The organism is Streptomyces formicae (assembly GCF_002556545.1).
In the GTDB taxonomy this organism is placed as follows: Bacteria; Actinomycetota; Actinomycetes; order Streptomycetales; family Streptomycetaceae; genus Streptomyces; species Streptomyces formicae_A.
In genome coordinates this window covers 3,103,701-3,161,371 of the sequence record NZ_CP022685.1, presented here as the reverse complement: position 1 = coordinate 3,161,371, position 57,671 = coordinate 3,103,701, and the positions used below count along the sequence as shown (strand labels likewise).

48 protein-coding genes (2 of these 48 cut by a window edge) are annotated in these 57,671 nt (G+C 71.3%); 33 read left to right on the top strand and 15 right to left on the bottom strand.

Annotated features, from left to right (window positions below; translation table 11 throughout):
- A protein-coding gene (locus KY5_RS13515; protein ID WP_199843060.1) for a serine hydrolase domain-containing protein crosses the window boundary here: on the top strand, positions 1-819 show its 3' portion. Its footprint begins 372 nt before the window's first position; the window shows 819 of its 1,191 coding nt (coding positions 373-1,191); its start codon lies beyond the left edge, outside the window; the stop codon is at positions 817-819.
- A gap of 218 nt (positions 820-1,037) precedes the next feature.
- Positions 1,038-1,919, top strand: coding sequence for a YceI family protein (locus tag KY5_RS13510; protein ID WP_098247231.1), 882 nt, complete (start codon positions 1,038-1,040; stop codon positions 1,917-1,919).
- 36 nt (positions 1,920-1,955) lie between these two features.
- Here the strand turns inward: KY5_RS13510 and KY5_RS13505 are convergent, their stop codons facing one another.
- Positions 1,956-2,219, bottom strand: a complete 264-nt coding sequence (locus tag KY5_RS13505; protein WP_098242482.1) for a hypothetical protein — start codon at positions 2,217-2,219, stop codon at positions 1,956-1,958.
- Positions 2,220-2,285: 66 nt separating this feature from the next.
- Here KY5_RS13505 and holA point away from each other — a divergent pair, with 66 nt between their 5' ends.
- A complete protein-coding gene (gene holA / locus KY5_RS13500; RefSeq protein ID WP_098242481.1) occupies positions 2,286-3,269 on the top strand; it encodes a DNA polymerase III subunit delta in 984 nt (327 codons plus the stop codon).
- Between the two features lie 261 nt (positions 3,270-3,530).
- Here holA and rpsT read toward each other — a convergent pair whose 3' ends face one another.
- Positions 3,531-3,791 (bottom strand): 30S ribosomal protein S20, encoded by a 261-nt coding sequence (rpsT, locus tag KY5_RS13495; protein ID WP_098242480.1) that lies wholly within the window; start codon positions 3,789-3,791, stop codon positions 3,531-3,533.
- Positions 3,792-4,039: 248 nt separating this feature from the next.
- Between rpsT and lepA the strand changes: the two genes are divergently transcribed.
- Together lepA and KY5_RS13485 are read left to right on the top strand one after the other, a co-directional pair.
- Positions 4,040-5,911 (top strand): translation elongation factor 4, encoded by a 1,872-nt coding sequence (lepA, locus tag KY5_RS13490; RefSeq protein WP_098242479.1) that lies wholly within the window; start codon positions 4,040-4,042, stop codon positions 5,909-5,911.
- 225 nt (positions 5,912-6,136) lie between these two features.
- On the top strand, positions 6,137-8,026 hold the full coding sequence (locus tag KY5_RS13485) for an AMP-dependent synthetase/ligase (protein ID WP_098242478.1): 1,890 nt from the start codon (positions 6,137-6,139) through the stop codon (positions 8,024-8,026).
- Between the two features lie 70 nt (positions 8,027-8,096).
- Here the strand turns inward: KY5_RS13485 and KY5_RS13480 are convergent, their stop codons facing one another.
- Positions 8,097-8,681, bottom strand: coding sequence for a response regulator (locus KY5_RS13480; protein WP_098242477.1), 585 nt, complete (start codon positions 8,679-8,681; stop codon positions 8,097-8,099).
- A gap of 10 nt (positions 8,682-8,691) precedes the next feature.
- Positions 8,692-12,786: a HAMP domain-containing protein gene (locus KY5_RS13475; protein ID WP_098247230.1), complete on the bottom strand. Its 4,095-nt coding sequence runs from the start codon at positions 12,784-12,786 to the stop codon at positions 8,692-8,694.
- Positions 12,787-13,137: 351 nt separating this feature from the next.
- Here KY5_RS13475 and KY5_RS13470 point away from each other — a divergent pair, with 351 nt between their 5' ends.
- Both KY5_RS13470 and hemW read left to right on the top strand, forming a co-directional pair.
- Positions 13,138-14,994, top strand: coding sequence for a SpoIIE family protein phosphatase (locus KY5_RS13470; protein ID WP_234362720.1), 1,857 nt, complete (start codon positions 13,138-13,140; stop codon positions 14,992-14,994).
- A gap of 80 nt (positions 14,995-15,074) precedes the next feature.
- Positions 15,075-16,307: a radical SAM family heme chaperone HemW gene (gene hemW, locus KY5_RS13465; protein ID WP_199843059.1), complete on the top strand. Its 1,233-nt coding sequence runs from the start codon at positions 15,075-15,077 to the stop codon at positions 16,305-16,307.
- A 484-nt stretch (positions 16,308-16,791) separates the two neighbouring features.
- On the opposite strand, the gene KY5_RS13460 is transcribed toward hemW, so the two are convergent.
- Both KY5_RS13460 and KY5_RS13455 read right to left on the bottom strand, forming a co-directional pair.
- Positions 16,792-17,613, bottom strand: coding sequence for a DUF3097 domain-containing protein (locus KY5_RS13460; RefSeq protein WP_098242474.1), 822 nt, complete (start codon positions 17,611-17,613; stop codon positions 16,792-16,794).
- A gap of 35 nt (positions 17,614-17,648) precedes the next feature.
- Positions 17,649-18,392: an MBL fold metallo-hydrolase gene (locus tag KY5_RS13455; protein WP_418952770.1), complete on the bottom strand. Its 744-nt coding sequence runs from the start codon at positions 18,390-18,392 to the stop codon at positions 17,649-17,651.
- 201 nt (positions 18,393-18,593) lie between these two features.
- Between KY5_RS13455 and hrcA the strand changes: the two genes are divergently transcribed.
- The 16 genes from hrcA to KY5_RS13375 all read left to right on the top strand — a co-directional run bounded on the left by hrcA (position 18,594) and on the right by KY5_RS13375 (position 36,372).
- The gene (gene hrcA, locus KY5_RS13450; protein ID WP_098242473.1) at positions 18,594-19,610 is read left to right on the top strand and encodes a heat-inducible transcriptional repressor HrcA; all 1,017 of its coding nucleotides are present in this window, start codon (positions 18,594-18,596) and stop codon (positions 19,608-19,610) included.
- A complete protein-coding gene (gene dnaJ, locus KY5_RS13445; RefSeq protein ID WP_098242472.1) occupies positions 19,611-20,750 on the top strand; it encodes a molecular chaperone DnaJ in 1,140 nt (379 codons plus the stop codon).
- A 186-nt stretch (positions 20,751-20,936) separates the two neighbouring features.
- Positions 20,937-22,019, top strand: coding sequence for a nitronate monooxygenase (locus tag KY5_RS13440; protein ID WP_098242471.1), 1,083 nt, complete (start codon positions 20,937-20,939; stop codon positions 22,017-22,019).
- Positions 22,016-22,756: a 16S rRNA (uracil(1498)-N(3))-methyltransferase gene (locus tag KY5_RS13435; RefSeq protein ID WP_098242470.1), complete on the top strand. Its 741-nt coding sequence runs from the start codon at positions 22,016-22,018 to the stop codon at positions 22,754-22,756. Before KY5_RS13440 ends, KY5_RS13435 begins: the two co-directional genes overlap by 4 nt.
- Positions 22,757-22,860: 104 nt before the next feature.
- The gene (locus KY5_RS13430; RefSeq protein ID WP_159072523.1) at positions 22,861-23,508 is read left to right on the top strand and encodes a hypothetical protein; all 648 of its coding nucleotides are present in this window, start codon (positions 22,861-22,863) and stop codon (positions 23,506-23,508) included.
- An 82-nt stretch (positions 23,509-23,590) separates the two neighbouring features.
- Positions 23,591-26,818, top strand: a complete 3,228-nt coding sequence (locus KY5_RS13425; RefSeq protein ID WP_098242468.1) for a S41 family peptidase — start codon at positions 23,591-23,593, stop codon at positions 26,816-26,818.
- A 73-nt stretch (positions 26,819-26,891) separates the two neighbouring features.
- A complete protein-coding gene (locus KY5_RS13420; RefSeq protein ID WP_098242467.1) occupies positions 26,892-27,245 on the top strand; it encodes a histidine triad nucleotide-binding protein in 354 nt (117 codons plus the stop codon).
- Between the two features lie 14 nt (positions 27,246-27,259).
- Complete coding sequence (locus KY5_RS13415; protein WP_098242466.1) at positions 27,260-28,165, top strand: ribonuclease Z; 906 nt, start codon at positions 27,260-27,262, stop codon at positions 28,163-28,165.
- A gap of 51 nt (positions 28,166-28,216) precedes the next feature.
- A complete protein-coding gene (locus KY5_RS13410; protein ID WP_098242465.1) occupies positions 28,217-29,218 on the top strand; it encodes an adenosine deaminase in 1,002 nt (333 codons plus the stop codon).
- A gap of 151 nt (positions 29,219-29,369) precedes the next feature.
- Complete coding sequence (locus KY5_RS13405) at positions 29,370-30,566, top strand: macrolide family glycosyltransferase (RefSeq protein WP_098242464.1); 1,197 nt, start codon at positions 29,370-29,372, stop codon at positions 30,564-30,566.
- Between the two features lie 48 nt (positions 30,567-30,614).
- On the top strand, positions 30,615-31,910 hold the full coding sequence (locus KY5_RS13400) for a glucarate dehydratase family protein (RefSeq protein ID WP_098242463.1): 1,296 nt from the start codon (positions 30,615-30,617) through the stop codon (positions 31,908-31,910).
- A gap of 39 nt (positions 31,911-31,949) precedes the next feature.
- A complete protein-coding gene (locus KY5_RS13395) occupies positions 31,950-33,056 on the top strand; it encodes a carbohydrate kinase family protein (RefSeq protein ID WP_098242462.1) in 1,107 nt (368 codons plus the stop codon).
- 124 nt (positions 33,057-33,180) lie between these two features.
- Positions 33,181-34,197, top strand: a complete 1,017-nt coding sequence (locus KY5_RS13390; protein ID WP_098242461.1) for a PhoH family protein — start codon at positions 33,181-33,183, stop codon at positions 34,195-34,197.
- 12 nt (positions 34,198-34,209) lie between these two features.
- Positions 34,210-34,707, top strand: coding sequence for an rRNA maturation RNase YbeY (gene ybeY, locus KY5_RS13385; RefSeq protein ID WP_055549991.1), 498 nt, complete (start codon positions 34,210-34,212; stop codon positions 34,705-34,707).
- Between the two features lie 4 nt (positions 34,708-34,711).
- A complete protein-coding gene (locus KY5_RS13380) occupies positions 34,712-36,019 on the top strand; it encodes a hemolysin family protein (protein ID WP_098242460.1) in 1,308 nt (435 codons plus the stop codon).
- Positions 36,016-36,372 carry an MmcQ/YjbR family DNA-binding protein gene (locus KY5_RS13375; protein ID WP_098242459.1) on the top strand — a complete coding sequence of 119 codons (357 nt, stop codon included), beginning with the start codon at positions 36,016-36,018 and terminating at the stop codon, positions 36,370-36,372. Before KY5_RS13380 ends, KY5_RS13375 begins: the two co-directional genes overlap by 4 nt.
- A 225-nt stretch (positions 36,373-36,597) precedes the next feature.
- On the opposite strand, the gene KY5_RS42945 is transcribed toward KY5_RS13375, so the two are convergent.
- The gene (locus KY5_RS42945) at positions 36,598-36,729 is read right to left on the bottom strand and encodes a hypothetical protein (RefSeq protein ID WP_267894273.1); all 132 of its coding nucleotides are present in this window, start codon (positions 36,727-36,729) and stop codon (positions 36,598-36,600) included.
- Positions 36,730-37,150: 421 nt separating this feature from the next.
- Here KY5_RS42945 and KY5_RS13370 point away from each other — a divergent pair, with 421 nt between their 5' ends.
- Together KY5_RS13370 and KY5_RS13365 are read left to right on the top strand one after the other, a co-directional pair.
- Positions 37,151-38,047: a helix-turn-helix domain-containing protein gene (locus KY5_RS13370; protein ID WP_098242458.1), complete on the top strand. Its 897-nt coding sequence runs from the start codon at positions 37,151-37,153 to the stop codon at positions 38,045-38,047.
- Between the two features lie 154 nt (positions 38,048-38,201).
- Positions 38,202-38,414 (top strand): DUF397 domain-containing protein, encoded by a 213-nt coding sequence (locus KY5_RS13365; protein WP_234362719.1) that lies wholly within the window; start codon positions 38,202-38,204, stop codon positions 38,412-38,414.
- Between the two features lie 37 nt (positions 38,415-38,451).
- Here the strand turns inward: KY5_RS13365 and KY5_RS13360 are convergent, their stop codons facing one another.
- Complete coding sequence (locus KY5_RS13360) at positions 38,452-39,879, bottom strand: MFS transporter (protein WP_098242456.1); 1,428 nt, start codon at positions 39,877-39,879, stop codon at positions 38,452-38,454.
- 90 nt (positions 39,880-39,969) lie between these two features.
- On the opposite strand from KY5_RS13360, the gene KY5_RS13355 reads away from it, so the two are divergent.
- From KY5_RS13355 to era, 3 genes are all read left to right on the top strand, one after another.
- The gene (locus KY5_RS13355; RefSeq protein WP_098242455.1) at positions 39,970-40,893 is read left to right on the top strand and encodes a helix-turn-helix transcriptional regulator; all 924 of its coding nucleotides are present in this window, start codon (positions 39,970-39,972) and stop codon (positions 40,891-40,893) included.
- A gap of 26 nt (positions 40,894-40,919) precedes the next feature.
- Entirely contained in the window at positions 40,920-41,273 is a 354-nt protein-coding gene (locus KY5_RS13350) for a cytidine deaminase (protein ID WP_098242454.1), read from the top strand.
- 93 nt (positions 41,274-41,366) lie between these two features.
- On the top strand, positions 41,367-42,329 hold the full coding sequence (gene era, locus KY5_RS13345) for a GTPase Era (protein WP_418952768.1): 963 nt from the start codon (positions 41,367-41,369) through the stop codon (positions 42,327-42,329).
- A gap of 65 nt (positions 42,330-42,394) precedes the next feature.
- Here era and KY5_RS13340 read toward each other — a convergent pair whose 3' ends face one another.
- The 4 genes from KY5_RS13340 to KY5_RS13325 form a co-directional block, all read right to left on the bottom strand.
- Positions 42,395-43,633 carry an MFS transporter gene (locus KY5_RS13340; protein WP_098242453.1) on the bottom strand — a complete coding sequence of 413 codons (1,239 nt, stop codon included), beginning with the start codon at positions 43,631-43,633 and terminating at the stop codon, positions 42,395-42,397.
- On the bottom strand, positions 43,630-44,982 hold the full coding sequence (locus KY5_RS13335; RefSeq protein ID WP_098242452.1) for a GH1 family beta-glucosidase: 1,353 nt from the start codon (positions 44,980-44,982) through the stop codon (positions 43,630-43,632). Before KY5_RS13335 ends, KY5_RS13340 begins: the two co-directional genes overlap by 4 nt.
- 190 nt (positions 44,983-45,172) lie before the next feature.
- Entirely contained in the window at positions 45,173-45,439 is a 267-nt protein-coding gene (locus KY5_RS13330) for a protealysin inhibitor emfourin (protein WP_098242451.1), read from the bottom strand.
- A gap of 44 nt (positions 45,440-45,483) precedes the next feature.
- A complete protein-coding gene (locus KY5_RS13325; RefSeq protein ID WP_098242450.1) occupies positions 45,484-46,560 on the bottom strand; it encodes a M4 family metallopeptidase in 1,077 nt (358 codons plus the stop codon).
- 335 nt (positions 46,561-46,895) lie between these two features.
- Here KY5_RS13325 and leuA point away from each other — a divergent pair, with 335 nt between their 5' ends.
- The 5 genes from leuA to KY5_RS13300 all read left to right on the top strand — a co-directional run bounded on the left by leuA (position 46,896) and on the right by KY5_RS13300 (position 53,781).
- Entirely contained in the window at positions 46,896-48,617 is a 1,722-nt protein-coding gene (gene leuA / locus KY5_RS13320) for a 2-isopropylmalate synthase (RefSeq protein ID WP_098242449.1), read from the top strand.
- 171 nt (positions 48,618-48,788) lie between these two features.
- Positions 48,789-49,529, top strand: a complete 741-nt coding sequence (locus KY5_RS13315) for a TerB family tellurite resistance protein (RefSeq protein ID WP_234362718.1) — start codon at positions 48,789-48,791, stop codon at positions 49,527-49,529.
- A gap of 148 nt (positions 49,530-49,677) precedes the next feature.
- A complete protein-coding gene (locus tag KY5_RS13310; protein WP_098242447.1) occupies positions 49,678-51,777 on the top strand; it encodes an MMPL family transporter in 2,100 nt (699 codons plus the stop codon).
- 122 nt (positions 51,778-51,899) lie between these two features.
- A complete protein-coding gene (locus KY5_RS13305; protein ID WP_098247227.1) occupies positions 51,900-53,075 on the top strand; it encodes a histidine kinase in 1,176 nt (391 codons plus the stop codon).
- A 25-nt stretch (positions 53,076-53,100) separates the two neighbouring features.
- A complete protein-coding gene (locus KY5_RS13300) occupies positions 53,101-53,781 on the top strand; it encodes a response regulator (protein WP_098242446.1) in 681 nt (226 codons plus the stop codon).
- A 27-nt stretch (positions 53,782-53,808) separates the two neighbouring features.
- Here the strand turns inward: KY5_RS13300 and KY5_RS13295 are convergent, their stop codons facing one another.
- The 3 genes in view from KY5_RS13295 to KY5_RS13285 are tightly spaced (each overlapping or abutting the next) and all read right to left on the bottom strand, a layout consistent with a single transcriptional unit that may run on beyond the window.
- Positions 53,809-54,738, bottom strand: a complete 930-nt coding sequence (locus KY5_RS13295) for a dihydrodipicolinate synthase family protein (protein WP_098242445.1) — start codon at positions 54,736-54,738, stop codon at positions 53,809-53,811.
- On the bottom strand, positions 54,735-55,769 hold the full coding sequence (locus KY5_RS13290) for an oligopeptide/dipeptide ABC transporter ATP-binding protein (RefSeq protein ID WP_098242444.1): 1,035 nt from the start codon (positions 55,767-55,769) through the stop codon (positions 54,735-54,737). The genes KY5_RS13295 and KY5_RS13290 overlap by 4 nt, the downstream gene beginning before the upstream one ends.
- Positions 55,766-57,671, bottom strand: the 3' portion of a protein-coding gene (locus KY5_RS13285) for a dipeptide/oligopeptide/nickel ABC transporter permease/ATP-binding protein (RefSeq protein ID WP_098242443.1). The gene runs 161 nt beyond the window's last position; only the last 1,906 of its 2,067 coding nucleotides appear in the window; its start codon lies beyond the right edge, outside the window; its stop codon occupies positions 55,766-55,768. The genes KY5_RS13290 and KY5_RS13285 overlap by 4 nt, the downstream gene beginning before the upstream one ends.

Sequence of the window (57,671 nt, the reverse complement as noted above, 5' to 3'; positions counted from 1 at the left end):
GGCAACGGCAACGACGGACGCGCGATCACCGTGCGGCAGTTGCTCAACCACACCAGCGGGATCTTCAACTACACCGAGGACAAGGAGTTCCTCAACCGGAACCTGCAGGCGGGATTCCCCGCGCACCGGTACGACACCCACAGCCCGCGGGAGTTGGTGCGGGTTGCGCTGGCGCACGAGCCGGACTTCGCGCCCGGCGCCAGGCACTCGTACTCCAACACCGGTTACATACTCGCCGGGTTGATCATCGAGAAGATCAGTGGGCACGGCTACCGGCACGAGGTCCGCGAGCGCGTCATCGAACCGCTCGGCCTGCGGAACACCAGCCTGCCCGGCACCGACCCCTTCCTGCCGAAGCCGAGCAGCCGTGCTTACTCCAAGCTGAGCCGGGACCCCGCGGCGACCAAGATCTACGACGTCACCGAGAACAACATGTCCTGGGGCTGGGCGGCCGGTGAAGGGATATCCACGACCGGCGACCTCAACCGGTTCTTCAGCGCGCTGCTGCGCGGCAAGCTGATGCCCGCGAAGCAGCTCGCCGAGATGCAGACGACGGTGCCCGCGCCCGGGGACGGCCTGTACTCCGGCTACGGACTCGGTCTGTACGAGGTCAGGACGAGCTGCGACGCGAAGCTGTGGAGCCACAGCGGCGGAACTCCCGGCTCCGGCACGGAGGCCGTGTCCACCGCCGACGGCCGCCACACCCTCGCCTACAACGTGAACGGCGACTGGAACGATCTGGGCGGCATCGTCGACGCGGAGTTCTGCAGGACGTCCGGCAAGGCCACCGGGAAGGGGCGTGCGGTGCCCCGACTGTGAGGAGGGTGGGCAGCGATGTCTGCTACCGCGGGGAACCCCGCCGTGACCTGCTGAAACGTGAAGCTGAGCGACCAATTCGGGCTACTCGCGACACTTCCAGCGCATCGACAGCATTCCAGTGATGTGCGTCCGTGTTGCATCGAATGCCGCAACGGTGATCGAATGCCTAATCGTTGCAGTGCGCAGGTGATGTCAAGTAGCGCGGGGGTGTGTCGCAGGTGTTCGGCCGATGGCTGGGAAACCGTACGAGCAGGACCGGTCGGACGGGGCCCTTGTCGGCGGTGCCGGTGCCGGCGAGCGCGGGGGTGCTCAGCTGCCGGGTGCTCGACCCGGTCAACGAGCCGGTGCGGAACGCGGAGCTGGCCGTCAGCGACGCCGCGGGGCGCAAGGTGGTCACCGGGGGCACGGACCCGTTCGGCTCGTTCGTCACGACCGTGCCTGCCGGGGAGTACCGGCTCGCGGTCTCGGCGGAGGGGTTCACCCCGTTCCGGGCGAGTGCCACGGTCGGGGAGGGCGCGCACGCCTCGCTGGGCGACGTCATGCTCCAGGTCGCCCAGCCTCCGGCGCTGCCCGAGCCCGGTGACTGGGACCTCGACCCCCTGCACTCCTCGGTGGCCTTCACCGCGCGGCACATCGGCCTGGCCCGCATCCACGGCAGGTTCAACAGCTTCGCGGGCGCCATTCGCGTGGGGGAGCGCATGGAGGACTCCGCCATGCACGTCGTCATCGACGCGGCCTCCATCGACACCGCGGTCAAGATGCGCGACGACCACCTGCGCTCGGGCGACTTCCTGGACGTCGAGCGCTTCCCGACGATGGAGTTCTACAGCGACCGCTTCGTACACAAGGGCGGCAGCCGCTGGGCGATCTCGGGCGGCCTGACGCTGCACGGAGTGACGCGCACGGTCACGCTCGACACCGAGTACCTCGGGGTGGGCCAGGGCCTCGAGGGCGAGACCCGCGTCGCCTGCCGCGCCACCACCGAGCTGCACCGCGACGACTTCACGATCACCTGGCAGACGATGCTCGCGCGTGGCATCGCGGCCGTGGGGCACAGCATCACGATCGACCTCGACGTCCAGGTCATCCCCAAGAGCTGACCCCTCGGGCCCGCGCGCCCCGCGCGGGCCCACCCCTCAAGGGGCCTCCAGCCAGCCCTCGTGCTCCGTCGCCAGCTCATCGAGGGCGGCCCGGTCCAGGCGGGCATCGGGGTCCTCGACCACGACCAGCCACTGGGCGTCCTCGGCGTCGTCCTCGCCCGCCAGCGCGTCGCGCACGAGCTGGGGTTCCTCGGTGACACCGAAACGGTCGGGGAGCTCTTCGGCCACTTCCTCCGCGGCGTCGCGGTCGGGCAGCACCAGGACATGTCGTACGTCGTTCACCCGCCCATTGTCCGGCATGGGAGGGGTCGTACGGGAGGGCCGTACGGGACGGGCTGTCAGTGCCGCGTGGGATGCTTGACCGCGATGGCCAGGAAGACAGCAAACGACGATCCGCTCGCTCCTCTCACGCTCGCCGTGGGGCAGGAGGACCTGCTCCTCGACCGCGCCGTGCAGCAGGTGGTCGCGGCCGCCCGCGCCGCCGACGCGGACACGGACGTGCGCGACCTCAGCTCCGACCAGCTCCAGCCCGGCACGCTCGCCGAGCTGACGAGCCCCTCGCTCTTCGCCGAGCGCAAGGTCGTCGTCGTGCGGAACGCGCAGGACCTGTCGGCGGACACGATCAAGGACGTGAAGGCGTATCTCGGCGCGCCCGTCGAGGAGATCACCCTCGTCCTGCTGCACGCGGGCGGCGCCAAGGGCAAGGGCCTGCTCGACGCCGCGCGCAAGGCCGGGGCGCGCGAGGTCGCCTGCCCCAAGATGACCAAGCCCGCGGACCGGCTCTCGTTCGTGCGGAGCGAGTTCCGCGCCCTGGGCCGCTCGGCCACCCCCGAGGCGTGCCAGGCCCTGGTCGACTCGATCGGCAGCGACCTGCGCGAGCTCGCCTCCGCGGTCTCGCAGCTGACGGCGGACATCGAGGGCACGATCGACGAGGCGATCGTCGGCCGGTACTACACGGGCCGTGCGGAGGCCTCCAGCTTCACGGTGGCCGACCGGGCCGTCGAGGGCCGCGCCGCCGAGGCGCTCGAAGCGTTGCGCTGGTCGCTGTCGACCGGCGTCGCCCCCGTGCTGATCACCAGCGCGTTGGCACAGGCCGTGCGGGCGATCGGGAAGCTGTCCTCGGCGCGGGGCGGGCGTCCGGCCGACCTCGCCCGCGAGCTGGGGATGCCGCCCTGGAAGATCGACCGGGTCCGGCAGCAGATGCGGGGCTGGACCCCGGACGGGGTCGCCGCCGCGCTGACCGCTGTCGCGGCGGCTGACGCGGGGGTCAAGGGGGGCGGCGACGACCCGGAGTACGCCCTGGAGAAGGCGGTCGTCGCCATCGCCCGTGCGGCGAGGTCCCGTCGCTGAGAGGAGACCGAGCATCCACCTGCCGGTTCCGGATCCGGTGGTTTCGGGGCTGCGGGTGCGTCGTGGCTCGGCGCGCGGTTCCCCGCGCCCCTGAGGGGGCCCCAAGCCCCCGGACACAGCAATGCCCCCGGAGTGGGCCGGGGGCATCGTCGCAGCGTGGCGTACTGCGTGGTCTGTCCGCGATTCGAGGTAGAGGGCTCGAATTACCCTCGCGGGAGGATTGATCAACGCCCCGGCGAACCGGGGCAAGGGCTTGAGCCCTTAGAGGGACGCGGCCTTCGAAGCAAGCGCCGACTTCTTGTTGGCGGCCTGGTTCTTGTGGATGACGCCCTTGGAGACGGCCTTGTCGAGCTGGCGCGTGGCCTCACGCGTGAGCTCGGCGGCCTTCTGGGTGTCACCGGCGGCAACGGCCTCGCGGGCCTTGCGGATCGCGGTCTTCAGGGAAGACTTGACCGCCTTGTTGCGCTGACGCGCCTTCTCGTTGGTCTTGATCCGCTTGATCTGGGACTTGATGTTCGCCACGAAAGAGCCTTTTCAGGTTCAGGTACTGCAGAGGTACTGCAGATGAGTGTTATGACACGCGCCTCGATGCTTGAGAGGGCTACGAGACACAGCTGTCCACGGTACCAGCAGCCCTCTCACCCGCCCAAACCGAGTGCCGCACCCCGCTCACCGGCCCAAACCGAGCGCAGTGCCCCGCCCATGGGACGATGGAGGCTACGTATAGATCCGACCCGAGGCGAGTGGCGCCTCAAGAGACAGGACCCTGCGTGCCCGCGACCCCTAAGAATGTGCCCGAGCCGAGCCGTACCGACCCGGCGCTGATCCGCAATTTCTGCATCATCGCGCACATCGACCACGGCAAGTCCACGCTCGCCGACCGCATGCTGCAGCTCACCGGTGTGGTGGAGCAGCGGCAGATGCGTGCTCAGTACCTCGACCGGATGGACATCGAGCGCGAGCGCGGCATCACGATCAAGTCTCAGGCGGTGCGTCTGCCCTGGGCCCCGACGGAGGGCCAGGACCAGGGCAGTACGCACATCCTGAACATGATCGACACCCCGGGCCACGTGGACTTCACGTACGAAGTCTCGCGTTCGCTCGCGGCCTGTGAGGGCACGGTCCTCCTGGTCGACGCGGCCCAGGGCATCGAGGCCCAGACTCTCGCCAACCTCTACCTGGCGATGGAGAACGACCTCAAGATCATCCCCGTACTGAACAAGATCGACCTGCCCGCCGCCCAGCCGGAGAAGTTCTCCGAGGAGCTCGCCAATCTCATCGGCTGTGAGCCCGAGGACGTGCTGAAGGTCTCCGCGAAGACCGGCATGGGCGTCGAGGCGCTGCTCGACAAGGTCGTCGCCGAGATCCCGGCGCCCGTCGGCGTCGCCGACGCCCCGGCGCGCGCGATGATCTTCGACTCGGTCTATGACTCCTACCGCGGCGTCGTGACGTACGTCCGTGTGGTCGACGGCCAGCTCAACAAGCGCGAGCGGATCCGGATGATGTCCACCGGCGCCACGCACGAGCTCCTGGAGATCGGTGTCTCCTCGCCCGAGATGACCCCGGCCGACGGCATCGGCGTCGGCGAGGTGGGCTACATCATCACCGGCGTGAAGGACGTCAGGCAGTCCAAGGTCGGTGACACGATCACCTCCCTGCACAAGGGGGCGACCGAGGCGCTCGGCGGCTACAAGGACCCGAAGCCGATGGTGTTCTCGGGTCTTTACCCGCTGGACGGCTCGGAGTACCCGGACCTGCGCGAGGCCCTGGACAAGCTGCAGCTCAACGACGCCGCGCTGGTCTACGAGCCCGAGACGTCCGCGGCGCTCGGCTTCGGCTTCCGCGTCGGCTTCCTGGGCCTGCTCCACCTCGACGTGATCCGCGAGCGCCTGGAGCGCGAGTTCGGTCTCGACCTGATCGCCACCGCCCCCAACGTGGTCTACCGCGTGATCATGGAGGACGGCACCGAGCACGTCGTCACCAACCCGAGCGAGTTCCCCGAGGGCAAGATCGACGAGGTGCACGAGCCCGTCGTGCGCGCCACGATCCTCGCGCCGAGCGAGTTCATCGGCTCGATCATGGAGCTCTGCCAGAACCGGCGCGGCGTCATGCTCGGCATGGACTACCTCTCCGAGGACCGCGTCGAGATCCGCTACACGCTGCCCCTCGCCGAGATCGTCTTCGACTTCTTCGACCAGCTGAAGTCCAAGACCCGCGGTTACGCCTCGCTGGACTACGAGCCCACGGGCGAGCAGTCGGCGCAGCTCGTCAAGGTCGACATCCTGCTGCACGGCGACAAGGTCGACGCCTTCTCCGCGGTCACGCACAAGGACGCGGCGTACGCGTACGGCGTGCGGCTCGTGGCCAAGCTGCGCGAGCTGATCCCGCGGCAGGCCTTCGAGGTGCCCGTGCAGGCCGCGATCGGTTCCCGGGTCATCGCCCGCGAGACCATCCGCGCCATCCGCAAGGACGTCCTCGCCAAGTGCTACGGCGGTGACATCTCGCGTAAGCGCAAGCTGCTCGAGAAGCAGAAGGAGGGCAAGAAGCGCATGAAGATGGTCGGCAGCGTCGAGGTGCCGCAGGAAGCCTTCATCGCGGTGCTCTCCAGCGACGACAGCGGGCCCGGCAAGGCGAAGAAGTAACCACACGGCACGCTGGAACGGGCCCGTGGCGCTTCGGCGTCGCGGGCCCTTCCCGTACGGGTCGTCCGGAGAAAGTGACAGGCAGAAGCCCCTTACGCACCGGGCGTCGGCGCTCTACTCTGATCACTGCTCGTAGGTTACTCGCAAGTTAAACAAGTAGCCGACAGGGATGTAAGAAGCAGCCGCCAGCCAGTTCGCCGCACTGCCGTGGGCCCGGAGGATGTCGTGAGCGACACACAGACCTTGATCGAGAACCGACCGCCCTCCGTGGCGCATCTCTTCCTGGAGCGCGTGGCGGCCACGCCGGATGCCGAGGCCTACCGCTATCCCGTGCCGGCGGCCTCCGGCACGGGTCCCGACGAGTGGAAGTCGCTGAGCTGGGCGGGGACCGCCCACCGCGTCGACGCGATCGCCGCGGGCCTGATCGACCTCGGTCTGAACCCCGAGGACCGCGTCGCCCTCGCCTCGTCCACCCGGATCGAGTGGATCCTCGCCGACCTCGGCATCATGTGCGCGGGCGCGGCCACCACCACCGTCTATCCGCAGACCAACGCCGAGGAGTCCGCCTACATCCTGGCCGACTCCGAGAGCCGGGTGCTCATCGCCGAGGACGCGGCGCAGCTCGCCAAGGCGCGCGAGAAGCGGGCCGAGCTGCCGGAGCTGCGGCACGTCGTGGTGTTCGACTCCGAGGGCGTCACCAAGGAGGAGAGCGACCCCGAGGGCTGGGTGCTCACGCTCGCCGAGCTCGAACTGCGCGGCGCCGCGCTCCTCGAACAGAACCCCGACCTCGTCAAGGAGCGGGTCGGGGCGATCGCCGCCGACCAGCTCGCCACGCTGATCTACACCTCGGGAACCACCGGCAAGCCCAAGGGCGTGCGGCTGCCGCACGACAACTGGTCGTACATGGCGAAGGCCATCGTGGCGACCGGGCTGCTCGGCCCCGACGACGTGCAGTACCTGTGGCTGCCGCTCGCGCACGTCTTCGGCAAGGTGCTGACCTCCGCGCACATCGACCTCGGGCACGTCACCGCCGTCGACGGCCGCGTGGACAAGATCATCGAGAATCTCCCGGTGGTCCAGCCGACGTACATGGCCGCGGTGCCGCGCATCTTCGAGAAGGTCTACAACGGTGTCGCGGCCAAGGCGCGGGCCGGTGGCGGGGCCAAGTACAAGATCTTCCAGTGGGCCGCCGACGTCGCCCGCGAGTACGCCAAGGCCAGCCAGGACAACTTCCGCAGGACCGGCACCGCCTCGGTCCCCTTCGGGCTCGGGGCCAAGCACAAGGTCGCCGACGCGCTCGTCTACTCCAAGCTGCGCGAGGCGTTCGGCGGACGGCTGCGGGCCGCGGTGTCGGGTTCCGCGGCGCTCGCGCCCGACATCGGGTACTTCTTCGCCGGAGCCGGGATCCACATCCTGGAGGGCTACGGGCTCACCGAGTCGTCGGCGGCCTCCTTCGTGAACCCCGGGGAGGCGTACCGCACCGGCACCGTCGGCAAGCCGCTGCCCGGCACCGAGGTGCGCATCGCGGACGACGGCGAGATCCTGCTGCGCGGCCCCGGCATCATGGAGGGCTACCACGGGCTGCCCGAGAAGACCGCCGAAGTCCTGGAGTCCGACGGCTGGTTCCACACCGGCGACATCGGCGAGCTGTCCGTCGACGGGTATCTGCGGATCACCGACCGCAAGAAGGACCTCATCAAGACGTCCGGCGGCAAGTACATCGCGCCCGCCGAGGTCGAGGGCCAGTTCAAGGCCGTGTGCCCGTACGTCTCCAACATCCTGGTGCACGGCGCCGACCGGAACTTCTGCACCGCGCTGATCTCCCTGGACGAGCCCGCGATCCTCGACTGGGCCAAGGAGAACGGTCTGGAGGGCAAGTCGTACGCCGAAGTGTGCGCCGCCCCCGTCACGGTCGAGCTCATCGAGGGCTATGTGAAGGAGCTCAACGAGGGCCTGCAGCGCTGGCAGACCCTCAAGAAGTTCCGGCTCCTGCCGCGCGATCTCGACGTCGAGCACGGGGAGTTGACGCCCAGCCTGAAGCTGAAGCGTCCGGTGGTGGAGCGGGAGTACAAGCACCTGATCGAGGAGATGTACGCGGGCTCGCGCGAGGCGTGAGCCCGGCGGGGCGGGCGGGGCGCCGCGGGCGCGAGCCCGATGGTCGTACGCGGGCGGGGTGTCGAGTGGTTCAGACGCCTCGCCCTCGGCGCATTTCCTGCACCAGTTCCTCCATGTGGGTCACGTGGCGGCGTAGTTCGAGCACGTCCTTGAGGCTGCTTGCCGCCATGTGGGTCTCGATCGCGGAGAGGCGGGCGGCCAGCTCGTCGAACTGGCGCTGCTCGCGGGCCAGTATCCGCTCCAACTGCCGGTTCTTGCGGTGCAGTTCGAGGAAGACAGTGACCTTGGCGCGCAGTACCCAGGGGTCGAAGGGCTTGGTGAGGTAGTCCGCCGCCCCCGTCGCATAGCCGCGGAAGGCGTAACCGGCGTCGTTGTCGGTGCCCGTCAGGAAGATGATGGGCACGTCCTTCGTCTGGTCGAGGCGCTTGATGTTCGACGCGGTCTCGAAGCCGTCCATGCCCGGCATCCGGACGTCGAGGAGGATCACGGCGAATCGTTGCCGCAAAATCGCCTTCATGGCTTCCTCGCCCGAACGGGCGCGTACCAAGGGTTCGTTCAACGATCCGAGGACGGCTTCCAGTGCCATCAGGTTGTCCTCCATGTCGTCGACGAGGAGGATGCTCGCGCGGTTGTCGGTCGGGGCCTCTGCACTCATGGTCGGTGCCTCACTCGGTTGTCGACGGAACAGAGCTCCCTCCTGGAGCGTCTGACTGTTCCGGGACGACGGATGCTGAGTCGGGGGAAGCGGCCTGTCCGGCGGCGGTCGTGCCCTCGGGGTCCAGGAGGGCACAGATGACGCCGAGCAACTGATCCACATCCACGGGTTTGGGTACGTAGTCGGTGGCGCCCTGGGAAATGGCCTTCTCGCGGTCCCCGGGCATCGCCTTCGCGGTGAGGGCGACGATGGGCAGACCCCGCCAGCGCGGGCTGCGGCGGATGGCGGTCATGGTCTCGTAGCCGTCCATCTCCGGCATCATGATGTCCATCAGGACGATGTCGACGTCGGGATTGCGCTCCAGGGTCTCAATGCCCTCGCGGCCGTTCTCCGCGTAGAGGACGGGCATGCCGACGCGGCTCAGCACGTGCGTGAGCGCGAAGACGTTGCGGATGTCGTCGTCGACGATGAGCACCCTGCGGTTCGGCAGTATGCGGCCCGCGCGCCCTTCCTTCCACTCCTCCAGTTTGGTCGGGGTCGGCCAGCTGTCGTCCGGCTCCAGGGCGGTGTGCGGGCGCAGTGCCGCGTGTTCGAGGGGTTCGGGCACGAGCTGGGTGCGCGAGGCCGCGTAGGCGATGGCGGCCGCGCCGTGGCCGGGGTGGACGACCGGGACGTACAGCGCGAAGGTCGAGCCCTGGCCGGGGTGGCTCTCGGCGGTGATGCGGCCGCCGAGGAGGCCCGCGATCTCCCGGCTGATGGAGAGGCCGAGTCCCGTGCCGCCGTACTTGCGGTTGGTGGTGCCGTCCGCCTGCTGGAACGCCTCGAAGATCACCGGGAGTTGCTCGGAGGGGATGCCGATGCCGGTGTCCCTGACAGCGAAGCAGAGCAGGTCGTCGTTGTCGTGCAGGAGCCGCTCGCCCGAGGTGTCCTTGACGCGGCTGACGCGCAGCTCCACACGGCCCGACGAGGTGAACTTGACCGCGTTCGACAGGAGGTTGCGCAGGATCTGCTGGAGGCGCTGCTCGTCGGAGAACATCTCGCGCGGTACGTCCTCGCCGACCGTCACCTCGAAGGCGAGACCGCGGTCGAGGGTGAGCGGGCGGAACGTCGCGTGGACGTAGTCGAGGACCTTGATCAGCGGGAGCTTCTTGGGGCGTACGTCCATCCGGCCCGCCTCGATCTTCGACAGGTCCAGGATGTCGTTGATGAGCTGGAGGAGGTCGGAACCCGAGCGGTGGATCGTGGTCGCGAACTGCACTTCCTGGTCGGAGAGGTGGTTGTCGGGGTTGTCGGAGAGCAGCCTGGCCAGGATGAGCAGCGAGTTCAGCGGGGTGCGCAGCTCGTGCGACATGTTGGCGAGGAACTCCGACTTGTACTGGGAGCTGGTGGCGAGCAGGGCCGCCTTCTCCTCCAGTTCGGCGTTCGAGCGGCGCAACTCGGCCTGCTGGCGCTGGAGTTCGTCCGAGCGCTCCTGGAGCTGGGTGGCCAGGCGCTGCGACTCGCCGAGCAGGGACTCCGTACGGGAGTTGGCGATGATGGTGTTGATCGCGACGCCGATGGTGTTCACGAACTGGTCGAAGAAGGCCAGGTGGACATCGGAGAAGCGGGAGAACGTGGCCAGCTCGATGACGCCGAGGAGCTTGTCCTCGAAGAGGATCGGGATGATCACGACGGTGGCGGGCGCGGCGTCCCCGAGCCCCGAATGGATCTTGATGTACTCCGGAGGCACCTCCTCGACGAGGATGCGCTTCTTCTCCAGGGCCGCCTGGCGTACGAGACCCTGGGCGGGCATGCCGCCCGTGTCGACGACCGAGCCCTGCGCGGAGCCGTACCCGGCGATGAAGGCGAGGCCCTTCGCGGTGACCTGGGTGGGCGCCGGGGCCTCCGCCGTGTCCGGGTCGGCCAGGAAGAACGCGCCGTACTGCGCGTTCACCAGTGGGGTCAGCTCGCGCAGGATCAGGTCGGCGACCTCCATCAGGTCGCGGTGGCCCTGCATCAGGCCCGCGAGACGGGCCAGGTTGGACTCCAGCCAGTCCTTGGCGCGGGTGGTCTCCCTGAGGTTGGAGACCATGAGGTTGATGTTGTCCTTGAGCTCGGAGACCTCGCCCCGCGTCTCGACCGTGATCGCGCGGGTCATGTCGCCCTGGGCCACGGCGGACGCGACCTCGGCGATGGCGCGGACCTGGGTGGTCAGGTTCAGCGCCAGCTCGTTCACGTTCGTCGTCAGGCGCTTCCACGTGCCGTACACGCCCTCGACCCGTGCCTGGCCGCCCAGTTGGCCCTCGGAGCCGACCTCGCGGGCCACGCGGGTGACCTCGGAGGAGAACGAGGACAGCGTGTCCACCATGGTGTTGATGGTGGTCTTCAGCTCCAGGATCTCGCCGCGCGCGTCCACGTCGATCTTCTTGGAGAGGTCGCCCTGGGCCACGGCCGTCGCGACCTGCGCGATGTTGCGGACCTGCCCGGTGAGGTTGTCCGCCATGTAGTTGACGTTGTCGGTGAGGTCCTTCCAGACGCCCGAGACGCCGAGGACCTGCGCGCGGCCGCCGAGCCTGCCGTCCGTGCCGACCTCGCGGGCCACGCGGGTCACCTCGTCGGCGAAGGCGCGCAGCTGTTCCACCATGGTGTTGACGGTGTCCTTCAGCTCCAGGATCTCGCCCCGGGCCGTGACCGTGATCATCTTGGACAGGTCGCCGTTGGCGACGGCCGTGGTGACCTGGGCGATGTTGCGGACCTGCGAGGTGAGGTTCGAGGCCATGAAGTTGACGTTGTCGGTGAGGTCCTTCCACACGCCGGACACGCCACGGACCTGGGCCTGGCCGCCGAGGTTTCCTTCCGTGCCGACCTCGCGGGCGACGCGGGTGACCTCGTCGGCGAAGGCGGAGAGCTGGTCGACCATCGTGTTGATCGTCGACTTCAGTTCGAGGATCTCGCCCTTCGCCTCGACGGTGATCTTCTTGCCGAGGTCGCCCTGGGCGACGGCCGTCGACACGAGCGCGATGTTGCGCACCTGGGAGGTGAGGTTGTCGGCCATGAAGTTGACGTTGTCGGTGAGGTCCTTCCAGACGCCCGACACGCCACGGACCTGAGCGCGCCCGCCGAGGTTTCCCTCGGTGCCGACCTCGCGGGCGACGCGGGTGACCTCGTCGGCGAAGGCGGAGAGCTGGTCCACCATCGTGTTCACCGTCGACTTCAGCTCCAGGATCTCGCCCCGGGCGTCGACGGTGATCTTCTGGCTCAGGTCACCGTTGGCGACGGCCGTGGTGACCTGGGCGATGTTGCGGACCTGCGAGGTGAGGTTCGAGGCCATGAAGTTGACGTTGTCGGTGAGGTCCTTCCACACGCCCGACACGCCACGCGCCTGCGCGCGGCCGCCCAACTGGCCCTCCGTGCCCACCTCGCGGGCCACGCGGGTCACCTCGGCGGCGAACGCGGAGAGCTGCTCCACCATCGTGTTCACGGTGAGCTTCAGTTCGAGCAGCTCGCCCGTCGCCTCCACGGTGACCGTGCGGGTCAGGTCGCCCTGCGCCACCGCCGTGGTCACCAGGGCGATGTCGCGCACCTGGGCGGTGAGCCGCGCCGCCATCGTGTTCACGGCCTCGGTCACGTCCCGCCAACTGCCGGACAGGCCGCGCACCTTGGCGCGCCCGCCGAGCCGGCCCTCCGTGCCGACCTCGCGCGCGACGCGGGTCACCTCTCCCGTGAAGAGGGACAGCTGGTCGACCATCGTGTTGACGGCGCGGCCGAGGCGGCGCAGATCGCCCCGGAGCTCGCGGGTGCCGTCGTGCAGGTCGACACGCTGGGTGAGGTCGCCGCCCGCCACCGCGTTCAGGACGCGGGTGGCGTTGGCCGCGGGGGCGACCAGCGAGTCGAGCAGCGTGTTGATCTCGTTGACGCGCGCGGCCCACCTGCCCTGCCCGGGGCTCGGCGAGAACCGTTCGTCCAGGCGGCCGTGCCGGATGATCTCCCGGCGTACGCGCACGAGTTCGCCGTCGAAGTGGAGCGAGCGGTCGAGCATCTCGTTCAGCGTCGAGTAGAGCTCGGCCGTCAGGCCCTCGCCCACGGGAGCGACCTTCGAGAAGTCCCCGTCGCGCGCGGCCCGCATGGCGGCGAGCAGCGGGCGCAGCTCCGCGTCGGTGGCCACGGCGGAGCCCGTGGTGGCGCCTGTGGCGCGACCGGGGCTCGCGGTGGGGCCGCCGGGGGGACCGGGCGGCGCGGCGGTAGAAGTCCTGGTCTGCGCGGGTGCCGGAATCTTGGCATGGCCGAGCGCGGGCGTAGCACTGTTCTCACTCATAGTGGCCCACTTCGGTAACTCGGTGCTTATGGGCGTGGTCAGTCTGTCACTCTGTGGGTGTCGCCTGAGGCGTATTCGACCGAACTGCTCAGGAGCCGCACAGTGGGGTCCATTCCGATGCAACGGGAGACCGTTTTCCGTGCCTCTGCTCATTCTGGCCCCATGCCGGGGCCCCCGGCAGTGGTGCGGACGTCGCTGCCCGGAAACCCTCTGGCGCCCGCCGCCGCGCGCCGGTTCGTGCGCGCCGCGCTCGCCGACTGGACCGAGCTCGGCGTGCCCGCCGCCGCGGGCATCACCGACCGCCTCGCCGACGACGCGGTGCTGCTGGTCAGCGAGTTGGTGACCAACGCCGTCGTGCACGCGGGCACCGCCGTGGAACTCCTGTGCAGGCTCGACGAGGCGGATCCGGGCGAGAGCACGGAGACCCTGCTCATCGAGGTGTCCGACCACCACCCCTCCCGCGCGGTCCGCGGTGAGCAGGGCCAGCTACCGCCCGGCACCCCGGAGTACGGCCGCGGCCTGCACCTCGTCGCCACCCTCTCCGACTCCTGGGGCATCACCTACCGCACGGGCACCAAGACCGTCTGGGCCCGGCTGCCCGTCGACGGCGTGCGGGCCGTCCAGGAGATCGAGGCGTACGCGAGCGAACAGGCGTTGCAGCGCGGGCTGCGGGCCGCCGAGATCCTCGCCCCGCTGCCCAAGCGGGCCACGCACGACACGGACTGGATCAACCGGGGCGCGCTCTCCTTCCTCGCCGAGGCGTCCGACCTGCTGGCCGGGCAGTTCGACGAGGACCTGGTGGCGGCCCTCGCCGGACAACTGCTCGTGCCCCGGCTCGCGGACTGGTGCGCGGTCTGGCTCGACGACGCGTCGGAGGGACCGGGGCGCGGCGCGGCGGGCGGCGGCACGGGCGAGCGGCTCGCCCGCGTCTGGCACACCAGCGAGCACCGCATAGAGGAACTGCGGCGCGTCCTGGAGAAGGAGCCGCCGCGGCTGCCGCTCGCCGTGGGCGGCGCCTACCCCGTCCCCTGGCCCGGCGAGGCGCTCACCGGCGAGGGCTCGGGCGCGGCGCTCGCGTACCGCCTCACCGCGGGCGGCCGGGCGCTCGGCACGCTGGTGATCGGCCGGGCCGGTCTGGTGCGCTTCCCCGACGAGGTCACCGGCCTCGTCGAGGACTTCAGCCGCCGGGTCGCGCTCGCCATCAGCACCGCACGCCGCTACCAGAGACAGGCGACCATCAGCCAGGTCCTCCAGCGCGGACTGCTGCCCAGCAGGATCGCGGACATCCCGGGCATGCAGAGCGGCCTCGTGTACGAGCCACGGGACAAGGGCGGACCCGGCGGTGACTTCTACGACGTGTTCCAGGCGGGCGAGGGGCGCTGGGGCTTCGCGCTCGGCGACGTCCAGGGCAAGGGTCCCGAGGCCGCCGTCGTCATCGGCCTCGCCCGCCCCTGGCTGCGACTGCTCGCCCGCGAGCGGTATGGGGTGGCCGAGGTCCTCGGCCACCTCAACCAGCTCCTGCTCGACGACGCGGCGGAGGCGGCGGCCGCCGCGGCCGCGGTCGTCGCGGTCGCGGGCGGCCAGGGCGTGCTGCCCGAGGGGCCCACCTCGCGCTTCCTCTCGCTGCTCTACGGCGAGCTGGTCCCCTTCGAAGGCGGCGTCCGCTGCACGGTGGCGTGCGCGGGACACCCGCTGCCGCTGCTGCTCACGCCCGAGGGCGAGGTGCGGCCCGCGGCCAGTCCGCAGATGCTGCTCGGCGTCGTCGACGACGTGACGTACACGAGTGAGACCTTCGAGCTGCGGACCGGCGACACGCTCCTGTGCGTCACCGACGGCGTGACCGAGCGCCGCCAGGGACGGCTCCAGTTCGACGACGCCGACGGGCTCGCCAAGGCGCTCGCCGGCTGCGCGGGGCTCGACGCGGAGCTGGTGGCGGAGCGGATCAGGCGGCTCGTGCACGAGTTCTCGGAGCGGCCGCTGGACGACGACATGGCGTTGTTGGTGTTGCAGGCGGACTGAGGGGGCCCGGGGGCGGGGCTTCTCGGGGGCGGCGTGCTCCGGGGCGGTGAGGGATTCCGCGGTGCGGGACAATGGAAGGCATGCCTTCCGCACTGCCCGATGGTGAGCCCATGCCCGAGGACGGGGCGCTGCCCGCGTCCGCCCTGGACGGCGCGGCCGCGCGCCCGCTCGGCTTCTACCTCCACGTTCCGTACTGCGCCACGCGCTGCGGCTACTGCGACTTCAACACCTATACGGCGACCGAGCTGCGCGGCTCCGGCGGCGTGCTCGCCTCCCGCGACAACTACGCGGACACCCTGATCGACGAGGTGCGCCTCGCCAGGAAGGTCCTCGGCGACGACCCCCGCCCCGTGCGGACCGTCTTCGTCGGCGGCGGTACGCCCACGCTGCTCGCGGCCGCCGACCTGGTGCGCATGCTGGCGGCCGTACGCGACGAGTTCGGACTCGCCGACGACGCGGAGATCACCACCGAGGCGAATCCGGAATCGGTCGATCCCGCGTACCTGAGTGAGCTGCGGGCCGGTGGCTTCAACCGGATCTCCTTCGGCATGCAGAGCGCCAGGCAGCACGTCCTGAAGGTGCTCGACCGCACGCATACGCCCGGGCGGCCCGAGGCGTGCGTCGCCGAGGCGCGGGCGGCGGGGTTCGACCACGTGAACCTGGACCTGATCTACGGGACCCCGGGGGAGAGCGACGACGACTGGCGCGCCTCGCTCCAGGCCGCGCTCGGGGCCGGTCCTGACCATGTGAGCGCCTACGCGCTGATCGTCGAGGAGGGCACGCAGCTCGCCCGGCGGATCCGGCGCGGCGAGGTCCCGATGACCGACGACGACGTTCACGCGGACCGGTACCTCATCGCGGACGAGGTTCTCGGGCAGGCGGGCTACGACTGGTACGAGGTGTCCAACTGGGCCACCTCGGAGGCGGGGCGCTGCCTGCACAACGAGCTGTACTGGCGCGGGGCCGACTGGTGGGGGGCCGGTCCCGGAGCCCACAGCCACGTGGGCGGGGTGCGGTGGTGGAACGTCAAGCATCCCGGGGCGTATGCGGGGGCGCTGGCGGAGGGGCGGTCGCCCGGGGCCGGGCGGGAGGTCCTCGCGGACGAGGACCGGCGGGTCGAGCGCATCCTCCTCGAACTCCGCCTCCGCGACGGGTGCCCGCTGGATCTCCTCCGTCCGGCCGGGCTTGCGGCGGCGCGGCGGGCGCTGGGTGACGGGCTGTTGGAGGAGGGGCCCTTCGCGGTGGGGCGTGCGGTGCTGACGCTGCGCGGGCGGTTGTTGGCGGATGGGGTGGTTCGGGGCTTGGTGGACTGAGCGGGGCGGGGTCGGCTCGGCGCTTGCCCTTCTTCGCCTCCGCCCTGCGGCGGGGTCGGCTCGGCGCTTGCCCTTTTCCGCCCTGCGGGCGGCCCTCGTACCCACCCGCTCCACCCGTTCTCCCACCCGCCGGGTGGGAGTCTCCTGTGGGGGCGGGGCGCCGTTGGCGGCGATTCGGTACAGAAGCGGGGATCTCGGGCAGGAGGGGACCCGTCGCGGAGCGACGGAGCGGGCTCCGGGTGGGGGTGTCCGGTGCGGAGTTACGGGTGGGCGGGCGGGTGTGACCGTCGCGGAGCGGCGGGGTTGTTTCTGGTGGGGCGGTTCGGTGCGGAGCTACGGGTGGATGGGTGGGTGGGCGTGGCCGTCGCGGGGCGGCGGGGTTGTTCGTGGTGGGGTGGTTTCGTGATGAGGTACAGGCGGGCCGGGCCACCGGGCGCAGGTGCGCTCCCCGCGGAGGGGAATCCGGTCAAGGCCCAGGGGCCAGTTACTCCGTGACGAAGTCGATCAACTCTTCCACCCGCCCCAGAAGTTCCGGCTCGAGATCCCGGTAGCTGCGCACCGAGCCCAGGATCCGTTGCCACGCGGCCCCCGTGTTCTCCGGCCACCCGAGGGCCCGGCAGACCCCCGTCTTCCAGTCCTGCCCCCTCGGCACCCGGGGCCACGCAGCGATGCCGACCGAGGAGGGCTTCACCGCCTCCCACACGTCGATGTAGGGGTGGCCCACCACCAGCGCGTCCGCCGTGGAGATCTCCGCCGCGATGCGGGACTCCTTGGAGCCGGGGACCAGGTGGTCGACGAGGACGCCGAGGCGGGCGTCGGGGCCGGGACGGAACTCCGCGACGATCGCGGGCAGGTCGTCGATGCCCTCCAGGTACTCGACGACGACACCCTCGATGCGCAGGTCGTCGCCCCAGACGCGCTCGACGAGTTCGGCGTCGTGGCGCCCCTCGACATAGATGCGCCCGGCGCGCGCGACCCTGGCCCGCGCCCCGGGTACCGCCACCGAGCCGGAGGCAGTGCGTGAGGGACGTACGGGAGGAGCGGCCGCGCCCGTCGCGGGGCGGACCAACGTGACCGTACGGCCTTCGAGGAGGAAGCCGCGGGGCGCCATCGGGAAGACGCGGTGCTTGCCGAAGCGGTCCTCCAGCGTCACCGTCGGCCCCTCGGCGGTCTTCTCGCATCGGATCACCGCACCGCAGAATCCGGTGCTCAGCTCCTCGACCACGAGGCCGGCGTCCGCCGCCACCTCGGGCACGGGCTTCGGCTTCTTCCAAGGGGGCGTGAGATCGGCGGAGTACTGGCGCATTCTCCCGACGATAAGAAGAGTGGCAAGGAGCTCCGCTACGACACGCCGAAGCGATCTGCCAGTGTGGCGCGCTGCGCACGGACAAAAGCCGCATCCACCACCGCACCGTGCCCCGGCACGTAGAGCGCGTCCTCGCCGCCGAGTTCCAGGAGCCGGTCAAGCGCCGCGGGCCATCGCTCCGGTACGGCGTCGGGCCCCGCCTGCGGCTCGTCCGATTCCTCGACCAGATCGCCGCAGAACACGATCTCGGGGCCCCCGTCGGCCCCCGGGACGAGGACCGCGAGGTCGTGCCCGCTGTGGCCGGGACCGACGTTGGCGAGCAGCACCCGCACCCCGCCGCCGAGGTCGAGGGTCCACTCGCCGCAGACCAGGTGGCGCGGGCGGACGAGGAGATCGGCCGCCTCGGCCGCCGCGTCCGGGGTCACGCCGTGGCGCACCGCGTCGGCGCGCAGCTCGTCGCGGCCCTTGTCGAAGACCGTGTCGATGCCCACCGCCCCGTACACCTCCACGCCCGCGAAGGCCGCGGCCCCCAGGACGTGGTCGAAGTGCGGGTGCGTCAACACGAGGTGCGTGACCCGCCGCCCGCCCCCGATGAGCTCCTTGGCGCGGGTCCGCAGCGCCGCGCCCTCGGCCAGGGTCGACCCGGCCTCGATCATGAGGGCCGCGTCGTCGCCGACGACGAGCCCCGCCGTGCAGTCCCAGACCGGCAGGCGGCACCGCCCCACACGCGGTGCGAGTCGTTCCCAGCCCGCCGCTTCCCATGCCAGCGCCACGTCCATACGGTGACGCTATCCGTACGCGCCGTGTTCGGCAGCCGCTGTCCGACACGCGTGCGTGACTTCGGCGGGTCCGCCCTTGCCGGGGCCGTACCTCACGGCCGTACACTGACCTTTCGACAGCTGGCACTCACCTGTGGCGAGTGCCAGGCAAGGGGGCTCGGCGGGGCTCGACGACACGTACGACGGCTGGAGGTGTGCGCGATGCTGAATGAACGCAGGCTCGAGGTGCTGCGCGCCATCGTCCACGACTACGTAGGCACCGAGGAGCCGGTCGGCTCCAAGGCGCTGACGGAGCGGCACAGTCTCGGGGTCTCTCCCGCGACGGTCCGCAACGACATGGCCGCGCTGGAGGAGGAGGGGTTCATCGCCCAGCCGCACACCAGCGCGGGGCGCATCCCGACGGACAAGGGCTACCGACTCTTCGTCGACAAGCTCGCGGGCGTCAAGCCGATGACCGCGCCGGAGCGCAGGGCGATCCAGAACTTCCTCGACGGCGCCGTCGACCTCGACGACGTCGTGGGGCGCACGGTGCGCCTGCTCGCGCAGCTGACCAGGCAGGTCGCGGTCGTGCAGTACCCGTCGCTCACGCGGTCGACGGTGCGGCACGTGGAGCTGCTCTCGCTGGCTCCCGCCCGGCTGATGCTCGTACTGATCACGGACACGGGCCGGGTCGAGCAGCGCATGATCGACTGCCCGGCGCCGTTCGGCGAGACCTCGCTCGCCGATCTGCGGGCCCGGCTCAACAGCAGGGTCGCGGGACGCCGCTTCGCGGACGTGCCGCAGCTCGTGCAGGACCTGCCCGAGGCCTTCGAGGCGGAGGACCGCGGCACCGTCGCGACCGTCCTCTCCACCCTCCTCGAAACACTCGTCGAGGAGACCGAGGAGCGGCTGATGATCGGCGGAACCGCCAATCTCACCCGCTTCGGACATGACTTTCCCCTCACCATCCGGCCCGTTCTCGAGGCCCTGGAGGAGCAGGTCGTGCTCCTCAAGTTGCTTGGTGAGGTGCAGGATTCGGGCATGGCCGTACGGATCGGTCATGAGAACGCCCATGAGGGCCTCAGCTCCACGTCCGTGGTCTCGGTCGGCTACGGTTCGGGCAGCGAGGCAGTAGCCAAACTCGGCGTGGTCGGACCGACCCGCATGGACTATCCGGGAACGATGGGAGCAGTACGCGCAGTGGCACGTTACGTCGGACAGATCCTGGCGGAGTCGTAAGTGGCCACGGACTACTACGCCGTACTAGGCGTGCGCCGCGACGCTTCCCAGGACGAGATCAAGAAGGCCTTCCGGAGGCTGGCGCGTGAGCTTCACCCGGATGTGAATCCGGATCCGAAGACTCAGGAGCGCTTCAAGGAGATCAACGCCGCGTACGAGGTGTTGTCGGACCCGCAGAAGAAGCAGGTCTACGACCTCGGCGGCGACCCGCTGTCCCAGGCGGGCGGCGGTGGCGGTGCGGGCGGTTTCGGGGCCGGTGGCTTCGGCAACTTCTCGGACATCATGGACGCGTTCTTCGGTACGGCGTCGCAGCGTGGCCCCCGGTCGCGCACGCGCCGCGGCCAGGACGCCATGATCCGTCTGGAGATCGACCTCAACGAGGCCGCCTTCGGCACCACCAAGGACATCCAGGTCGACACCGCCGTGGTGTGTACGACGTGCAGTGGTGAAGGCGCGGCGCCGGGGACGTCCGCTCAGACGTGTGACATGTGCCGCGGTCGCGGCGAGGTGTCGCAGGTCACGCGGTCCTTCCTCGGGCAGGTCATGACGTCGCGCCCGTGCCCGCAGTGCCAGGGCTTCGGCACGGTCGTGCCCACGCCCTGCCCGGAGTGCGCCGGTGACGGCCGCATCCGGTCGCGGCGGACGCTGACCGTGAAGATCCCCGCGGGTGTCGACAACGGCACGCGGATCCAGCTCGCGGGCGAGGGCGAGGTCGGCCCCGGCGGCGGCCCCGCCGGTGACCTCTACGTCGAGATCCACGAGCTGCCGCACGCCGTCTTCCAGCGGCGCGGGGACGATCTGCACTGCACCGTCACCATCCCGATGACGGCGGCGTCGCTCGGCACGAAGGTGCCGCTGGAGACGCTGGACGGCCTGGAGGAGATCGACATCAGGCCGGGCACGCAGTCCGGTCAGTCGGTTCCGCTGCACGGCCGCGGTGTCACGCACCTGCGGGGCGGTGGCCGTGGTGACCTCATCGTGCACGTCGAGGTCCTCACGCCGAGCAAGCTCGATCCCGAGCAGGAACGGTTGCTGCGGGAGCTTGCGCAGCTGCGGGGCGAGGAGCGGCCCACGGGGCAGTTCCAGCCGGGGCAGCAGGGGTTGTTCTCTCGGCTCAAGGACGCGTTCAACGGGCGGTAGCGCCTGGAGCGGTGTTGTTGCTTGGCCCCTCGGTCGCGGATTCCGTGCCGGGGGGCTTGCTTTTTGCGCTTCGCGCTTTGGCTGCGGGGGGTGGGGGTTGCTCGCGCAGTTCCCCGCGCCCCTTACGGGGCACCCCCCTGGCGGGCACGATTCGGTGGGTTGTGTCGGACGTGGCACGATGCCGTCATGTCCTCCGCACTGACCGATCTCTGCCGCCATCCGATCGTGCAGGCGCCCATGGCGGGTGGCGCCTCGGGGCCGCAGTTGGCCGCCGCCGTCGCCGAGGCCGGTGGGCTCGGGTTCCTCGCCGCCGGGTACAAGACCGCCGACGGGATGTACCAGGAGATCAAACAGCTGCGGGGGCTCACGTCGAAGCCCTTCGGCGTCAACCTCTTCATGCCGCAGCCCGAGTACGCGGACGCCGCCGCCGTCGACGTGTACCGCAACCAGCTCGCCGGTGAGGCCACCTGGTACGAGACGCAGCTCGGCGACCCCGACAGCGGGCGTGACGACGGGTACGACGCCAAGCTCGCGATCCTGCTCGACGATCCGGTGCCGCTCGTCTCCTTCACCTTCGGGTGCCCCACCCGCGACGTCTTCGACGCGTTCGCGCGCGTCGGCACCCTCACCGTCGTCACCGTGACCACGCCCGAGGAGGCCCAGACCGCCCAGTGGTCCGGCGCCGACGCCGTGTGCGTGCAGGGCGTCGAGGCGGGCGGCCACCAGGGCACCCACCGGGACAACCCCGAGACCGACGGCGCGGGCATCGGGCTGCTCTCCCTGATCACGCAGGTCCGCGAGACCGTGCAGATCCCCGTCGTCGCCGCGGGAGGGCTGATGCGCGGCGCGCAGATCGCCGCCGTCCTCGCGGCGGGCGCCGACTCCGCGCAGCTCGGCACGGCGTTCCTCGTCACCCCCGAGTCGGGCGCTAACCCCCTGCACAAGCAGGCCATGACCAACCCGCTGTTCGTGCGGACCGAGCTGACCCGGGCGTTCTCCGGACGCCCGGCGCGCGGCCTGGTCAACCGCTTCATGCGCGAGCACGGTCCGTACGCCCCCGCCGCCTACCCCCAGGTCCACCACCTCACCAGCGGCCTGCGCAAGGCCGCGGCCAAGGCCGGTGACGCGCAGGGCATGGCGCTCTGGGCGGGGCAGGGGCACCGGCTCGCCCGTGAGCTGCCCGCCGGGCAGCTCGTCGAGGTCCTGGTGGCCGAGCTGGCAGAGGCCAGGGCCGCGCTGGTGTCCGAGGCGCGGGGAGAAGAGGCGTGACCGCCCCCGTCTTCGTCGTCGAGCACTTCGACGCGGGCGACGGCGGACGCTACGTGCTGGACGGGCCCGAGGGACGGCACGCCGTATCGGTGAAGCGGCTGCGCGCAGGCGAGGACGTCGTCCTGACCGACGGCGCGGGGCGCTGGGCGCAGTGCGTGGTCCTCGACACCGAGGGCAAGGACCGGCTGGTGGTGAAGCTGGACTCCTACGCCGAGGAGCCCGCGGAGTCGCCCCGCGTCACCGTCGTACAGGCGCTGCCCAAGGGCGACCGTGGCGAGCTGGCCGTCGAGACCATGACGGAGACCGGCGTGGACGCCGTCGTGCCGTGGACCGCGTCGCGCTGCATCACGCAGTGGAAGGGCGAGCGCGGTCTCAAGGCCCTCGCCAAGTGGCGGGCCACCGCGCGCGAGGCGGGCAAGCAGTCGCGCCGGGTGCGCTTCCCCGAGGTGCTCGACGCCGCGTCCACCAAGCAGGTCGCCGCGCTGCTGGCGGAGGCCGACTTCGCCGCCGTCCTGCACGAGGAGGGCAGCGAGCCGCTGGCCACCGCGGAACTTCCGGCGAGCGGGCACATCGTCCTGGTGGTCGGGCCCGAAGGGGGCGTGTCCCCGGACGAGTTGGCGGCGTTCGCCGAGGCGGGCGCGAAGCCGTACCGACTCGGCCGCAGTGTGCTGCGTACGTCGACGGCGGGCACCGCGGCGACCGCGCTGCTGCTCGGTCGCACGGGTCGCTGGTCCTGAACCACTGCCGGATGGCGGCCTCCTGAGGACCCGTCGGGCCGCCGATGGACAGATGGCCGCATGCGGTCTACCGCCCGGGCGTGCGCAGTGGCACTCTGCCGCCTATGGGGGCATTGAGGCGGTTAAGCGGCACGTACTCGCTGAAGCGGCGTTCACCGGTTCTGTACGCCGTCGCGCTCGCCGGGGCGGCCGCGATCGGCGTCACCGCGTGCGATCCCGTGGACGGGCAGTTGAACACCTCCGCGGTCGCGCTCACCACCGACGAGATGGGCACCAAGGAGCTGGAGCGCCAGCACGCCGACGTGTCATGGCTCAGCTGTACGGGGCGCTTCGAGGGCCGGGTCACGCCCCAGAGCGGCAAGCCGACGAAGAAGGCCGTCGTCAAGGTGGACTGCCAGGGCGAGACCGACGACGGCAAGGACATCACCATCAAGGGCAGGGTGCACGCCGTCGTCGACGGGGCGTGCGTCCGCGGCAATCTCACCGCCAAGATCGACGGCAAGCAGTGGTTCAGCGTCGACGTGCTGGGCAATTGCGACTCCGGCGACGACAACGGCGACGGCAATGGCAACGGCGGGAACGGCAACGGGAACGGCGGGCACGACGGGGGCGGCAAGCCCTCCAACCCGCCCGTCTCCCACCAGCCGCCGCCCTCGCACCACAAGCCGCAGCCCGCGCCCACCACGACCGTCACCGTGACCGCCACCGCCCCGCCGCCCCAGCCGACCTGCAACTGCCTGCCGGGCAAGTGAGAGCGGGCTCCGGCCGCCCGGCCCCCTGCGAAGTGATCAGAAACGCTGCCGGGCCGCCCGGCGGCTGCCTAGGCTGGACGCCGTGACACAGGCAGCGCACTCCGCGTATCTCCGGTATCCGCACATCCACGGCGAGTTGACCGCGTTCACGGCTGAGGACGACGTCTGGGTCGCCCCCCTCGACGGCGGCCGCGCCTGGCGCGTCAGCGCCGACAACATGCCCGTGAGCCACCCCAGGATCTCCCCGGACGGCACCACCGTCGCCTGGGCCTCCACCCGCGACGGCGCACCCGAGGTGCACGTCGCGCCCGTCGACGGCGGCCCCGCCAAGAGGCTGACGTACTGGGGCAGTTGGAAGACCGGCGTGCGCGGCTGGACGCCCGACGGGCAGGTCCTCGCGGTGAGCTCGGCCGACCAGGCGTCGATGCGCCGCACCTGGGCGCGTGCCGTGCCGCTCGACGGCGGACCCGCGGCCACCCTGCCGTACGGCGTCGTGGGCGACGTCGCGCACGGCCCCGAAGGACAGGTGCTGCTGCTCTCCGCGCCGATGGGACGCGAGGCCGCCTGGTGGAAGCGCTACCGGGGCGGCACCGCGGGCAAGTTGTGGATCCGCACGCCCGACGGGGAGCAGGAGCAGCCCTTCGTACGGCTTCACGAAGACCTCGCGGGGAACATCGAGCATCCGCTGTGGGTGGGGGAGCGGATCGCCTTCCTCTCCGACCACGAGGGCGTCGGCGCCCTCTACTCCTCGCTGCCCGACGGCTCCGACCTGCGCGGGCACACTCCCGTGGACGGCTTCTACGCACGGCACGCCGCCACCGACGGCACCCGCGTCGTGTACGCGTCCGCGGGTGAACTCTGGCTCCTGGACGACCTGGTGGACGCCGAACCGCGCCGCCTCGACGTCCGCCTCGGCGGGCAGCGCACCGATCTGCAACCGCACCCCGTCACCGCGGCCCGCTGGCTCGGCGCGGCGGCGCCCGACCACACCGGGCGCGGCAGCGCCGTCTCCGTGCGCGGCTCCGTGCACTGGGTCACGCACCGCGAGGGGCCCGCCCGCGCGCTCGCCGCCACGCACGGCGTGCGCGCCAGGCTGCCCCGCACCTTCCGCGTGGGCGGCGAGCAGCACGTCGTCTGGGTCACCGACGCGGAGGGCGACGAGGCCCTCGAATTCGCCCCGGCCACCGGCGTCGCGCCCGGCGCGACACCCCGCAGGCTCGCCGCGGGACAGCTCGGCCGCGTCCTCGCGCTCGCCATGGCCCCCGACGGCTCCCGCGCCGCCGTCGCCTCGCACGACGGCCGCGTCCTGCTCGTCGAGCGGGAGAGCGGCGAGGTCCGCGAGGTCGACCGCAGCGAGGACGGCGAGGTCAGCGGTCTCGTCTTCTCGCCCGACTCGGCGTGGCTCGCCTGGTCGCACCCGGGCCCGCGCCCGCTGCGCCAGCTCAAGCTCGCCAACACCGCCGACCTCTCGGTCACCGAGGCCACCCCGCTGCGCTTCCGCGACTACGCCCCGGCGTTCACGCTCGACGGCAAGCACCTGGCCTTCCTCTCCGCGCGCGCCTTCGACCCGGTCTACGACGAGCACGTCTTCGACCTGGCGTTCGTCGGCGGCTCGCGGCCGTACCTGATCACGCTCGGCGCGACCACGCCCTCGCCGTTCGGGCCGCAGCGGCACGGCAGGCCCTTCGAGGCGCAGGACGGCGCGGGCGCGGAGACGCCGGACAGCGAGGGCGCCCCCGTCACCCGCATCGACTTCGACGGCCTCGCCGACCGCATCGTGCCGTTCCCCGTCGAGGCCGCCCGCTACACCACCCTGCGGGCCGCCAAGGACGGGCTGCTCTGGCTGCGCCACCCGGTGCGCGGCGTGCTCGGCGCATCCCGCGCCACGCCGTCCGACCCGGACCCCAAGACCGAGCTGGAGCGGTACGACCTGGCGCAGCACCGCGTCGAGGAACTCGCCGCCGACGCCGACCACTTCGCGGTCACCGGCGACGGCAAGCGGGTGCTCCTGTGGACCGACGGCAAGCTGAAGGTGGTGCCGAGCGACCGGCGCGCCTCCGGCGACGAGGACAGCGACTCGAACATCACCGTCGACCTCTCGCGGGTCCGCCAGACCGTCGACCCGGCCGCCGAGTGGCGCCAGATGTACGACGAGACGGGCCGCCTCATGCGGGACAACTTCTGGCGGCCCGACATGGGCGGCGTCGACTGGGACGGCGTCCTGGAGCGCTACCGCCCCGTGCTCGACCGCGTCGCCACCCACGACGACCTGGTCGACCTGCTGTGGGAGGTGCACGGCGAGCTCGGCACCTCGCACGCCTACGTCGTCCCCGGTGGCGGCGGGGGCAGCGCGGCGACCCGGCAGGGGCTGCTCGGCGCGGACCTCTCGCGCGGCGACGACGGACTGTGGCGCATCGACCGGGTGCTCCCCTCGGAGACGTCCGACCCGGCAGCCCGCTCGCCGCTCGCCGCGCCCGGCGTCGCGGTGCGCCCCGGTGACGCGGTGCTCGCGGTCAACGGCAGGCCCGTCGACACCGTGGCGGGCCCCGGGCCGCTCCTCGCGGGCACCGCGGGCAAGCCCGTCGAGCTGACCGTCTCGCCCTCGGGCGGCGGCGACCCGCGGCACGCCGTGGTGGTCCCCGTCGACGACGAGGAACCGCTGCGCTACCACGCCTGGGTCGCGGACCGCCGCGCCTACGTCCACGAGCGCTCCGGGGGCCGCCTCGGCTATCTGCACGTCCCCGACATGCAGGCGCCCGGCTGGGCGCAGATCCACCGCGACCTGCGCATCGAGGTGGCCCGCGAGGGCCTGGTCGTGGACGTCCGCGAGAACCGCGGCGGCCACACCTCGCAGCTCGTCGTGGAGAAGCTGGCGCGCCGCGTCGTCGGCTGGGACCTGCCGCGCGGGTCGCGGGCGCTCAGCTACCCCATGGACGCGCCGCGCGGCCCCGTCGTCGCCGTCGCCAACGAGTTCTCCGGCTCCGACGGCGACATCGTGAACGCCGCGATCAGGGCGCTCGGCATCGGGCCCGTGGTGGGCACCCGCACCTGGGGCGGCGTGGTCGGCATCGACAGCCGCTACCACCTGGTGGACGGCACGCTGGTGACCCAGCCGAAGTACGCCTTCTGGCTGGAGGGGTACGACTGGGGCGTCGAGAACCACGGGGTCGATCCCGACGTGGAGGTCGTGACCACGCCGGACGACTACGCGGCGGGGCGTGATCCGCAGCTGGACGAAGCGGTTCGGCTCGCGTTGGCCGCGCTTGAGGAGAGCCCCGCCAAGTCGGCGCCGGTCCTGCCGGGGGACTAGCGGAACGCCTGCCCGCAACAGTGGGCGATACGCTTTCGTCTGTACTGATCACTGTTACCTAGGAGGTCGACCCATGGCGGGTGAAGCGCAGAGCGACTGCCTGTTCTGCAAGATCGTCGCGGGCGAGGTGCCCGCGACCGTCGTGCGGGAGACGGAGACGACCGTCGCCTTCCGCGACATCAACCCGCAGGCGCCGACCCACGTCCTGGTGATCCCCAAGGCGCACTACCCGGACGCCGCCTCGCTCGCCGCGGCCGAGCCGAAGATCGCCGCCGACGTGCTGCGCGAGGCCGGTGAGGTCGCCGCCGACGAGAAGTCGGAGAGCTACCGCATCGTCTTCAACACCGGCTCGGGCGCCGGGCAGACCGTCTTCCACGCGCACGCGCACGTCCTGGGCGGCCGCGGCCTCCAGTGGCCTCCCGGATAGCGGGGCACCCCTCCTTGTCCGTACGCGAGTTGGTGGTGCTCGGCACCGCGAGCCAGGTCCCCACCAGGCACCGCAACCACAACGGCTACGTCCTGCTCTGGGACGGCCAGGGCATCATGTTCGACCCCGGCGAGGGCACGCAGCGGCAGATGCTGCGCGCCGGGGTCGCCGCCCACGACCTGCACCGGATCTGCGTCACGCACTTCCACGGCGACCACTCCCTCGGTCTCGCGGGCGTCATCCAGCGCATCAACCTCGACCGGGTCCCGCACCCGGTCACCGCCCACTACCCGGCATCGGGCCAGCACTTCTTTGACCGGCTGCGGTACGCGACGGCGTACCGCGAGACCGTCTCCCTCACCGAGGCGCCGGTCGCCGCCGACGGGCCGCTGGCCACCGCCCCCTCGTACACCCTCGACGCGATGAGGCTCTCGCACCCCGTCGAGTCGTACGGCTACCGCCTCGTCGAGCCCGACGGGCGGCGCATGCTGCCCGAGCTGCTCGCCGAGCACGGCATCACCGGGCCCGACGTGGGACGCATCCAGCAGGAGGGCCGCCTCGGCGGCGTCACGCTCGACGAGGTCAGCGAGGTGCGGCGCGGACAGCGGTTCGCCTTCGTGATGGACACCCGGCTCTGCGACGGCGTGCACGCGCTCGCCGAGGGCTGCGACATGCTCGTCATCGAGTCGACCTTCCTCGACGAGGACGAGCGACTCGCCACCGACCACGGCCACTTGACGGCTGGTCAGGCCGCCCGGGTGGCCGTCGACGCGGGCGTGCGCCATCTCGTCCTCACGCACTTCAGCCAGCGCTACCCCGACCCGAGCCGTTATGAACAGCAGGCCCGCGCCGCCGGGTTCGAGGGCGAACTCACCATCGCCCGCGACCTGTCGCGCGTCCCCCTGCCCAAGCGGACCTGAGCACCACCCGAGCCCTCCGGGCTCCAGCACAGAACTGAGCGAGACCGCACCATGCCGATCCCCAAGGCCGAACTCCACCTCCACATCGAAGGCACCCTCGAACCCGAGCTCGCCTTCGCCCTCGCCGCGCGCAACGGCGTCGAACTCCCGTACGCGGACACCGAAGAGCTGCGCAGGGCCTATCTCTTCGACGACCTCCAGACCTTCCTGAACCTCTACTACGGCCTGATGGCGGTGCTGCGCACCGAGGCCGACTTCGAGGAGCTCGCGGACGCCTATCTCGCGCGCGCGGCCGCACAGGGCGTGCGGCACGCGGAGATCTTCTTCGACCCGCAGGCCCACATGGCGCGCGGCGTCCCCATCGGCACCGTCATCGAGGGCCTCTCCCGCGCCCTGGAGCGCAGCGAGGAGCGGCACGGCGTCTCCACGCGGCTCATCATGTGCTTCCTGCGCGACCAGTCCGCGGAGTCGGCCCTGGAGACGCTGGAGGCGGCGAAGCCGTACCTCGACAGGATCATCGGCGTGGGCCTGGACTCCGCCGAGGTCGGCCACCCGCCCGTCAAGTTCCGCGAGGTGTACAAGGCGGCGGCCGCGCTCGGACTCCGGCTCGTGGCGCACGCGGGCGAGGAGGGGCCGCCCGCCTACATCACCGAGGCCCTCGACGTGCTGCGGGTCGAGCGCATCGACCACGGTCTGCGCTGCATGGAGGACCAGGACCTGGTCGAGCGCCTGGTGCGGGACCGGGTGCCGCTGACGCTCTGCCCGCTCTCCAACGTCCGGCTGCGCGCCATCGACGTCCTGGAGGAGCACCCGCTGGCCCGGATGCTCGACGCGGGCCTGATGTGCACGGTCAACTCCGACGACCCGGCGTACTTCGGCGGATACGTCGAAGACACCTTCCACGCGGTGCGCGAGGCGCTCGGCATCGACCACGAGCGGCTCCGGACGCTCGCGCGGAACTCCTTCGAGGCGTCCTTCCTCGACCGCGACGCGGCGGACGAGGCGCTGCGCGCGAAGTACCTCGCCGAGGTCGAGGCTTATTCGTTCGACTGATCGCGGGCGGTGGGTTACGGTCCCGTTCATGGACACCATCGCGCAGATCTACGGCTGACACGGCCCTTTCGGCCCCCGCCCGCCCCTCGAGGGCCGTGGCGGCGGGCCGCCGTGTCCTCATCCGTAGCTTTCTGTACGCGAAGGAACTCTCATGTCATCCAGCCGACTTCCCCGTCGCCGCGCCCACATCGCCATGATCGGCGTGCCGATGGTCAGCCACGTGCTGCCCGGCCTCGAAGTCATCCGCGAGCTGGCGGCGCGCGGCCACCGCGTGACGTACGCCAACGACCCGGCCACCGCCGCTCTCATCGAGCCCACGGGCGCCGAACTCGTCCCGTACGACTCCACGCTCCCCTTCCGCGACAACATCTGGCCCGACGACCCGATCGAGGCCAGCTCGCTCTTCCTCGACGACGCGATGGCGGTGCTCCCGCAGCTCCACGCGGCGTACGACGAGGACCCCGCCGACCTCTATCTCTACGACATCGGCGCCTATGTCGCCCGGGCGCTCGCCGAGGCGCAGGGGCGCCCGCTCGTGCAGCTGTCGCCGACCTTCGTGGCCTGGGGCAGCTACCAGGAGGACGTCGGCGCGTACCTCGGTCAACTGCCGGGCGCCGACGCCCTGGAGGCCCGCTTCAAGGAGTGGCTCGCCGGGTGCGGGGCCACCACCCTGGACGTGGCGGAGTTCTCCGGGATGCCCCCGCGCGGCATCGCCACGATCCCGCGCGCCATGCAGCCGCACGCCGACACGGTCGATCCGGAGCGGATCGACTTCGTCGGGCCGTGCTTCGGCGGTCGCGCCGAGCAGGAGAGCTGGGCGCGGCCCGCGGGGGCGGAGAAGGTGCTCCTGGTCTCGCTCGGCTCCTCGTACACCCAGCAGCCGGAGTTCTACCGGCAGTGCGTGGCCGCCTTCGGGGACCTTCCCGGGTGGCACGTGGTGTTGCAGATCGGCAAGCACGTGGATCCTGCGGAGCTCGGGCGTGATCTTCCGGTCAATGTCGAAGTCCGTTCCTGGGTGCCGCAGTTGGCGATCCTGGAGCAGGCCGACGCGTTCGTCACCCATGCGGGCATGGGGAGCAGTTCCGAAGGGCTCTTCTGCGGGGTGCCGATGATCGCCGTGCCCCAGGGGGCGGAGCAGCCGATGAACGCGGATCGCCTGGTGGAGTTGGGGGTCGCCCGGCGTCTCGACACCGCTGACGCGACGGGCGACGCGTTGCGGGCGGCGTTGCTCGCCTTGACGTCGGATCCTGAGGTTGCCCTGCGCTCCGCGCGGTTGAAGGCGGAAGCCCGGGGTGAGGGGGGTACGACTCGGGCCGCGGACCTGATCGAGGCCGAGCTCTCCGGCTAGTTGGTTCGCCATTGACGGTCGCTGTTCGTGTACCTAGTCTGCGTTCTCATGTATGGACAGGGCCTGGTTATCACGGACGTCCGTCTCACTCCCGTTCTCGTCGCTGATCCGCCGCTCCTCAACACCCAGGGCGTGCATCAGCCCTACACCCCGCGCCTGATCATCGAGGTGGTCACGGCCGGTGGTGTGGTGGGGATCGGGGAGACGTACGGGGACGGCAAGTATCTGGAGCTCGCACGGCCGTTCGCCGAGCGGCTGGTCGGGCGGGAAGTCGCCGATCTGAACGGGCTGTTCACACTCGCGGACGAGGTGGCCGTGGACGGCGCGCGGGTCGACGACTCCGTGGACGTCGGCGGTCTTCGCGGTGTGCAGACCGCCGACAAGCTGCGGCTCTCCGTCGTCTCCGGGTTCGAGGTGGCGTGCCTCGACGCGCTCGGCAAGGCGCTCGGCCTGCCCGTGCACGCGCTGCTCGGCGGCAAGGTGCGGGACGCCGTGGAGTACAGCGCCTATCTGTTCTACAAGTGGGCCGCGCACCCCGGTGCCGAGGGCGACGACCCCTGGGGCGCGGCCCTGGACCCTGCCGGCGTCGTTGCGCAGGCGCGGCTCTTCGCCGAGCGGTACGGGTTCTCCTCCTTCAAGCTCAAGGGCGGTGTCTTCCCGCCGGACGAGGAGATCGCCGCGATCCGCGCGCTGGCCGACGCGTTCCCCGGGCGGCCGCTGCGGCTCGACCCCAACGGGGCCTGGTCGGTGGAGACTTCGCTGAAGGTCGCCGCCGAGCTCGCGGACGTACTGGAGTACCTGGAGGACCCGGCGCTCGGCACGCCCGCGATGGCCCGGGTCGCCGCGGGCACCTCCGTGCCGCTGGCCACGAACATGTGCGTGACCACCTTCGAGGAGATACCCGAGGCGTTCGCCACCGGCGCCGTGCAGGTGGTGCTCTCCGACCACCACTACTGGGGCGGCCTGCGGCGCACCCGTGAACTTGCCGCGCTCTGCCGCACGTTCGGGGTCGGGATCTCGATGCACTCCAACACGCACCTGGGCATCAGCCTGGCCGCGATGACGCAGGTGGCGGCGACCGTGCCCGCGCTCGACTTCGCCTGCGACTCGCACTACCCGTGGCAGTCGGAGGACGTGCTGACCTCGCGGACGCGGTTCGTGGACGGACGGGTCGCGGTCACCGACACCCCCGGGCTCGGCGTCGAGCTCGACCGGGACGCGCTCGCCGTCCTGCACGCCCGGTGGCGGGACGAGGAGCACCGCGCGATGCGGGAGAGGGACGACGCCGCGGCCATGCGCGCGGTGGATCCGGAGTGGGTGACTCCGGCGGTGCCACGCTGGTAACCCGGGGCTCCCAGAAGGATCGTCGGTTACGTTGCCTCCATGGTCGTACCAGCCCAGCCCACCGTCGACCCGCTGAAGTCTGCCCGCAGAGCCGGTGATCCGGCCTGCGACGTCTACCTCACCGGCACGGTCTTCCTCGACATCATCTTCACCGGGCTCGATTCCGCGCCGGTGCGCGGGACCGAGTCCTGGGCGCGCGGCATGGGGTCGAGCCCCGGCGGCGTCGCCAACATGGCGACCGCGCTCGCCAGGCTCGGCCTGCACACCTCCTTGGCCGCCGCCTTCGGGGACGACCACTACGGGGAGTACTGCTGGGACGCCCTCGAACAGGGCGAGGGCATCGACCTCGCGACGTCGCGGACCGTGCCCGGCTGGCACTCCCCGGTGACCGTCTCCATGGCGTACGAGGGCGAGCGCACCATGGTCAGCCACGGCCACGAGCCGCCGCCCGACGCCGACGCGCCGGACGGCGGGGCCCCGCACCGGCCGCCACGCGCGCGTGCCGCCGTCGCCGCGCTGACGCCGGGCACGCGCGCGCCGTGGATCGCCGAGGCGGCCCGCGGCGGCACCCGGATCTTCGCCGACGTCGGCTGGGACGACACCGGGCGGTGGGACCTGGCCGGGCTCGCCGACCTGGAGCACTGCGAGGCGTTCCTGCCGAACGCCACGGAGGCCATGCGCTACACCGGCACCTCCTGCCCCAGGGCGGCCGCGCGGGCGCTGACCGAGCACGTGCCGCTGGCCGTGGTGACCCTCGGCGCGGAGGGCGCGTACGCGGTGGACGGGCGCACCGGCGAGACCGCGGAGGTGCCCGCGATCGAGGTCGAGGCCCTCGACCCCACCGGGGCGGGCGACGTCTTCGTCGCGGGCTTCGTCACCGGGACCCTGGCGGGCTGGCCGCTCGCCGACCGCCTCGCCTTCGCGGGGCTCACGGCGGCGCTCTCCGTGCAGGAGTTCGGCGGCTCCCTGTCGGCGCCGGGCTGGGCCGAGGTGGGCGCCTGGTGGCGCACGGTGCGCGAGGTCGACGACCAGGACCCGGTGGCGCTGCGCCGCTACCGCTTCCTGGAGGACCTCCTTCCGGCGGCCGCGAGGCCGTGGCCGCTGCGCCGCGCGGTGCCGACGATCGGCTTCGGCCGCTCGGCGTGAGCCCGGGGAGGTCCCGAAAACCTCTCGGTGTTGTCGGTGCCCCGTCGTACTCTTGGCAGTGCAAGGCTGAGATGCGGCCCCAAGCCCCGCACGAGGAGGATCGAGCGGCCTTCAGAGCCGGCCCATGACTCAGACACCCACAGCTCAGACCCCCGAGCACGGCCAGGCGCGAGCCCACTTCACCGTTCCGGCGAAGCACCCGATGGTGACCGTCCTCGGCTCCGGCGACGCCCTGCTGCGCGTCATCGAGACGGCCTTCCCGGCGGCCGACATCCATGTCCGGGGCAATGAGGTCAGCGCCGTGGGCGACGCCCACGAAGTCGCCCTCATCCAACGCCTTTTCGACGAGATGATGCTCGTGCTGCGCACCGGGCAGCCGATGACGGAGGACGCAGTGGAACGCTCGATCGCCATGCTGAGGGCGGACGAGAACGGAGACGGCTCGCCGGAGACCCCGGCCGAGGTGCTCACGCAGAACATCCTCTCGTCCCGCGGCCGCACCATCCGCCCCAAGACCCTCAACCAGAAGCGGTACGTCGACGCGATCGACAAGCACACCATCGTCTTCGGCATCGGACCCGCGGGCACCGGAAAGACCTACCTGGCCATGGCCAAGGCGGTCCAGGCGCTCCAGTCCAAGCAGGTCAACCGCATCATCCTGACCCGCCCCGCCGTCGAGGCCGGAGAGCGCCTCGGCTTCCTGCCCGGCACGCTCTACGAGAAGATCGACCCCTATCTGCGCCCGTTGTACGACGCGCTGCACGACATGCTCGACCCCGACTCCATCCCCCGTCTGATGGCGGCGGGCACGATCGAGGTCGCCCCGCTGGCGTACATGCGCGGCAGGACGCTGAACGACGCGTTCATCATCCTGGACGAGGCGCAGAACACCAGCGCCGAGCAGATGAAGATGTTCCTCACCCGCCTCGGCTTCGACTCGAAGATCGTCATCACCGGTGACGTCACCCAGGTCGACCTGCCGGGCGGCACCAAGAGCGGTCTGCGCGAGGTGCAGCAGATCCTCGACGGCGTCGAGGACATCCACTTCTCGCGGCTCACGTCCCACGATGTCGTACGGCACAAGCTGGTCGGCCGTATCGTCGACGCGTACGAGCAGCACGACAGCCGCGACGGGAAGTAGACCAGCACCACCATGTCGATCGACGTCAACAACGAATCCGGAACCGAGGTCGACGAGCAGGCGATCCTCGACATCGCCCGCTACGCCCTCGCGCGGATGCGCATCCACCCGCTCTCCGAGCTCTCGGTGATCGTCGTGGACGCCGACGCCATGGAGCAGCTGCACATCCAGTGGATGGACCTGCCCGGGCCCACGGACGTCATGTCCTTCCCCATGGACGAGCTGCGGCCGCCCCTGAAGGACGACGACGAGCCCCCGCAGGGCCTCCTCGGGGACATCGTGCTCTGCCCCGAGGTCGCGACGCAGCAGGGCAAGGACGCCCCGACGCAGCACTCCATGGACGAGGAGCTCCAGCTCCTGACCGTCCACGGAGTGCTGCACCTGCTCGGGTACGACCACGAGGAGCCGGACGAGAAGGCCGAGATGTTCGGCCTCCAAGCGGCCATCGTCGACGGCTGGCGCGCCGAGAAGGGCCTGACCGGCCCGTCCCCGGCGCCCACCGTCTCGTAGCGCCATGAGCTTGTCGCTGATCGCCGGGGCCGTCGCCCTGGTCGTCGTCGCCTGGCTCGCGGCCTGCGCGGAGGCGGGCATCGCGCGCGTCTCCAGCTTCCGCGCGGACGGGGCCGTGCGCTCGGGGCGGCGCGGCAGCGCGAAGCTCGCGCAGGTCGCCGCCGACCCGACCCGCTACCTCAACGTGGCCCTCCTCGTGCGGGTCGCCTGCGAGATGGCGGCCGCAGCCTTGGTGACGTACGCCTGTCTCCAGGAGTTCGACGAGACCTGGCAGGCCCTCGCGGTCGCCATCGGCGTGATGGTCCTCGTCAGCTATGTCGCCGTGGGCGTCTCGCCGCGCACGATCGGCCGTCAGCACCCGCTGAACACGGCCACCGCCGCGGCGTACGTCCTGCTCCCGCTGGCCCGCGTGATGGGCCCGATCCCACCGCTCCTGATCCTCATCGGCAACGCGCTCACGCCCGGCAAGGGCTTCCGTCGCGGCCCCTTCGCCTCCGAGGCGGAGCTGCGCGCGATGGTCGACCTCGCCGAGAAGGAGTCCCTGATCGAGGACGAGGAGCGGCGCATGGTCCACTCCGTCTTCGAGCTCGGCGACACCCTCGTGCGCGAGGTCATGGTGCCCCGCACGGACCTGGTGGCCATCGAGCGTTTCAAGACGATCCGCCAGGCGCTCACCCTCGCCCTGCGCTCCGGCTTCTCGCGCATCCCCGTGACGGGGGAGAGCGAGGACGACATCGTCGGCATGGTGTACCTGAAGGACCTGGCCCGCAAGACGCACATCAACCGCGACAGCGAGTCGGAGCTGGTCTCGACGGCGATGCGCCCCGCGACCTTCGTGCCCGACACGAAGAACGCGGGCGACCTGCTGCGCGAGATGCAGCAGGAGCGCAACCACGTGGCCGTGGTGATCGACGAGTACGGCGGCACGGCGGGGATCGTGACCATCGAGGACATCCTCGAAGAGATCGTCGGCGAGATCACCGACGAGTACGACCGCGAGCTGCCCCCGGTGGAGGAGCTCGCCGACGGGTGCTACCGCGTCACCGCGCGGCTCGACATCGGCGACCTCGGCGAGCTGTTCGGCCTCGACGAGTTCGACGACGAGGACGTGGAGACGGTCGGCGGACTGCTCGCCAAGGCCCTGGGACGCGTCCCGATCGCGGACGCCTCCGCGGTCGTGCCGCTGCCCGACGGGCGGGCGCTGCGGCTCACCGCGGAGTCCGCGGGGGGCCGCAGGAACAAGATCGTCACCGTGCTCGTGGAGCCGGTGGCGTCCGGTGCGGACGAGGCCGAGGAGGGGGAGTCCGGGTGACGCCCGACGAGCTGCGGACGTTCTGCCTGTCGTTCAACGACGCGGTGGAGGAGTTCCCCTTCACCCCGGAGACCTCGGTCTTCAAGGTCGCGGGAAAGTTGTTCGCGCTCACCGCGCTCGACCGGCGCCCGCTCACCGTCAACCTGAAGTGCGATCCGGAGATGGCCCTCCAGCTGCGGGCGGCCCATCCGGAGATCGTGCCGGGCTGGCACATGAACAAGCGGCACTGGAACACGGTGACGGTCGACGCGGAGCTGCCGGACCGCCAGGTGCGCGAACTCATCGAGGATTCGTACGACTTGGTGGTGGCGGGACTGCCACGCGCGGAGCGGTTGCGGCTCGACCGGCCCTGAGGGGCGCGCGGTACGGAGCGCGCTCTTGGCAGAGTGTCCCAACAGCCCCTCGCCATCGGGGTGGTGGGGCGGCAGAATGGAAGTACCGGCGGATCCCGAACGCTCCCACTCCGGGCTGCCGGGCAAGGGAACTCGGAGTGGAAACGTCTGTGCGAAGGCGTCCGCCGCATCCTGGCCCCGGCCCTCAGGTCGGGGTCAGTCCTTTGTGGCGTGTGGATCCCTCATTCATACGTGGGGGAGCACCCATCGGTCGACGATCTCCTGGATCGCGACGAGGACACTGGCCCACGGGGCTGCCAGAGCGGCCCGTTCGGTCCACACGCGGATGGTGCGGCGCCCGTCCGGCTTCTCGGCCATCGGGCTGATCTCCTTCCTGGTCCACGCTGTCGTGGATACCGCGGCGATCCACGAACGGGTGGCGCCAGGAAGGGGGAATCCGGTGGCTCGTGAACACTCGGTGGAGTGAGTCCGCGCCGCGTCGGTTCGGTTCTCAACCTCCTTGCGCCGATGGTCAGTTGAGCAGGCTACCCTCTGCAATAGAGTAGCCTGCACATCGCCACATGGGTAGTACTGTCGGACAGCTCGCCGAAGGAAGCCTCGCCATGTGCGATATAGCTTTCCGAGAACTGTCGGCCCGAACGGCCCTCCCGGGTTGCGGCCTCCGGAGGGCCGAGGTCCCCTGACAGTGGCGTGAACTGTCGTCCCGGAAGGTCTCGATGAGTAAGCTTCTAGTCTGCTATGTTGCACCTCGCACGGTCCGGTTGGGGGTGGAGCCATCATGAGCGCGCCAAGTGCGGCACTTCAGCGGCTGCGGCTGCGCACCGAGCTCCGCAAGGCGCGTACCGGCGCCCGCCTGACCCAGCGTCAGGTCGCGGCGAAAATGGAGTGGAGCCCCTCCAAGCTGATCCGCATCGAGGCCGGCGAGGTCGGCATCTCGGTCAACGACCTGCGCCCCCTTCTCGATGCGTACGGGATCCGGGACCGCCGCAAGATCGAGGAGCTGCTCGATCTCGCGCGGGGCAGCAGGAAGATGCCGTACGCCGAGTTCCGCGACCTGTACAGCAAGGAGTTCCTGCAATTCCTCGCGCTGGAGTCGTCGGCGTCGATCGTCCGGTCGTACAACTCCCTCCAGCTGCCAGGACCTTTGCAGACCGAGGAGTACGGCCGCGCCATCATGCGGGCGTACGACAAGGGGACCGACGAAGGGGTCGAGCGGGCCATCGAGGTGCGGCTCTCCCGGCAGGACATGCTGACGTCGGGCGACCGCGAGGTCTTCTACATCCTCGACGAGGCGATCCTGCGCCGTCAGGTCGGCGGACGCGGCGTCATGCGGCGCCAGTTGGAACGGCTCGCGGAGCTGGCGGCCCTGCCGAAGTTCACCATCCAGATCCTGCCGTTCAGCGTCGGCGCGCATCCGGGGATCCAGGGGCCCTTCACGCTCTTCGAGTTCGAGGCCGACGAGATGCCCGACTCGCTCTACCTGGAGAACCCGCGCGGCGATTCGTACAGCACCAACGCGCCCGAGGAGAGCGGGCGTTACCTGGAGAGGTTCTGGGAGCTGGAGGACCTCGCCATCAAGGAGCGCACCGTGGACATCCTCAAGGCGCTGGCGGTCAGGGTCGAAGAGGGAACCGACGACCTGGAGAGGCTGCTGCCGCCCGTCGAGGCGGCTTGACGCTCCCTCAACCTCCCCCGGGCCGCCGGACCTTGGCCCGAAACCGGTCGTTCAGATCTGTATGACGCGCCGTTATCCTGGAAGAGGTGCTACGTGCCTCTGCACCAGCCGCGCCGGGCCGGCTGGTCTTCCGCACCCGGGGTGGAGGAGCGGCGTGGGCAGCACATGGGCATGGCGCAAGAGCAGTGCGAGCGGGGCTCAGGACAACGACTGCGTGGAGATCGCCTGGACCGGGAAGACGGTCCTGGTCCGTGACTCCGCGCGCACCCGGGGTGCGGTTCTCGCGGTGGGCCCGGACGCCTGGGGCGCGTTTCTCTCCTCGTTCGCCTGTCCATCCCCGCGTGACGTGACGTCGGCCCGGCCCTGACGGGGCCGGGCCGACGTCACGCCGGGGCTCGGCGGGCTCACGCGCGCCTGCGCCCGCCGAGCCCCACCGCCACCGCGGCCGCCGCGGCGAGCACCACCGCCGCGTCGATGAGGAGCACCGTCCGCGTGCCGGTGAGGAGGTCCGCGTTCGTCGTCGCGAGGACACCGAGCAGCGGGATGCCGATCGTGATGCCGACCTGCTGCGTCGAGGTGACCAGGCCCGTCGCCAGGCCCTGCTCCTCGTCGGGGACGCCCGAGGTGACCGTCACGCCGTACGAGATGATCGCGCCCAGGTGGCACATGCTCGCCAGCGACACCGCGGCCGTGGCCAGCCACACCGACCAGCCGCCCTCGGAGATGCCGAGCAGCGCCGCGCCGAGCGCGCCCTGTCCCGCGAGGGACCCGACGAGGGTGCGGCGTGCGCCGAAGCGGCCGATGACCTTGGGGGCGTAGATGCCCGCCAGCACGGAGACGACGCCCTGCACGCCGAAGACCAGGCCGGTCCTGAAGGCGGAGAGGTGCAGGATCTCCTGGAAGTAGAGGGTGAGGACGAACACGACCGTCGTCATCATCGAGAACGTGACCAGGCCGCCCAGGTTGCCCCACGCCACCGTGCGCCGGCGCAGCATCGGCAGGGAGACCAGCGGCGCCGCGGCGCGCGACTCGATCCAGCCGAAAGCAGCGAGGAGGGCGACGCCCGCCACCAGCGTGACGAGGACGTCGGCGCCGCCGAAGCCGCGCTCGGCCGCCGTGGACAGGGCGTAGATCAGGGCGAGCAGACCGCCGGTGACCGTGACGGCGCCGGGGATGTCGAGACGCGGGCGGTCCGGGGTGCGGGACTCGGGGAGCAGGCCGGGCGCCAGCGGCAGGACGAGCAGTGCGAAGACGGTCAGCAGGCCCATCGTGGAGCGCCAGCCGAGGGTGTCCGTCAGTACGCCGCCGAGCACCATGCCGACCGTGAAGCCGAGCGAGAGGAGCGTGCCGGAGATGCCGAGCGCCCGGTCGCGCTGGGGGCCCTCGGGGAACGTCGTCGTCAGCAGGGACATGCCGGTCGGCACGATGGCCGCCGCGCCCACGCCCTGGAGCGCACGGCCGGTCAGGAACGACGCCGGGTCCCACGCGAACGTGGCGAGCAGCGAGGCGAGGCCGAAGAGCGCGAGGCCCGCGAGGAACAGCTTCCGGCGCCCGAAGAGGTCACCGAACCGGCCGAAGAGCAGCAGGAAGCCGCCCGACGGCAGGGCGAAGGCGGTCACCGCCCACTGCAGCGCGGACTGGTTCATGCCGAGGTCGGCGCCGAGCACGGGCAGCGCCACGTTCAGCACGGAGAAGTCCAGCGAGACCATGAACTGCGCGGCGCAGAGTACGAAGAGGACGAGCTTGTCGCGGGAGGAGAGCTTGGGGGCGTGCGGACGCGGCGCCGGTGGGGCGGCCTGGGGGGACGGGGCAGTGGTGGTGTCGATCGCCATGGTCAAGAGCTTGCGATGGCCGGAATAGACGTGGGGAGCGGGAACTTATGCTGGTGGTCGGAACACCAGTCAGGCTTGGGGGAGCGCCACATGGCCACACCGTCGGTCGCGACGACGCACGCGGACGCGTCCAAGGCGCACCGCCTCAGTGAACTGCGCGAGTTCCTGATGAGCCGCCGCGCGCGGGTCAGCCCGGCGGAGGCAGGGCTTCCGGACGGCGGGGCCCGCAGGCGCACGCCCGGTCTGCGCCGCGAGGAGGTCGCCGTGCTCGCCGGTGTCGGTGCCTCCTGGTACCAGTGGCTGGAGCAGGGCAGGGACATCTCCGTCTCGCCGCAGGTCCTGGACTCCGTCGCGCGCGTGCTGAAGCTGAGCAGCGCCGAGCGCCGTCATCTGTACGTCCTGGCCGGGCTCAACCCCCCGGCCCCCGAGGTCGCGCAGGACGACTGGGGCATGTGCGAGGGACTGCACCGGCTCATCAACAACTGGATGCCGTACCCGGCCCACATCATGGACGCGTACTGGAACTGCGTCATGTACAACGACGCGGCGGCCTCCGTGCTCGGCATGCGCTCCGAGACCTCGGAGAACTGTCTGCTCACCTTCTTCAGCGACCCCATCTACCGTGCCCGCGCGACGAGTTGGCAGCGCAACGCTCCGCAGGTCGTGGCGATGTACCGGGCCGCGTGCTCGGAGCTCCCCGAGGACGACGGGTTCTCCGCGGTGATCGAGGAGGCGAAGGCGACGAGCGCGGAGTTCGCGGAGCTGTGGGAGCGGCGGGACATCCTGCCCGGCGGGCAGGTCGCCAAGGAGATCGAGCACCCCGTGGTGGGGACGCTCTTCCTGGAGTCGACGCAGTTGAAGGTGCCCGCACGGCCCGACCTCACGATCGTGATGCACACGCCGATGCCGGGGGCAGGGCCCGACGGGGGCGACGCCGTCGACACGGCCGGGAAGCTGGCGTGGCTCGCCTCGCCCGAGGGGCGGCGGGGCTCCATCTATCCGGTGGCGGGGTAGCGGGGCGTGCTCCGTATGCTCGGGGCATGACTGAGAGCGCCGCGCTGGACCCCGAGGACCGCAAGATCGTCACCCTGGCCCGTTCCGCACGGGCCCGTAACGGGGTGCCGGAGGGGGCCGCTGTCCGGGACGAGACCGGGCGTACGTATGTGGCCGGGACCGTCGCGCTCGACTCGCTCCGGCTTTCCGCCCTGCGGACCGCGGTGGCCATGGCGGTGGCGTCCGGGGCGGAGTCCCTCGAGGCGGCGGCGGTGGTCTCCGGCGAGACGGCCCTGCGGGATGAGGATCTCGCGGCCGTACGGGACCTGGGCGGGGCCGGGACGCCGGTGTTCCTCGCCGGGGCGGACGGCGAGGTTCGCGTGCGGGGGGAAGCGGGCTGATGTCCCGGGGCGCTGCCCCGGACCCCGCTCCTCGATCGCCGGAGGGGCCGAGATTTCGCGCGCGGTGCGGCAGGGCTCCGGAGATCAGGGACAATGGGCGCCATGAGCGTTCGTAATCCGTCTTCAGCCGCGTCGTCCGAGGCCGCCCACCGGGCCGGTTTCGCCTGCTTCGTCGGCCGCCCCAACGCGGGCAAGTCCACCCTGACGAACGCTCTGGTCGGCAAGAAGGTGGCGATCACCGCCGACCAGCCGCAGACCACGCGGCACACCGTGCGCGGCATCGTGCACCGCGACGACGCGCAGCTGATCCTGGTGGACACCCCCGGCCTTCACAAGCCGCGCACGCTGCTCGGCGAGCGCCTCAACGACGTGGTGCGGACCACCTGGGCCGAGGTCGACGTGATCGGCTTCTGTCTGCCCGCGAACGAGAAGCTCGGCCCCGGCGACCGGTTCATCGCCAAGGAGCTCGCCTCCATCAAGAAGACGCCGAAGATCGCGATCGTCACGAAGACCGACCTCGTCGACGGCAAGACCCTCGCCGAGCAGCTCATCGCCATCGACCAGCTCGCCGTGGAGCTCGGCTTCGAGTGGGCCGAGATCGTCCCGGTGTCGGCCGTCGGCGACAAGCAGGTGGACCTGCTCGCCGATCTCATCGTGCCGCTGCTCCCCGAGGGCCCCGCGCTCTACCCCGAGGGCGACCTCACGGACGAGCCCGAGCAGGTCATGGTCGCCGAGCTGATCCGCGAGGCCGCGCTCGAAGGCGTGCGGGACGAGCTGCCGCACTCCATCGCCGTCGTCGTCGAGGAGATGCTGCCGCGCGAGGACCGCCCCGCCGACAAGCCGCTCCTGGACATCCACGCGTTCGTCTACATCGAGCGGCCCAGCCAGAAGGGGATCATCATCGGTCCCAAGGGCAAGCGGCTGAAGGACGTCGGGATCAAGTCCCGCAAGCAGATCGAAGCGTTGCTGGGGACGCCGGTCTTTCTTGATCTGCACGTCAAGGTGGCGAAGGACTGGCAGCGGGATCCTCGCCAGCTCCGCAAGCTCGGGTTCTAGGGCGTTCTTCGGCCGCGGGTGCGTCGTGGCTCGGCGCGCGGTTCCCCGCGCCCCTTACGGGGCCCTCAGCTCACGCCCTTGATCCGGCGGACCAGCACCGCCCCCGCAAGACCCACCACCGCCGCCGTCAGGTACAGCACCCGGTAGCCCCCCAGGTACGTCACGATCGGTGCCGCGATCGCCGGGGCCGCGACCTGGGGCAGGGAGTTGGCGATGTTGATGACGCCGAGGTCCTTGCCCCGGTCCAGGGCCTTCGGCAGGACGTCGGTCATCAGGGCGAAGTCCACGGACGTGAAGACGCCGAAGCCGATGCCGAGGACCGCCGCGGCGACGATCGCGCCGGGCCAGGTCTGCCAGAGCGCGAGCAGGCCCGTCGCCGCCGCCATCAGTGAGCCCGACCAGATCACGAAGGGCTTGCGGCGGCCCACCCGGTCCGACCAGGCGCCGCCGACCACGACGGTGGCCAGCATCGTCACGCCGTTCACCGCGGTGAGGACGAGGACGCCCTGCTCGGGGTCCGCGTACCCGATCCTGTCGCGCAGGAAGTACAGCAGGTAGAGCAGGACCACCGAGTTGCTGACGTTGATCAGGAACCGGGTGAGCCACGCCCAGGCCAGGTCGGGGTGGCGCCGCGGGCTCAGCCAGAAGCCCGCGAGGAACTCCCGCCCGTTCCACGGCGGCCGGTCGGCGCGCGCCAGGCGCAGGTCGCGGTGGCGTACGACGTAGGGGAGCACGCCCGCGACGGTGAAGACCGCGCACGCCGCGTACCCCGCCACCGTGCCGCCCGCCGCCGTCGCGAGCCCCGTGCCCACCACCACGCCGAGCAGCTGCGCCGCGCCGAGCCAGCCGCCGACCGAGCCGCGCTGGGCGCGTGGCACGCGGTCGGGGACGGCGGCCGTGACCGCGGCGAAGGCGGCGTTCAGGGTCAGCTGGACCAGGCACCAGCCCGCCGCCATCGACCAGAGGGAGTCCGCGGCGGAGAGCAGCAGCAGGGAGGCCGCGCCGCCCGCCGTGCCCGCCACGATCCACGGGGTGCGGCGGCCCCGGCGCGACGTCGTGCGGTCCGAGAGCGCGCCGAAGAGCGGGTTCGAGGCCAGGGACACCACCGCGCCGACGCCCGTGACCCAGGCGAGCACCGTCTCCTTCGAGGTGCCCGCGGGCGCGAGGTCCTCCGCCTGGACGGCGAGGAGGATCTGCAGCGGGCCGTACCAGCCCACCCAGATCGCGCCGTTGGCGAGGGAGAGGGCGCCGGTCCAGCCCCTGCCGACCCGCTCGGTCGGCTCCCGCAGCGCGGTGTCGGTCATGGGCGCTGCGCCCGCAGGGCCTCGCGCAGCCAGTGGTAGGACGCCTTCGGGGTGCGGGTCAGGGTGTCGTAGTCGACGTGGACGAGGCCGAAGCGCCGCCGGTAGCCCTCGGCCCATTCGAAGTTGTCCAGGAGGGACCAGACGAAGTACCCGCGCACGTCCACGCCCGCCTCCAACGCCCGGTGCAGCGCCCGGAGATGACCGTCGAGGTAGGCGATCCGTTCCTGGTCGTCGAGCCCCTCGTACGAGCAGCCGTTCTCGGTGATGACCAGGGGAGGCAGGGCCTCTTTGTAGCGGTCGCGGAAGGCGGTGAGGAGTTCGGTGAGCGCGTCGGGGACCACCGGCCAGCCGAAGTCGGTCACCGGGTAGCCCTCGATCTCCCTGGGGGAGAAGGGGAGTTCGGGCGGCAGGGTGACGCCGGAGAACTCGGCGGCGGTGCCTTCGGGGAGCGGGGCGCCCACCTTCGTCGGCTGGTAGAAGTTGATCCCGTACCAGTCGAGCGGCTCCGCGATGGTCCGCAGGTCCGCCGCCAGGTCGGGCGAGGGCATCAACTCGCCGATGCCTTCCGGGTAGTGGCCGAGCAGCAGCGGGTCCGCGAAGAGCCGGTTGAGCAGGACGTCGTAGAAGTCGGCCGCCGCCGTGTCCTGCGCGTCGGTCGAGGCGGGCCAGGTCGGGCCGTGCGAGTTGGCGATGCCGATGTCACTCGCGCCCGCCGCGCGCAGCGCCTGTACGGCGAGGCCGTGCGCGAGCAGCTGGTGGTGGGCGACGGGCAGCGCGTCGAAGAGGAGCCGCTCGCCGGGGGCGTGCTGGCCGAGCGCGTGGCCGAGCAGGGTGTGTTCGGCGGGTTCGTTGAGGGTGATCCACCGGGTGACGCGGTCGCCGAGCCTGGCGGCGACCACGGCGGCGTACTCGGCGAACCGCTCGGCCGTCTCCCGCTTCAGCCAGCCGCCCGCCTCCTGCACCACCAGCGGGGTGTCCCAGTGGAAGAGGGTGGGCACGGGGCGGATGCCCGACGCGCACAGCTCGTCGACGAGGCGGTCGTAGAAGTCCAGGCCCGCCGTGTGCACCGAGCCGGATCCGGTGGGCAGGACGCGCGGCCAGGAGACCGAGAAGCGGTAGGCGCCGACGCCCAACTCCCTGATGAGCGCGACGTCTTCGCGGTAGCGGTGGTAGTGGTCGCAGGCGACGGCGGCCGTGCTGCCGTCCTTGACGTTGCCGGGGACGGCGGTGAACGCGTCCCACACCGAGGCGCCGCGCTCGTCGGCGGCGCCCTCGATCTGGTGGGCCGATGTGGACACGCCCCACAGGAAGTCGTGGGGGAACTGGGGTATCGCCGCGTTCGCTGCCATGGGCGGGATCTTCCGTACTGTCGAGTACGGAAGTCAACGGCCGTGCGGGAAAAAGATGAACAGGGCTCAGGTTTCTAGGGGATCTGCGGGCCCGCTGTGGCTGGTCGCGCAGTTCCCCGCGCCCCTTACGGGGCGCGCCTACGCGGCGGAGCCGCGCGTGTCACAGCCCCGCGCCCCTTGCGGGGCGCCCTTACGCACCCTCCTTCAGGACCCGCGAGATCAGCTTGCGCTGCGGCTCGCTGAGCCGGGGGTCCGAGCAGTACACCGTCTTCCCGTCCACGGTCAGCTGGTAGTTGAAGCCGTCCGGCACCCCTATCGGCGGGGTGCTCCGGCCCTCGGCCATGGCCTGTTCGGCCAGGGCGTGCCATTCGGGGGCATCGGCCAGCGTCGAGGTGTCCACCTCGGCGTGCCGGTCGATGCCCGCGAACCCTCCCGTGCGCTTCACCTGGATACGCATGGGTCCTGTCTACTCCACCGGCCGTCCGGCCGGTAGCACGTCCGTCAGTCGGTGGCGGGGACCTTGACCGTGGACCACGCGTCGATGACGGCCTTGAGCTCGTCGCCGTCGCCGTACTTCGCGCGCGCCGCGGCTACCGTCAGCTTCGCGAAGTCGCTGAACGAGGCGTCCTGCGCCAGCTCGCCGCCGGTCAGGACGGCGTACCAGATCTCGCCCGCGCGCTCCCAGGAGTGGCCGCCGAGGGCCTCGGAGACCAGGTAGAAGGCGCGGTTGGGGATGCCGGAGTTGATGTGCACGCCGCCGTTGTCGCGGCCCGTCCTGACGTAGTGGTCCATGTCGGCGGGCTGCGGGTCCTTGCCGAGCACGTCGTCGTCGTACGCGGTGCCCGGCTCCTTCATGGAGCGCAGGGCCTTGCCGGTCACGCGCGGGGCGAGCAGGCCCGCGCCGATCAGCCAGTCGGCCTCCTGGGAGGTCTGGCCGAGCGTGTACTGCTTGATCATCGAACCGAAGACGTCCGAAAGGGACTCGTTCAGGGCGCCGGGCTGCCCGAAGTACGTGAGGTTCGCGGTGTACTGCGTGACGCCGTGCGTCAGCTCGTGGCCGATGACGTCGACCGGGATGGTGAAGTCGAGGAAGATCTCGCCGTCACCGTCGCCGAACACCATCTGCTCGCCGTTCCAGAAGGCGTTGTTGTACTCCTCGGAGTAGTGCACGGTGGCGTTCAGCGGCAGGCCGCTGCCGTCGATGGAGTTGCGCGCGTAGGTCTTCTGGTAGAGCTCGAAGGTCGCGCCCAGGCCCGCGTACGCGCGGTTGACGGTGGCGTCCTTGCCGGGCTTGTCGCCCTCGCCGCGCACCTTGCGGCCCGGCAGCTCCGTGCGGTGCCTGGCGTCGTAGATGGTGCGGTGCGGCTTGTCCGCGACGGCTTCCTTGGGCGGGGTCACGCTGGGTGCGCCGACGACGGTCGTCAGGCGGCGCTGGGTGCGCTCGAAGGCGTCCCGCTGGAGGGTGCGGCGGGCGGGAGCGGCGAGTGCCGGGTCCTGGCTCTGGGCGAGGGTGTCCAGGACGTGCGGCGGCACGATGCTGCAGAAAACGGGCTCGAAGCCCGCTGGGTTGGCGGTCATGGCGGCAATGTGGCACTGGGTCATGCCGCTGTCACTACCTGCAACCATGATTAGTGAAATAGAGGTATTCGGGGGCCGCAAGGTGACCCCTTCCTGACCGTCTCCGTGGGATACCGCACCTTTTGGCCTGAATCTGACCTCGGTCCCGCATACTGATACGGGCCCGCGCACAGAGCACGGCTCGGCTAGGCTGCGGCACATCATGCGATTCGGGCTGCTTCTCCTTAGCTGCCGCGGCGAGGGCCTGTAGACGAGGCCGACCCCCTCCCCGCGGAGTTCGGCGTTGCGCTAAGACCGTCGGCCGTCCTTCAGGACACTCCCGAGGAGCCCCGCACATGCCGAACTTCCAGCGATCCACGTCCATGCCGGTCCACAAGTACGGCAGGTACGAGCAGGTCGACATCCCCGACCGCACGTGGCCGGACAACCGGATCACGGTCGCTCCCCGCTGGCTCTCGACCGACCTGCGCGACGGCAACCAGGCCCTGATCGACCCGATGTCCCCGGCCCGCAAGCGCGCGATGTTCGACCTGCTGGTGCGGATGGGCTACAAGGAGATCGAGGTCGGCTTCCCCTCGTCGGGCCAGACCGACTTCGACTTCGTACGGTCGATCATCGAGGACGAGGACGCGATCCCCGAGGACGTGACGATCTCCGTCCTGACCCAGGCGCGCGAAGAGCTGATCGAGCGCACGGTCGAGTCCCTGAAGGGCGCGCGGCGCGCCACCGTGCACCTGTACAACGCGACCGCGCCCGTCTGGCGCGACGTCGTCTTCCGCGGCTCGCGCGACGCCGTGAAGCAGATCGCCGTGGACGGCACCCGCCTGGTCATGGAGTACGCCGACAAGCTGCTCGACGACCGGACGGCCTTCGGCTACCAGTACAGCCCGGAGATCTTCACCGACACCGAGCTGGACTTCGCCCTGGAGGTCTGCGAGGGCGTCATGGACGTCTGGCAGCCCGACGCCGAGCGCGAGATCATCCTCAACCTGCCCGCCACGGTGGAGCGCTCCACGCCCTCCACGCACGCGGACCGCTTCGAGTGGATGTCCCGCAACCTGTCCCGGCGCGAGTTCGTCTGCCTGTCCATCCACCCGCACAACGACCGCGGCACCGCCGTCGCCGCCGCCGAGCTGGCCGTGATGGCGGGTGGCGACCGCGTCGAGGGCTGCCTGTTCGGCCAGGGCGAGCGCACCGGCAACGTCGACCTGGTGACGCTGGGCATGAACCTCTTCAGCCAGGGCGTCGACCCGCAGATCGACTTCTCGGACATCGACGAGATCCGCCGTACGGCCGAGTACTGCAACCAGATGGAGATCCACCCGCGCCACCCCTACGCGGGCGACCTCGTCTACACCGCCTTCTCCGGCTCCCACCAGGACGCCATCAAGAAGGGCTTCGACGCGATGGAGACCCGCGCGGCGAGCCAGGGCAAGACGATCGACGACATCGAGTGGGCCGTGCCGTACCTGCCCATCGACCCCAAGGACGTCGGCCGCTCCTACGAGGCCGTCATCCGCGTCAACTCCCAGTCCGGCAAGGGCGGCATCGCCTACGTCCTGCAGAACGACCACAAGCTGGACCTGCCGCGCCGCATGCAGATCGAGTTCTCGCGGATCATCCAGGCGAAGACCGACGCCGAGGGCGGCGAGGTCACGCCGGGCGCGATCTGGAGCGTCTTCCAGGACGAGTACCTGCCCAATCCGGACAACCCCTGGGGTCGGATTCAGGTCAAGAACGGCCAGACGACCACCGACAAGGACGGCGTCGACACGCTCACCGTCGAGGCCACGCTGGACGGCGACGACACCGTGCTGACCGGCTCCGGCAACGGTCCGATCTCCGCGTTCTTCGACGCGCTGGGCGCCATCGGCATCGACGTGCGCCTGCTCGACTACCAGGAGCACACGATGAGCGAGGGCGCGTCCGCGCAGGCCGCCTCGTACATCGAGTGCGCGATCGGCGACAAGGTCCTGTGGGGCATCGGCATCGACGCGAATACGACACGTGCGTCACTCAAGGCCGTGGTCTCCGCCGTGAACCGCGCCGCGCGCTGACCCTCTCACCGGCGCTTTTCCCGCCCCGCCCGCCGATCAGGCGGGCGGGGCGTCGTCGTCTCCCGGCCATGTCCCGCTCGATCTCCTGTGCGAGGTGCTGACGCCGCATCATCAATGTGGCTAACATCACGCCAACGCGGCAATGCAGCCGGGGAGTTACGGAGGTGCGTGGTGCTGCCAGCTCGGGGACGAAACGGCCGGAAAACGCGCATCTGCGGCAGGCCCGTCACACGCGGCCATGCCCTCTTCAGGCGCGTGATCGGCATGAACACCGCCTGGGACTGCGTCGGCGACGGCGAGTTCTTCTGTCCCGCCTGCGGCGGCGACCGCAACTACCAGCGGCTCACCGGGCGGCGCCGCTTCGTCCTGCTCGGCCTGCCCCTCGTGCCGCGCGGCAGCGCGGGCCCCGTCATCCGGTGCGCCGCCTGCCAGGACCTGTTCGACCCCGACGTCCTCGACCACCCCACCACCACCCGGCTCTCCGCGATGCTCCGCGACGCCGTCCACACCGTCGTCCTCGCCGTCCTGTCCACCGGCGGCGCCGCCTCGCGCACCACCCTGGAGACCGCCGTCGGCACCCTGCGCGGCGCGGGCTTCGACGACTGCACCCGGGAACAGCTCGGCGCCCTCGTCGACGCGCTCGCCGCCGACACCGGGCGCGCCACCGAGCCCGACTGCGGCCCCGCCGTCCCCGGCCTCGCCATCGAACTGCACGAGGCACTCGGCCCGCTCGCCCCGCACCTCGCCCCCGCGGGCCGCGAGGCGCTGCTCCTCCAGGGCGCGCGGATCGCCCTCGCCGACGGGCCCTACACCCCCGCGGAGCGCGACGTGCTCAGCACGGCGGGGTGCGCGCTGACGATCGGCACGGACGACGTGGCCCGGCTCCTGGTGGCGGCGCGGACGCCGTCCTGAGCACCCCCGGCGTACTCCGCCGGGAGTAATCACCGGCCCCGGCCTCCCCACGCCGTACGCCCCAACTCGCTCCCACGTCCGACGGATCGGCGCCCCGCCACCGGAAGGGTTGACCCCGAACAGTCAGCCCTGCCGAAGGAGACCCGTCATGGGGGCCGCACAGACCGTAAGGACCGGAGCGCCGCCGGGGCGCAGCAGGCGCGTGGTGCCCTGGGTGTTCCTGGGGATGTGGGTCGTCGTCCTCGCGCTCGCCTCGCCGTTCGCGGCGAAACTCGCCGACGTGCAGAAGGACCGGCCCGTCGACTACCTGCCCGCGAGCGCCGACTCCACCGAAGTCGCCGAGATCCAGGACCAGTTGCCGGGGGGCGAGGCCACCGAGCTGGTGTTCGTCTACCACAGGGACGGCGGGCTCACCGCCGCCGACCGGAGCCTCGCGGACGAGCAGGTCGGCGAGGTGGCCGCTGCCCACGAGCTCGTCGCGGAACCCAAGGGCGTGCCCTCCGATGACGGCACCACCCTCATCTACCCGGTCGCCACCACCGAGCCGGGCCAGGACGAGGACAAGCGGGACGCGCTCGTCGAGAGCGTGCGCGAAGTCGCCCGGGGCACGGGCGGGTTGAGCGTCGACGTCGGCGGGGCGGGGGCGCTCGACACCGACGCGGGGGAGGTCTACAACTCGCTGGGCGGGCCGCTGCTCTATACCACCGCCGGGGTCGTCGCACTGCTGCTCATCCTGATCTACCGCAGCCCGTTCCTGTGGCTCGTGCCGCTCGCCGTCGCGGGGATCGCGGACTACTTCGCGATGGGCGTCGCCTACGGACTCCACCAGACCTTCGGGACCGCCGTCACCGGGCAGAGCTCGGGCGTCATGACCATCCTCGTGTTCGGCGCGGGCACCGACTACGCGCTGCTCATCGTCTCCCGCTACCGCGAGGAGCTGCGGAGGATCGAGCGGCCCTACGACGCCATGGCTGCCGCCCTGCGCGGCTGCGGGCCCGCCGTGCTCGCCTCGTCGGGGACCGTCGCCGCGGGCCTGCTCTGCCTGCTCGCCGCCGACCTCAACAGCAGCAGGGGCATGGGGCCGCTCGGCACCGTCGGGGTGCTCTGCGCGCTCGCCACGATGCTGACGCTGCTGCCCGCGATCCTCGTCCTGCTCGGGCGGCGCGTGTTCTGGCCGCTCGTGCCCGCCTTCGGCAGCGCGGTCACGCAGCGGCGGAGCCTCTTCGCGGCGATGGGGAGTTCGGCGGGGCGACGGCCGCTCACCGTGCTCGCGAGCGGCGCCGTGCTGCTCGGGGCGCTCGCGCTCGGCGCGTTCAACCTGCCGGGCGCGCTCAAGCAGGAGGACTCCTTCACCGAGAAGCCGGACTCCGTGGCGGCCATGGAGACCGTCGCCGCCGCCTATTTGGAACAGGGCACCCAGCCCATCACCGTGATGACCCCGGCCGCGCGGGCCGCCGACTCGCTCGCCGGGATCCGGGACACCGAGGGCGTCGCGAGCGCGGAGCGGGGGCGTACGGCCGAGGGGTGGACGGAGATCTCCGTCTTCGCGTCCGCGCCGCCCGAGTCGGCGGGGGAGACCGCCACCATCGAGGCACTGCGGGACGGACTCGACGGATCGTACGTGGGCGGGTCGAGCGCCCAGCAGCTCGACCTGAAGGACACCAACGCGCGGGACCGAACGATCGTGGTGCCGCTGGTGCTCGCCGCCGTGCTCCTGATCCTCGTCGCCCTGCTCCGCAGCCTCGTCGCACCGCTGCTGCTGCTCGGCGCCGTGGTCGCCGTCTGGGGCGCCTCGCTCGGCATCGCGGGGCTCGTCTTCGAACCGCTCTTCGGGTTCGACGGCACCGACCCGGGGCTCGGGCTCCTCTCGTTCGTCTTCCTCGTCGCACTCGGGGTCGACTACGGGATCTTCCTGATGCACCGGATGCGTGAGGAGTGCTTGAACGGGGCCGCACCGGGGACGGCCGCGCTCACCGCACTGCGCACCACCGGTGGCGTCATCGCCTCCGCGGGCCTCGTGCTCGCCGCGACGTTCGCCGTGCTCACCAACATGCCGCTGGTCCAACTCGTCGAACTGGGCTTCGTCATCGCGGTCGGCGTGCTGCTCGACACGTTCCTGGTGCGTACGTACCTGGTGACGAGCGCGAGCGTGGCGCTCGGCAGGAAGGTGTGGTGGCCCGGCGCGCTGTCCAGGCCGCAGGCGGCGGCCGAGCCACGGCCCGATCCCGTACGGGTGCCGACGCCTTGACCCGCCCGCCCAGGGTGCCCCTCCCCTCCCGGAGGGGCACCCGCGTGCCCGAAGATGAGGCGGTGGACGCGAGGACTCTTTCCGACGCGGTGCGACCCCGCCTGGTCGAGCGGGTGGCCGGCATGCCGGGGCCCGCGGGCAGGCTCCGCACCGACGTGCTGTTCGCCCTGGTGATGTTCGCGAGCAGCGGCGCCGTCGTCGGCGTCGTGCGCGACAACGGCGAGCCGCCGGGCGTGGCGGGCTGGTCGCTGCTCGTCGCGGCCCACGTCGTCATCGTGTGGCGGCGGCGCGCGCCGCTCGGCGTCATGCTCGCGCTGATCGCGATCCTGATGTCGTACCACCTGCTCGACGTCAACCACACCGCCCCCATGGCGGTCTCGATGTGCGCCCTCTACACGGTCGCCTCGCGCCGCCGCCCGCTGTACGCCGTCCTCGTCGGCGCGAGCGTGCTCACCGTGATGCTCAGCCTGAAGTTCTCCGAAGGGATGGCCGAGGGCGCGGAGTCGCTGCGGATATCCGGCTGGATCGTGGCGTTCCTGCTGCTCGGCGTGTACGTGCGCATGCACCGGCAGTACGTCGCCTCCGTCCTGGAACGGGCCGTGCGCGCGGAGCGCACCCGCGAGGAGGAGGCCAGGCGCAGGGTCGCGGAGGAGCGGCTGCGGGTCGCCCGCGACCTGCACGACCTGCTCGCGCACAGCATCACCCTGGTCGGCGTCCAGACGTCGGTGGCCGCGCACGTCCTGACCGCCGACCCCGACCGCCTCGACCGGGCGGCCGTCGCCAAGGCGCTGGACGACGTCGCTGAGACCTGCCGCAGCGCGCGGGGCGAACTCCGCGCCACTCTTGAGGTGTTGAGGTCGGGGGCCGAAGGCGCCGACGACGAGGCCAGGGGGCCGCTGCCCGGGCTCGACGGGCTGCCCGACCTCGCGGAGGCGGCCCGCACGGCGGGCGCCGAGGTGGACCTCTCGGTCACCGCCTGCGACGCGCCGCCCGTGGTAGGGGCGGCCGCCTACCGCATCGTGCAGGAGGCGCTCACCAACGCCGTACGGCACGCGGGACCCGACCTCACCGTCCGGGTCGCGGTGCGCGTCGCGGACGCCGCGCTGAACGTGACGGTCACCGACGACGGCGTCGGCGCCCGAGCCCCCTCCCACGCGCCGGGGTTCGGGCTCGTCGGGATGCGCGAGCGGGCCCGCACGGTCGGCGGGACCCTGGAGGCGGGGCCCCGGCCCGACGGGGGCTTCATGGTGTCGGCGGTGCTGCCCCTCGCCCCGGTGTCCCTGGGCGGCCTGACATGACGATCCCTACGACGGAAGGCCCGGCATGACGATCCGCGTGCTGCTCGCCGACGACCAGACGCTGGTGCGTGCCGCGTTCGCGATGCTCGTCGAATCCGCGCCCGACATGGAGGTCGTCGGGCAGGCGGGCACGGGGCGCTCGGCGGTCGAACTCGCCCGCTCCGAGCGGGCCGACCTCGTCGTCATGGACATCCGCATGCCCGACCTCGACGGCATCGAGGCGACGCGGCTGCTCGCGGCGGACGAGGACCTGGCGGGCGTGAAGGTCCTGATGCTCACGACGTACGACACGGACGAGCACGTCGTCGACGCGCTGCGCGCGGGCGCGTCCGGCTTCCTGGTCAAGGACACCAGACCCGCCGAACTCCTGGACGCCATCCGCACGGTGGCCACCGGCGAATCCCTGCTCTCGCCAGGACCCACGGCACGGCTGATCGCCCGGGTACTGCGAGCCCCCGACGCCGCCGAACTGACCGGCGCGGGCGGCCCCGAGGGGCTCACGGAGCGGGAGCGCCAGGTGCTGCGGCTGGTCGCGCGCGGCCTGAACAACACGGAAATAGCCGAGACGCTCGGCCTGAGCCCCCTGACCGCGAAGACCCATGTGAGCCGCATCATGGGCAAGCTGAGCGCCAGGGACAGGGCCCAACTGGTGATCATCGCCTACGAGTCGGGCCTCGTGGCACCGGGTTCGGTCGCGTCCCCCTGAGCCCGGCGCCACGAGCCGGGCGGGGCGTCACATCAGCCCCGCCGCCGCCACGTACTTGCCCACCCGCTCGACGTCCTCCGTCGACAGCGGGATCTGCGGTTCGGCGGTCGCGGAGCAGTCGATGATGCCGCGCAGCCGCAGCGCCGCCTTGAAGGCGCCGAGCGCCGACGAGCTGCCGCCCATGCGCGCCGGGTCGCCCGTCGTCACCATGCCGAACAGGCCGCACAGCCGCTCCTGTTCGGTCCGGGCGAGGGCCCAGTCGCCCGAGCGGCAGGCGCGGTACAGGCGTACGTACCCCTCGGGGTCGACGTTCCCGAGCCCCGGCACCACCCCGTCCGCGCCCATCGCGAGCGCCGCGTCGACCGTCACCTCGGAGCCGGTGAGCACACTGAAGGAGCCGGGGCCCGGGCGCCTGCCGATGAGGACGCGCCGGAAGCCGCCCTCGTCGCCGCTGGAGTCCTTCAGGCCCGCGAGGACGCCCTCCGCCGCGAGTTCGAGGACCAGTTCGGGCGACAGCTTCGTGTGGACGGCCATCGGCAGGTCGTACGCGAGGACCGGCACCTCGGAGCCGCGCGCGACCAGGCGGAAGTGACGGGCGATCTCGGCGGGGTGCGTGCGGGTGTAGAAGGGCGCGGTCACCACCACCGCGTCCGCGCCGCCCGCGCCGAGCGCCCGCACGTGGTCGAGGACGCGGGGCGTCGTCATGTCGATCGCGCCCGCGAGGACCGGAAGTTGGCCGCCCACATGGCGTACGACCGTGTCGAGCACCAGCGCGCGCTGCCGGTCGGTGAGGTAGGCGACCTCCGAGGTCGAGCCGAGGACGAACAGGCCGTCCACGCCGCCCGCGACGAGATGGTCGACGAGCCTGACGAGCGATGCGGTGTCCACCTCGCGGTCCGGTGTCAGGGGAGTGCAGACGGGCGGGACGACACCGGTGAGCGGGGCGGGCAGAGTCATGGATGCTCCCTGGAGGGCGGGGCCGTGGCGGCGGCCTGGGTGACGAGCTCGTGGGTCGACTGTCCTTCGCCCACGGGGTGGTGGCAACGGAACGTGTGCGCGGGACCGGCCGGTTCCGGGTTCGGCATCGCCGTCGCGCACACCTCGTCGGCCTTCCAGCAGCGGGTGCGGAACGGGCAGCCGCTCGGCGGGTGGGTCGCCGAGGGCACGGGTCCGACCAGCGGGATCGGGTCGATGGGGTCGAGGAGTCCGGGTGTCGCGGAGAACAGGGCGCGGGTGTAGGGGTGCCGGGCCCGGTCCAGGATCTCGGCGGCGGGCGACTCCTCGACGATCCTGCCGAGGTACATCGTCACGACGCGGTCGCTCATCCTGCGGACCGTCTGGATGTCGTGCGAGACGAAGACCAGGGCGAGGCCGAGACGTTCCTTGAGATCGAGGAGGAGGTTGAGGATCTGGGCGCGGACCGACACGTCGAGCGCGCTGGTCGGCTCGTCGGCCACGACCAGGTCCGGTTCGAGGGCCAGGGCGCGGGCGATGGCGACGCGTTGGCGTTGTCCGCCGGACAGTTGACCGGGGAGCCCGTCGGCGAGGACCTTCGGCAGGCCGACGAGGTCCATCAACTCCCTTACGCGGGAGTCGCGTTCCCTGGCCGATCCGCGTTTGTGCACGTCCAGGGGGTCCCGGAGGATCTGCCTGATGGAGAGTCTGCGGTTCAGGGCGGTGGACGGGTCCTGGAAGATCATGCCCGTGCGTGTGCCGATCGCCGTGCGGCGGGCGGCGGGGTTCATCGTCCACAGGTCGTGGCCCTGGAACGACACCGTGCCGGACGTCGGGCGCTGGACGCCTACGAGGGTTTTGGCCAGGGTTGATTTGCCGCAGCCCGATTCTCCTACGACGCCGATGGTTTCGCCTGGGGCGATGGACAGGTTGGCGCCTGTCAGGGCGTACACCCTGTCGCGGGACAGGAGGGTGCCGGAGCGGGCCCTGTGCACTACGTGCGTCTCTCGCAGCTCCACGATGGGGGTGGTCATTTCGGCTCGCTGTCTGTTGTGGAGCTGCGGGCTGTGGGGATCTCGGGTGCGGGTTCGCTGGGGCTGGTCGCGCAGTTCCCCGCGCCCCTTACGGGGCTCACCCGCACCTGCGCCGGGTGGTGGCATGCCGTCGCGTGTCTCTCCGCGCCCAGGAGTTCCGGCGTTGTCGTACGGCACACCGCCGAAGCCAAGGGGCACCTGTCCGCGAACCGGCAGCCCCGCGGGAAGTCCGCGGGGGACGGGACCACGCCCCTGATCTGCGTCAAGCGTTGGGCCGCCGACTCCAGGGAGAGGACCGAGCCGAGCAGGCCGCGCGTGTAGTGGTGGGTCGGGGTCTCCACGAGGTCGGCGGTGACGCCCGTCTCGACGATCTGGCCGCCGTACATCACCACCACCCGGTCGGTGACGTCGGCGACGAGTGCCAGGTCGTGCGAGACGAGGATCAGCGCGAAGCCCAGCTCCTCGCGCAGGCGCAGGAGCAGCTGGATGATCTGCGCCTGGACGGTGACGTCGAGCGCGGTGGTGGGCTCGTCCGCGACGATCAGCCGGGGGTCGCGGGAGAGGGCCATGGCGATCAGGACGCGCTGGCGCTGGCCGCCGGAGAGCTCGTGCGGGTAGCTGCGCAGGGTGCGTTCCGGGTCGAGGCCCACCAGTTCGAGGAGTTCGACGGGGGTGCGGCGGCCACCTCGGCGTACGACCTGTTTGAGCTGGGAGCGGACCGTCATGGCGGGATTCAGCGAGGACAGGGCGTCCTGGTAGATCATCGCCATGTCGTGGCCGAGGAGCCCGCGGCGGGCCCGCATCGGCAGGCCGGTCAGCTCCCGGCCGCCGAAGGCGACGCGGCCGCGCACCCGGGCGCCCCTGGGCTGGAGGCCCATCACGGTCAGGGCGGTCAGCGACTTCCCGCAGCCCGACTCGCCGACCAGGCCGAGGACTTCACCGGGACGCACGTCGAAGCTGATGCCGTCGACGATGTCCACCCCGCCGTGGCGCTCGTCGAAGCCGACGGCGAGGTCGGTGACGGTGAGGACCGGGGCGCCTTCGGGCAGCGGGCGGGCCCGGGAGCGCAGGCGTGCGGCCGCCTCGGTCAGGCCGGGCAGCGCGAGGACCTCGCCGCTGCCGGGCTCGGCGGCCTCCAGGGGGTCCTCGTCGTGGGCCCGCGCCGCCTCGCGCGGGGAGACCTCGCGGGTGGAGGGCGCGGCCCACGCGTCGGAGACGCCCTCGGAGAGGATGTTGAGGGCGAGGACGGTGAGCAGCATCAGGAGGCCGGGGAAGACCGTCGCCCACCAGCCGCCGATCAGGACCATGTTCTTGCCGTCGGCGATGACGCTGCCCCAGGACGGGTCCGGCGGCCGTACGCCCGCGCCGATGAAGGAGAGCGACGCCTCGAAGACGATGGCCTCGGCGACCTGCACCGTACAGAAGACGAGGATCGGCGCGGCGCAGTTGACGGCGACGTGGCGGATCAGGATGTGCGGCGTACGGGCGCCGATGATGCGTTCGGCGACGACGTAGTCCTCGCCGTCCTGGTCCATCACGTTGGCGCGTACGACGCGGGCGATCGGCGGCGTGAACAGGAACGCGATGGCGCAGATGAGGACGACGATGCCGCCGCCGAAGACCGCGACGAGCACGGCGGCGAGCGCGATGCCGGGGAAGGCCATGACGACGTCGAGGCAGCGCATCAGCGTCTCGTCGACGGCCTTGCGCGAGGTCGCGGCGATCGCCCCGATGAGCGCGCCCACGACGAGGGCGAGCAGGGTGGCACCGAGCCCGATGGCGAGGGACCAACGGGCCCCGTACATCAGCCTGCTGAGGATGTCGCGGCCGAGGCTGTCCTGCCCCATCCAGTGGTCGGCGGAGGGGTGGCCCGTGCCGTCGGCCTGGGTCTGCTGGTCGAGC

Coding starts and splice junctions, on each gene's coding strand:
- KY5_RS13505 (WP_098242482.1), bottom strand. CDS start 2,219: ATGCCGGACAATGGGCGGGTGAACGACGTACGACATGTCCTGGTGCTG.
- holA (WP_098242481.1), top strand. CDS start 2,286: ATGGCCAGGAAGACAGCAAACGACGATCCGCTCGCTCCTCTCACGCTC.
- KY5_RS13480 (WP_098242477.1), bottom strand. CDS start 8,681: ATGAGTGCAGAGGCCCCGACCGACAACCGCGCGAGCATCCTCCTCGTC.
- KY5_RS13475 (WP_098247230.1), bottom strand. CDS start 12,786: ATGCGGGCCGCGCGCGACGGGGACTTCTCGAAGGTCGCTCCCGTGGGC.
- KY5_RS13470 (WP_234362720.1), top strand. CDS start 13,138: ATGCCGGGGCCCCCGGCAGTGGTGCGGACGTCGCTGCCCGGAAACCCT.
- hemW (WP_199843059.1), top strand. CDS start 15,075: ATGCCTTCCGCACTGCCCGATGGTGAGCCCATGCCCGAGGACGGGGCG.
- KY5_RS13460 (WP_098242474.1), bottom strand. CDS start 17,613: ATGCGCCAGTACTCCGCCGATCTCACGCCCCCTTGGAAGAAGCCGAAG.
- KY5_RS13455 (WP_418952770.1), bottom strand. CDS start 18,392: ATGGACGTGGCGCTGGCATGGGAAGCGGCGGGCTGGGAACGACTCGCA.
- hrcA (WP_098242473.1), top strand. CDS start 18,594: ATGCTGAATGAACGCAGGCTCGAGGTGCTGCGCGCCATCGTCCACGAC.
- KY5_RS13440 (WP_098242471.1), top strand. CDS start 20,937: ATGTCCTCCGCACTGACCGATCTCTGCCGCCATCCGATCGTGCAGGCG.
- KY5_RS13430 (WP_159072523.1), top strand. CDS start 22,861: ATGGGGGCATTGAGGCGGTTAAGCGGCACGTACTCGCTGAAGCGGCGT.
- KY5_RS13420 (WP_098242467.1), top strand. CDS start 26,892: ATGGCGGGTGAAGCGCAGAGCGACTGCCTGTTCTGCAAGATCGTCGCG.
- KY5_RS13410 (WP_098242465.1), top strand. CDS start 28,217: ATGCCGATCCCCAAGGCCGAACTCCACCTCCACATCGAAGGCACCCTC.
- KY5_RS13405 (WP_098242464.1), top strand. CDS start 29,370: ATGTCATCCAGCCGACTTCCCCGTCGCCGCGCCCACATCGCCATGATC.
- KY5_RS13400 (WP_098242463.1), top strand. CDS start 30,615: ATGTATGGACAGGGCCTGGTTATCACGGACGTCCGTCTCACTCCCGTT.
- KY5_RS13395 (WP_098242462.1), top strand. CDS start 31,950: ATGGTCGTACCAGCCCAGCCCACCGTCGACCCGCTGAAGTCTGCCCGC.
- KY5_RS13390 (WP_098242461.1), top strand. CDS start 33,181: ATGACTCAGACACCCACAGCTCAGACCCCCGAGCACGGCCAGGCGCGA.
- ybeY (WP_055549991.1), top strand. CDS start 34,210: ATGTCGATCGACGTCAACAACGAATCCGGAACCGAGGTCGACGAGCAG.
- KY5_RS13380 (WP_098242460.1), top strand. CDS start 34,712: ATGAGCTTGTCGCTGATCGCCGGGGCCGTCGCCCTGGTCGTCGTCGCC.
- KY5_RS42945 (WP_267894273.1), bottom strand. CDS start 36,729: ATGGCCGAGAAGCCGGACGGGCGCCGCACCATCCGCGTGTGGACCGAA.
- KY5_RS13370 (WP_098242458.1), top strand. CDS start 37,151: ATGAGCGCGCCAAGTGCGGCACTTCAGCGGCTGCGGCTGCGCACCGAG.
- KY5_RS13360 (WP_098242456.1), bottom strand. CDS start 39,879: ATGGCGATCGACACCACCACTGCCCCGTCCCCCCAGGCCGCCCCACCG.
- KY5_RS13355 (WP_098242455.1), top strand. CDS start 39,970: ATGGCCACACCGTCGGTCGCGACGACGCACGCGGACGCGTCCAAGGCG.
- KY5_RS13350 (WP_098242454.1), top strand. CDS start 40,920: ATGACTGAGAGCGCCGCGCTGGACCCCGAGGACCGCAAGATCGTCACC.
- era (WP_418952768.1), top strand. CDS start 41,367: ATGGGCGCCATGAGCGTTCGTAATCCGTCTTCAGCCGCGTCGTCCGAG.
- KY5_RS13340 (WP_098242453.1), bottom strand. CDS start 43,633: ATGACCGACACCGCGCTGCGGGAGCCGACCGAGCGGGTCGGCAGGGGC.
- KY5_RS13335 (WP_098242452.1), bottom strand. CDS start 44,982: ATGGCAGCGAACGCGGCGATACCCCAGTTCCCCCACGACTTCCTGTGG.
- KY5_RS13330 (WP_098242451.1), bottom strand. CDS start 45,439: ATGCGTATCCAGGTGAAGCGCACGGGAGGGTTCGCGGGCATCGACCGG.
- KY5_RS13325 (WP_098242450.1), bottom strand. CDS start 46,560: ATGACCGCCAACCCAGCGGGCTTCGAGCCCGTTTTCTGCAGCATCGTG.
- leuA (WP_098242449.1), top strand. CDS start 46,896: ATGCCGAACTTCCAGCGATCCACGTCCATGCCGGTCCACAAGTACGGC.
- KY5_RS13310 (WP_098242447.1), top strand. CDS start 49,678: ATGGGGGCCGCACAGACCGTAAGGACCGGAGCGCCGCCGGGGCGCAGC.
- KY5_RS13305 (WP_098247227.1), top strand. CDS start 51,900: ATGCCGGGGCCCGCGGGCAGGCTCCGCACCGACGTGCTGTTCGCCCTG.
- KY5_RS13300 (WP_098242446.1), top strand. CDS start 53,101: ATGACGATCCGCGTGCTGCTCGCCGACGACCAGACGCTGGTGCGTGCC.
- KY5_RS13295 (WP_098242445.1), bottom strand. CDS start 54,738: ATGACTCTGCCCGCCCCGCTCACCGGTGTCGTCCCGCCCGTCTGCACT.
- KY5_RS13290 (WP_098242444.1), bottom strand. CDS start 55,769: ATGACCACCCCCATCGTGGAGCTGCGAGAGACGCACGTAGTGCACAGG.